The 56,643-nt window shown below is 31.1% G+C and carries 62 protein-coding genes, 1 tRNA gene and 1 pseudogene (2 of these 64 running past the window's edge); 31 read left to right on the forward strand and 33 right to left on the reverse strand.

Translation table 11 applies throughout. From position 1 onward, the window contains the following. Together VBY68_RS08570 and VBY68_RS08575 are read right to left on the reverse strand one after the other, a co-directional pair. On the reverse strand, positions 1–895 hold the 5' portion of the coding sequence (locus tag VBY68_RS08570; RefSeq protein WP_099213971.1) for a BT_3928 family protein. Its footprint begins 77 nt before the window's first position; only the first 895 of its 972 coding nucleotides appear in the window; the start codon lies at positions 893–895; its stop codon lies beyond the left edge, outside the window. 17 nt (positions 896–912) lie between these two features. After that, positions 913–1,458 (reverse strand): DUF1599 domain-containing protein, encoded by a 546-nt coding sequence (locus tag VBY68_RS08575; RefSeq protein WP_099213972.1) that lies wholly within the window; start codon positions 1,456–1,458, stop codon positions 913–915. 80 nt (positions 1,459–1,538) lie between these two features. Between VBY68_RS08575 and folP the strand changes: the two genes are divergently transcribed. Together folP and cdaA are read left to right on the forward strand one after the other, a co-directional pair. After that, entirely contained in the window at positions 1,539–2,357 is an 819-nt protein-coding gene (gene folP, locus VBY68_RS08580; protein WP_099213973.1) for a dihydropteroate synthase, read from the forward strand. 79 nt (positions 2,358–2,436) lie between these two features. Further along, positions 2,437–3,219, forward strand: coding sequence for a diadenylate cyclase CdaA (cdaA, locus tag VBY68_RS08585; protein WP_099213975.1), 783 nt, complete (start codon positions 2,437–2,439; stop codon positions 3,217–3,219). A 47-nt stretch (positions 3,220–3,266) separates the two neighbouring features. Here cdaA and VBY68_RS08590 read toward each other — a convergent pair whose 3' ends face one another. From VBY68_RS08590 to truA, 3 genes are all read right to left on the reverse strand, one after another. Next, positions 3,267–3,722: a hypothetical protein gene (locus VBY68_RS08590; protein WP_415269475.1), complete on the reverse strand. Its 456-nt coding sequence runs from the start codon at positions 3,720–3,722 to the stop codon at positions 3,267–3,269. Between the two features lie 70 nt (positions 3,723–3,792). Further along, positions 3,793–5,508, reverse strand: a complete 1,716-nt coding sequence (locus VBY68_RS08595) for an ABC transporter ATP-binding protein (protein ID WP_415269476.1) — start codon at positions 5,506–5,508, stop codon at positions 3,793–3,795. A gap of 50 nt (positions 5,509–5,558) precedes the next feature. After that, positions 5,559–6,293, reverse strand: a complete 735-nt coding sequence (gene truA, locus VBY68_RS08600; protein ID WP_099213980.1) for a tRNA pseudouridine(38-40) synthase TruA — start codon at positions 6,291–6,293, stop codon at positions 5,559–5,561. A 246-nt stretch (positions 6,294–6,539) separates the two neighbouring features. Between truA and VBY68_RS08605 the strand changes: the two genes are divergently transcribed. Further along, complete coding sequence (locus VBY68_RS08605; RefSeq protein WP_099213982.1) at positions 6,540–7,037, forward strand: metallophosphoesterase family protein; 498 nt, start codon at positions 6,540–6,542, stop codon at positions 7,035–7,037. Here VBY68_RS08605 and VBY68_RS08610 read toward each other — a convergent pair. The 4 genes from VBY68_RS08610 to VBY68_RS08625 form a co-directional block, all read right to left on the reverse strand. After that, positions 7,020–8,747: a tetratricopeptide repeat-containing sensor histidine kinase gene (locus VBY68_RS08610; RefSeq protein WP_415269477.1), complete on the reverse strand. Its 1,728-nt coding sequence runs from the start codon at positions 8,745–8,747 to the stop codon at positions 7,020–7,022. The two genes, VBY68_RS08605 and VBY68_RS08610, sit on opposite strands and share 18 nt — an antisense overlap. Positions 8,748–8,856: 109 nt before the next feature. After that, a complete protein-coding gene (locus VBY68_RS08615) occupies positions 8,857–9,594 on the reverse strand; it encodes a hypothetical protein (RefSeq protein WP_415269478.1) in 738 nt (245 codons plus the stop codon). Between the two features lie 271 nt (positions 9,595–9,865). Then, positions 9,866–10,522, reverse strand: a complete 657-nt coding sequence (locus VBY68_RS08620) for a response regulator (protein ID WP_415269479.1) — start codon at positions 10,520–10,522, stop codon at positions 9,866–9,868. A 219-nt stretch (positions 10,523–10,741) separates the two neighbouring features. Beyond that, positions 10,742–11,176 carry a DUF4293 domain-containing protein gene (locus tag VBY68_RS08625; RefSeq protein WP_121148177.1) on the reverse strand — a complete coding sequence of 145 codons (435 nt, stop codon included), beginning with the start codon at positions 11,174–11,176 and terminating at the stop codon, positions 10,742–10,744. A gap of 199 nt (positions 11,177–11,375) precedes the next feature. Between VBY68_RS08625 and rho the strand changes: the two genes are divergently transcribed. Then, positions 11,376–13,001, forward strand: a complete 1,626-nt coding sequence (rho, locus tag VBY68_RS08630; protein ID WP_099213990.1) for a transcription termination factor Rho — start codon at positions 11,376–11,378, stop codon at positions 12,999–13,001. Between the two features lie 45 nt (positions 13,002–13,046). Here the strand turns inward: rho and VBY68_RS08635 are convergent, their stop codons facing one another. From VBY68_RS08635 to VBY68_RS08645, 3 genes are read right to left on the reverse strand one after another with little or no spacing between them, the layout of a single operon-like run. Beyond that, positions 13,047–13,595, reverse strand: a complete 549-nt coding sequence (locus VBY68_RS08635; RefSeq protein WP_415269480.1) for a 5-formyltetrahydrofolate cyclo-ligase — start codon at positions 13,593–13,595, stop codon at positions 13,047–13,049. A 4-nt stretch (positions 13,596–13,599) separates the two neighbouring features. Next, a complete protein-coding gene (locus VBY68_RS08640; RefSeq protein WP_415269481.1) occupies positions 13,600–13,965 on the reverse strand; it encodes an MmcQ/YjbR family DNA-binding protein in 366 nt (121 codons plus the stop codon). Beyond that, positions 13,965–14,576, reverse strand: a complete 612-nt coding sequence (locus VBY68_RS08645; RefSeq protein ID WP_099213994.1) for a DUF4230 domain-containing protein — start codon at positions 14,574–14,576, stop codon at positions 13,965–13,967. Before VBY68_RS08645 ends, VBY68_RS08640 begins: the two co-directional genes overlap by 1 nt. Before the next feature lie 144 nt (positions 14,577–14,720). Between VBY68_RS08645 and VBY68_RS08650 the strand changes: the two genes are divergently transcribed. The 7 genes from VBY68_RS08650 (at position 14,721) to VBY68_RS08680 (ending at position 20,662) form a co-directional block, all read left to right on the forward strand. Then, positions 14,721–15,818, forward strand: a complete 1,098-nt coding sequence (locus tag VBY68_RS08650) for a sensor histidine kinase (protein WP_415269482.1) — start codon at positions 14,721–14,723, stop codon at positions 15,816–15,818. A gap of 5 nt (positions 15,819–15,823) precedes the next feature. Then, positions 15,824–17,149 carry a sigma-54-dependent transcriptional regulator gene (locus VBY68_RS08655; protein WP_415269483.1) on the forward strand — a complete coding sequence of 442 codons (1,326 nt, stop codon included), beginning with the start codon at positions 15,824–15,826 and terminating at the stop codon, positions 17,147–17,149. Positions 17,150–17,333: 184 nt separating this feature from the next. Further along, on the forward strand, positions 17,334–17,513 hold the full coding sequence (locus VBY68_RS08660) for a hypothetical protein (protein ID WP_124590993.1): 180 nt from the start codon (positions 17,334–17,336) through the stop codon (positions 17,511–17,513). A gap of 86 nt (positions 17,514–17,599) precedes the next feature. Next, positions 17,600–18,901 carry a Glu/Leu/Phe/Val family dehydrogenase gene (locus VBY68_RS08665; RefSeq protein WP_415269587.1) on the forward strand — a complete coding sequence of 434 codons (1,302 nt, stop codon included), beginning with the start codon at positions 17,600–17,602 and terminating at the stop codon, positions 18,899–18,901. A gap of 11 nt (positions 18,902–18,912) precedes the next feature. Next, positions 18,913–19,332: a GreA/GreB family elongation factor gene (locus VBY68_RS08670; protein ID WP_415269484.1), complete on the forward strand. Its 420-nt coding sequence runs from the start codon at positions 18,913–18,915 to the stop codon at positions 19,330–19,332. A 10-nt stretch (positions 19,333–19,342) separates the two neighbouring features. Then, the gene (locus tag VBY68_RS08675) at positions 19,343–19,729 is read left to right on the forward strand and encodes a hypothetical protein (RefSeq protein WP_415269485.1); all 387 of its coding nucleotides are present in this window, start codon (positions 19,343–19,345) and stop codon (positions 19,727–19,729) included. Positions 19,730–19,918: 189 nt separating this feature from the next. Further along, positions 19,919–20,662: a ThiF family adenylyltransferase gene (locus VBY68_RS08680; RefSeq protein WP_415269486.1), complete on the forward strand. Its 744-nt coding sequence runs from the start codon at positions 19,919–19,921 to the stop codon at positions 20,660–20,662. Here the strand turns inward: VBY68_RS08680 and VBY68_RS08685 are convergent. Next, positions 20,659–21,420 carry a response regulator transcription factor gene (locus VBY68_RS08685; RefSeq protein WP_415269487.1) on the reverse strand — a complete coding sequence of 254 codons (762 nt, stop codon included), beginning with the start codon at positions 21,418–21,420 and terminating at the stop codon, positions 20,659–20,661. The two genes, VBY68_RS08680 and VBY68_RS08685, sit on opposite strands and share 4 nt — an antisense overlap. 168 nt (positions 21,421–21,588) lie before the next feature. Between VBY68_RS08685 and VBY68_RS08690 the strand changes: the two genes are divergently transcribed. The 12 genes from VBY68_RS08690 to VBY68_RS08745 all read left to right on the forward strand — a co-directional run bounded on the left by VBY68_RS08690 (position 21,589) and on the right by VBY68_RS08745 (position 30,660). Further along, positions 21,589–22,254 carry a hypothetical protein gene (locus VBY68_RS08690; protein WP_415269488.1) on the forward strand — a complete coding sequence of 222 codons (666 nt, stop codon included), beginning with the start codon at positions 21,589–21,591 and terminating at the stop codon, positions 22,252–22,254. 70 nt (positions 22,255–22,324) lie between these two features. Beyond that, positions 22,325–24,730: a TonB-dependent receptor domain-containing protein gene (locus VBY68_RS08695; RefSeq protein WP_415269489.1), complete on the forward strand. Its 2,406-nt coding sequence runs from the start codon at positions 22,325–22,327 to the stop codon at positions 24,728–24,730. A 12-nt stretch (positions 24,731–24,742) separates the two neighbouring features. Next, a complete protein-coding gene (locus VBY68_RS08700; RefSeq protein ID WP_415269490.1) occupies positions 24,743–25,747 on the forward strand; it encodes an ATP-grasp domain-containing protein in 1,005 nt (334 codons plus the stop codon). A 15-nt stretch (positions 25,748–25,762) separates the two neighbouring features. Beyond that, entirely contained in the window at positions 25,763–26,011 is a 249-nt protein-coding gene (locus tag VBY68_RS08705) for a hypothetical protein (RefSeq protein WP_415269491.1), read from the forward strand. After that, on the forward strand, positions 25,989–26,960 hold the full coding sequence (locus VBY68_RS08710; RefSeq protein ID WP_415269492.1) for a hypothetical protein: 972 nt from the start codon (positions 25,989–25,991) through the stop codon (positions 26,958–26,960). Before VBY68_RS08705 ends, VBY68_RS08710 begins: the two co-directional genes overlap by 23 nt. Before the next feature lie 11 nt (positions 26,961–26,971). Then, the gene (locus VBY68_RS08715) at positions 26,972–29,143 is read left to right on the forward strand and encodes a peptidase domain-containing ABC transporter (protein ID WP_415269493.1); all 2,172 of its coding nucleotides are present in this window, start codon (positions 26,972–26,974) and stop codon (positions 29,141–29,143) included. Positions 29,144–29,225: 82 nt separating this feature from the next. Continuing rightward, the gene (locus VBY68_RS08720) at positions 29,226–29,387 is read left to right on the forward strand and encodes a hypothetical protein (RefSeq protein WP_415269494.1); all 162 of its coding nucleotides are present in this window, start codon (positions 29,226–29,228) and stop codon (positions 29,385–29,387) included. A gap of 211 nt (positions 29,388–29,598) precedes the next feature. Next, the gene (locus VBY68_RS08725) at positions 29,599–29,748 is read left to right on the forward strand and encodes a hypothetical protein (protein ID WP_415269495.1); all 150 of its coding nucleotides are present in this window, start codon (positions 29,599–29,601) and stop codon (positions 29,746–29,748) included. A gap of 78 nt (positions 29,749–29,826) precedes the next feature. After that, positions 29,827–29,979 (forward strand): hypothetical protein, encoded by a 153-nt coding sequence (locus tag VBY68_RS08730; protein ID WP_415269496.1) that lies wholly within the window; start codon positions 29,827–29,829, stop codon positions 29,977–29,979. Between the two features lie 75 nt (positions 29,980–30,054). Next, entirely contained in the window at positions 30,055–30,204 is a 150-nt protein-coding gene (locus VBY68_RS08735; RefSeq protein ID WP_415269497.1) for a hypothetical protein, read from the forward strand. A gap of 78 nt (positions 30,205–30,282) precedes the next feature. After that, positions 30,283–30,435 carry a hypothetical protein gene (locus tag VBY68_RS08740; protein ID WP_415269498.1) on the forward strand — a complete coding sequence of 51 codons (153 nt, stop codon included), beginning with the start codon at positions 30,283–30,285 and terminating at the stop codon, positions 30,433–30,435. Between the two features lie 75 nt (positions 30,436–30,510). After that, positions 30,511–30,660 (forward strand): hypothetical protein, encoded by a 150-nt coding sequence (locus VBY68_RS08745; RefSeq protein WP_415269497.1) that lies wholly within the window; start codon positions 30,511–30,513, stop codon positions 30,658–30,660. Positions 30,661–30,884: 224 nt separating this feature from the next. On the opposite strand, the gene VBY68_RS08750 is transcribed toward VBY68_RS08745, so the two are convergent. The 5 genes from VBY68_RS08750 to VBY68_RS08770 all read right to left on the reverse strand — a co-directional run bounded on the left by VBY68_RS08750 (position 30,885) and on the right by VBY68_RS08770 (position 35,166). After that, on the reverse strand, positions 30,885–32,564 hold the full coding sequence (locus VBY68_RS08750; protein WP_415269499.1) for a helix-turn-helix domain-containing protein: 1,680 nt from the start codon (positions 32,562–32,564) through the stop codon (positions 30,885–30,887). An 81-nt stretch (positions 32,565–32,645) separates the two neighbouring features. Continuing rightward, positions 32,646–33,158: a DUF2490 domain-containing protein gene (locus VBY68_RS08755; protein WP_415269588.1), complete on the reverse strand. Its 513-nt coding sequence runs from the start codon at positions 33,156–33,158 to the stop codon at positions 32,646–32,648. Positions 33,159–33,383: 225 nt separating this feature from the next. Continuing rightward, positions 33,384–34,016 carry a class I SAM-dependent methyltransferase gene (locus VBY68_RS08760; RefSeq protein WP_415269500.1) on the reverse strand — a complete coding sequence of 211 codons (633 nt, stop codon included), beginning with the start codon at positions 34,014–34,016 and terminating at the stop codon, positions 33,384–33,386. A gap of 84 nt (positions 34,017–34,100) precedes the next feature. Beyond that, on the reverse strand, positions 34,101–34,964 hold the full coding sequence (locus VBY68_RS08765; protein ID WP_415269501.1) for an AraC family transcriptional regulator: 864 nt from the start codon (positions 34,962–34,964) through the stop codon (positions 34,101–34,103). 127 nt (positions 34,965–35,091) lie between these two features. Continuing rightward, positions 35,092–35,166, reverse strand: a tRNA-Pro gene (locus tag VBY68_RS08770). 221 nt (positions 35,167–35,387) lie between these two features. On the opposite strand from VBY68_RS08770, the gene trxB reads away from it, so the two are divergent. Continuing rightward, positions 35,388–36,326, forward strand: coding sequence for a thioredoxin-disulfide reductase (gene trxB, locus VBY68_RS08775; protein ID WP_099214001.1), 939 nt, complete (start codon positions 35,388–35,390; stop codon positions 36,324–36,326). A gap of 53 nt (positions 36,327–36,379) precedes the next feature. On the opposite strand, the gene VBY68_RS08780 is transcribed toward trxB, so the two are convergent. The 4 genes from VBY68_RS08780 to VBY68_RS08795 form a co-directional block, all read right to left on the reverse strand. Next, positions 36,380–36,991, reverse strand: a complete 612-nt coding sequence (locus VBY68_RS08780; protein WP_099214002.1) for an aspartyl/asparaginyl beta-hydroxylase domain-containing protein — start codon at positions 36,989–36,991, stop codon at positions 36,380–36,382. Between the two features lie 144 nt (positions 36,992–37,135). Continuing rightward, positions 37,136–37,582: a GNAT family N-acetyltransferase gene (locus VBY68_RS08785; RefSeq protein WP_415269502.1), complete on the reverse strand. Its 447-nt coding sequence runs from the start codon at positions 37,580–37,582 to the stop codon at positions 37,136–37,138. 88 nt (positions 37,583–37,670) lie between these two features. After that, on the reverse strand, positions 37,671–38,081 hold the full coding sequence (locus VBY68_RS08790) for a DUF1348 family protein (RefSeq protein ID WP_415269503.1): 411 nt from the start codon (positions 38,079–38,081) through the stop codon (positions 37,671–37,673). Between the two features lie 5 nt (positions 38,082–38,086). Then, a complete protein-coding gene (locus VBY68_RS08795) occupies positions 38,087–38,611 on the reverse strand; it encodes a TetR/AcrR family transcriptional regulator (RefSeq protein ID WP_415269504.1) in 525 nt (174 codons plus the stop codon). A gap of 179 nt (positions 38,612–38,790) precedes the next feature. On the opposite strand from VBY68_RS08795, the gene VBY68_RS08800 reads away from it, so the two are divergent. After that, a complete protein-coding gene (locus tag VBY68_RS08800; RefSeq protein WP_099214006.1) occupies positions 38,791–39,546 on the forward strand; it encodes an SDR family oxidoreductase in 756 nt (251 codons plus the stop codon). A 79-nt stretch (positions 39,547–39,625) separates the two neighbouring features. Next, positions 39,626–40,207 carry a TetR/AcrR family transcriptional regulator gene (locus VBY68_RS08805; protein ID WP_273693630.1) on the forward strand — a complete coding sequence of 194 codons (582 nt, stop codon included), beginning with the start codon at positions 39,626–39,628 and terminating at the stop codon, positions 40,205–40,207. A 24-nt stretch (positions 40,208–40,231) separates the two neighbouring features. On the opposite strand, the gene VBY68_RS08810 is transcribed toward VBY68_RS08805, so the two are convergent. Together VBY68_RS08810 and VBY68_RS08815 are read right to left on the reverse strand one after the other, a co-directional pair. Continuing rightward, complete coding sequence (locus tag VBY68_RS08810) at positions 40,232–40,792, reverse strand: TPM domain-containing protein (RefSeq protein WP_415269505.1); 561 nt, start codon at positions 40,790–40,792, stop codon at positions 40,232–40,234. A gap of 100 nt (positions 40,793–40,892) precedes the next feature. Continuing rightward, on the reverse strand, positions 40,893–41,549 hold the full coding sequence (locus VBY68_RS08815) for a peptidase associated/transthyretin-like domain-containing protein (RefSeq protein ID WP_415269506.1): 657 nt from the start codon (positions 41,547–41,549) through the stop codon (positions 40,893–40,895). A 48-nt stretch (positions 41,550–41,597) separates the two neighbouring features. On the opposite strand from VBY68_RS08815, the pseudogene VBY68_RS08820 reads away from it, so the two are divergent. Next, positions 41,598–41,717 (forward strand): annotated as a pseudogene (locus tag VBY68_RS08820) (IS110 family transposase); the annotation flags it as partial. Positions 41,718–41,771: 54 nt separating this feature from the next. Here VBY68_RS08820 and VBY68_RS08825 read toward each other — a convergent pair. The 9 genes from VBY68_RS08825 to VBY68_RS08865 all read right to left on the reverse strand — a co-directional run bounded on the left by VBY68_RS08825 (position 41,772) and on the right by VBY68_RS08865 (position 53,197). Next, a complete protein-coding gene (locus VBY68_RS08825; RefSeq protein ID WP_415269507.1) occupies positions 41,772–42,464 on the reverse strand; it encodes a hypothetical protein in 693 nt (230 codons plus the stop codon). A gap of 52 nt (positions 42,465–42,516) precedes the next feature. Next, positions 42,517–44,487 carry an ATP-binding protein gene (locus VBY68_RS08830; RefSeq protein ID WP_415269508.1) on the reverse strand — a complete coding sequence of 657 codons (1,971 nt, stop codon included), beginning with the start codon at positions 44,485–44,487 and terminating at the stop codon, positions 42,517–42,519. A gap of 587 nt (positions 44,488–45,074) precedes the next feature. Next, positions 45,075–45,503 (reverse strand): META domain-containing protein, encoded by a 429-nt coding sequence (locus VBY68_RS08835; RefSeq protein WP_099214014.1) that lies wholly within the window; start codon positions 45,501–45,503, stop codon positions 45,075–45,077. A 10-nt stretch (positions 45,504–45,513) separates the two neighbouring features. After that, positions 45,514–46,515, reverse strand: a complete 1,002-nt coding sequence (locus VBY68_RS08840; RefSeq protein ID WP_415269509.1) for a PliI family lysozyme inhibitor of I-type lysozyme — start codon at positions 46,513–46,515, stop codon at positions 45,514–45,516. 236 nt (positions 46,516–46,751) lie between these two features. Continuing rightward, on the reverse strand, positions 46,752–48,560 hold the full coding sequence (locus tag VBY68_RS08845; protein ID WP_099214016.1) for an acyl-CoA dehydrogenase family protein: 1,809 nt from the start codon (positions 48,558–48,560) through the stop codon (positions 46,752–46,754). Between the two features lie 121 nt (positions 48,561–48,681). Beyond that, positions 48,682–49,872, reverse strand: coding sequence for an acetyl-CoA C-acyltransferase (locus VBY68_RS08850; RefSeq protein ID WP_099214017.1), 1,191 nt, complete (start codon positions 49,870–49,872; stop codon positions 48,682–48,684). Positions 49,873–49,918: 46 nt separating this feature from the next. After that, positions 49,919–50,272 (reverse strand): four helix bundle protein, encoded by a 354-nt coding sequence (locus VBY68_RS08855; RefSeq protein ID WP_099214018.1) that lies wholly within the window; start codon positions 50,270–50,272, stop codon positions 49,919–49,921. 40 nt (positions 50,273–50,312) lie between these two features. After that, positions 50,313–52,718, reverse strand: coding sequence for a 3-hydroxyacyl-CoA dehydrogenase/enoyl-CoA hydratase family protein (locus tag VBY68_RS08860; protein ID WP_415269510.1), 2,406 nt, complete (start codon positions 52,716–52,718; stop codon positions 50,313–50,315). 17 nt (positions 52,719–52,735) lie between these two features. Next, complete coding sequence (locus tag VBY68_RS08865; RefSeq protein ID WP_121148237.1) at positions 52,736–53,197, reverse strand: MarR family winged helix-turn-helix transcriptional regulator; 462 nt, start codon at positions 53,195–53,197, stop codon at positions 52,736–52,738. Between the two features lie 189 nt (positions 53,198–53,386). Here VBY68_RS08865 and VBY68_RS08870 point away from each other — a divergent pair, with 189 nt between their 5' ends. From VBY68_RS08870 to VBY68_RS08885, 4 genes are all read left to right on the forward strand, one after another. Continuing rightward, positions 53,387–54,316 carry an ABC transporter ATP-binding protein gene (locus VBY68_RS08870; protein ID WP_099214021.1) on the forward strand — a complete coding sequence of 310 codons (930 nt, stop codon included), beginning with the start codon at positions 53,387–53,389 and terminating at the stop codon, positions 54,314–54,316. A 3-nt stretch (positions 54,317–54,319) separates the two neighbouring features. Further along, positions 54,320–55,642, forward strand: coding sequence for an ABC transporter permease (locus VBY68_RS08875; protein ID WP_124590978.1), 1,323 nt, complete (start codon positions 54,320–54,322; stop codon positions 55,640–55,642). Positions 55,643–55,734: 92 nt separating this feature from the next. After that, positions 55,735–56,574 (forward strand): mechanosensitive ion channel family protein, encoded by an 840-nt coding sequence (locus VBY68_RS08880; protein ID WP_415269511.1) that lies wholly within the window; start codon positions 55,735–55,737, stop codon positions 56,572–56,574. Positions 56,575–56,601: 27 nt separating this feature from the next. Continuing rightward, positions 56,602–56,643: the start of a four helix bundle protein gene (locus tag VBY68_RS08885; RefSeq protein ID WP_462218634.1), read on the forward strand. Its footprint extends 315 nt past the window's final position; only the first 42 of its 357 coding nucleotides appear in the window; its start codon is at positions 56,602–56,604; its stop codon lies off the right edge, out of view.

Here is a 56,643-nt window from a genome sequence, read left to right on the forward strand (position 1 = left end):
GGTTAGCTCTAATTACTGTTTTTAAAGCAGTTTCATCACAAAACCCAAAAGTATAAGGAAGTCCATATTCTTTTTGAGTTGCAGCTAAATCTTCAATATAAGAAGCGGTTAGTACATAAATTTCATAACCTTGTTCACTAGCTTGTTTAGCTACTTCAGAAACATCAGTAATACCTTCTTTTTCTGTTTTCTTGAAGTTAGACATGATAATAAGCATAGCTTTTTCTTTAGCAAGCATTTCTTCTAACTTATCTCCTTCATCTGTTTCAATCATGAAATCGTGTATAGGAGGAAGCTCATCGCTATCTTCTGGATATTCCATTCCTTTAGCAATATCTGTTCCTATAGCATAAGCTCTAAAATCAATAATTGGTAAATGTTGTAAAACATAGTAACTAATAATGAGCGCTAAAAAAACAGAAGAAAAGGTTGTTATTGAAGAAAACTTATTTGAAATTAAAGGCTTAATGTGTTTAACACCTAAAATAAGAATAACAATAAAGATCATAAAAACAACATTCTTGTAAAATGTTTCTTTAGGAGTAAGCTTTAAAGCGTCACCAAAACATCCACAGTCTGTAACTTTATTGTAAGTGTATGAATACCATGTTAAAAATAAGAATACAAGGTTTAAGCCAAATAAGCTCCAAACGGTAAGTTTTGGTTTATAGCCAACTAAAAGCATAATACCTAAAACCAATTCGGTAACAATTAAAAGAATTGAAAAAGGTAAAGCAAAAGGAATTAAGAATTCTAAGTTTAGTACACCGGCACTAAAGTACTCCTCAAATTTATATTGAGATCCAATTGGGTCTACTAATTTTACAAATCCAGAGTAAATAAAAAGAAGTCCTACAAGTACTCTTGAAATATGAGTTAACATTTTTAAAATCATATAGGGATGTTTTTAGGTTAATTATCTGATTCAGAAAGATGAATCATGGCAAAAATAGCATAATTAATCATATCTTGATAATTAGCGTCAATTCCTTCAGAAACTAAGGTTTTGCCTTGATTGTTTTCTATTTGTTTTACACGAAGTAGTTTTTGTAGAATTAAATCGGTTAACGAAGAAACTCTCATATCTCTCCAAGCTTCACCATAATCATGGTTTTTGTTTTCCATTAATTCTTTGGTAATCTTTATATGTTTGTCATATAAATTAGTAGCCTCTTCAGTAGTTAAATCAGGTTGCTCAACAACGCCAAGCTCAATTTGAATTAATGCCATTATTGAGTAGTTAATAATGCCAATAAATTCTGATTTTTCTCCTTCATCAACTTTTCGTTCAGTATTTTCTTGTAATTGACGTATGCGTTGAGCTTTTATAAATATTTGATCGGTTAATGAAGGAAGTCTTAATATTCTCCAAGCACTACCGTAATCACTCATTTTTTTTACAAACAAATTTCTACATTCTTCAACTACAGTATCATACTGTTTAGAGGTGTTCTGCATCTTTCTTATTTAAAAGTATTAGATCAAAAATAGTAAATATTACAAGCTTTTCATTTATTTTTACTTGGAAATTTAACATGATGACAATTAATTGTAAAGGAACCTTGGTAGATTTAACTAAGCCTAAGGTTATGGGGATTTTAAATGTTACTCCTGATTCTTTTTTTGATGGTGGAAAGTATAAAAACGAACGAGATATTCTTGAACAAGCGGAAAAGATGTTGAATGAAGAGGCTACGTTTATAGATGTTGGAGCTTATTCTTCAAGACCAGGAGCAAAACATATTTCGGAAGAAGAGGAGCTACAAAGAATGCTTCCTGTAGTGGAATTGTTGATTAAAAATTTTCCTGAAATTATTATATCGATAGATTCTTTTAGAAGTAGAGTAGTGGAAGAGTCGGTTAATGCAGGGGCTGCAATTATTAATGATATTTCTGGAGGAATGATGGATGAGCAGATGTTTAAAACGGTAGCTAAACTTCAAGCTCCATATATTATGATGCATATGAAAGGAACGCCGCAAAACATGCAACAAAATCCGCAATATGAAAATGTGGTTACGGAAGTGATTTCTTTTTTTGCAGAGCAGCTTTTTAAATTGCGTAAACTAAAGGTGAATGATGTAATTATTGATGTTGGTTTTGGTTTTGGTAAAACGCTTGATCAAAACTATGAGTTACTTAAAAAGTTGTCACTGTTCAAAAGTTTAGATGCTCCCATTTTAACTGGTGTTTCAAGAAAGTCAATGTTGTATAAGTTATTAGGTGTTACACCTAAAGAAGCTTTAAATGCTACTACCGTAGCCAATACAGTTGCTTTGTTAAATGGTACACATATTTTAAGGGTGCATGATGTAAAGGAGGCAGTTGAGGCGGTTAAAATTGTGGAGCAGTTGTAATAAAATCCTTACATTTACTTATCAGGTAGTATATAATGCCTAAAAACTTGTTTTAAAGTTAAAAAACTTCAAAAAATTAATGAATTTAGATTTTATCGACTTTTCGTTTCTTGATGTGTTAGATATTTTTTTAGTAGCAGTGCTGCTTTTCTATATATATAAGTTATTAAAAGGAACTGTAGCTATTAACATTGTAATCGGAATTGCATTTATATTTTTAATATGGAAAGTTACTCAGGCTCTACACATGGAAATGTTGAGTGGGATTTTGGGATATTTACTTTCTGGTGGTGTTATAGCATTGATTATTGTATTTCAACAAGAAATTCGTAAGTTCTTATTAATGATAGGAACTACTAACTTTTCTACCAAAAAAAGTTTTTTAAATCAGTTGAAGTTTTTAAAGACTGAAATTCATTCTGAAACAGATGTTGAAACTATACTAACGGCATGTGCTAACTTATCAAAAACTAAAACGGGTGCATTGTTAGTGATAGAGAAAACAAATAATCTTGATTTTTTAATTAATACTGGTGATAAAATGAATGCTTTGGTTAATGAGGCAATCATTGAAAGTATTTTTTATAAAAATAGCCCGTTGCACGATGGTGCAACTGTTATTCGTGATAATTATATTGTAGCAACTCGAGTAATATTACCTGTTTCTAACAGTGCTAAGATACCTTCTAGGTTTGGTTTACGTCACAGAGCAGCTATTGGTGTTAGTGAAAAAACTGATGCAATTTGTTTATTGGTTTCAGAAGAAACAGGAGAGATTTCGTATATAAAAGATGGAGAGTTTGTGTTATATAAATCGTTAGAAGAGCTCCATAGAAAATTAGAAAAAGATGTAATGGCATAAAAAAAGCTCGCAACTTGCGAGCTTTTTTGTGTTCTGTTCAAAAAAGATTATTGAGCAGGAGCCATTTTAGATTGAATAGCAGTCATAACGCTATTGAATTTTTTAGCAGCTTCTTCGTCTAAGTTAGCAACGATGTCTTTAGCTTGTGTAGCTAATTCAACACCTTTTTTAGCTAATTCAGAGTTTTTTACTACGTCTCCTTTTGCTTCAATATAATCTTTAGCATATTGAGAATAAGACTGTAAGTATTCTCCTACTTTTGGGTCTTCAAATTCTGGAATTTCGATACCTTCGATTGCTGATTCCATAGCTTCAACAGCTCCCTCAGTAGCCTCTTTAGCTTCTTCAGTAGCTTCAGTTGCTGCTTCTTTAGCTTCTTCAGTTGCTTTTTCTACAGCTTCAACAGCTTCTTTGGTTGCATCTTTAGCATCTTCTTTAGTATTTTTACATGATGTTGCTAATAAAGCACCAACAACAAATACTGATAAAATTACTTTTTTCATCGTTTATTGATTTTTAGTTTTTAAGATTGAATAACAAATGTACTATTTTGAATGATGTAAACAAATTTATTTACACCACTGTTTCACTATTAAACTGTTTTTCGAACAAATTCTTATAATAACCCTCATGTTTTTTTAGTAATTCTGTATGGTTTCCTTTTTCAACTATACGACCTTTGTCCATAACAATAATCATATCAGCTTTTTTAATGGTTGCTAAACGGTGTGCAATTACTATAGAAGTTCTGTTCTTGGTAATTTTATCAGTAGCATACTGAATCATTTGCTCTGAATGTGCATCAACAGAAGAAGTGGCTTCGTCTAAAATTAAAATACTAGGCTTACTAACATAGGCACGTAAAAAGGCAATTAATTGACGTTGACCTGAAGATAACATACCGCCACGCTCTTTTACATTATAATGATAGTTGTTAGGAAGACTCATTATAAAATCGTGGATTCCAATTTGTTTGGCAGCAACTTTAACTTCTTCAAGAGAAATGTTTTCGTTGTTAAGAGTGATGTTATTTAAAATACTATCAGAAAATAAAAACACATCTTGAAGTACTACTGCTACCTTTTGACGTAAAGAAGCTATTTCATAGTCTTGTACAGGAATGTTGTCGATAGATATTTCTCCGCTATCTATTTCGTAAAAGCGACTTATAAGGTTGATAATGGTTGATTTACCAGCTCCTGTAGCACCAACAATAGCTACTGTTTGTCCTTTTTCAACACTAAAACTAATGCCTTTTAAAATTTCTTCATCTTCAATATAGCTAAATCGTACATCTTTAAAGTTAATAGTTCCTTGTATGTTATCAGCAATAATTGTCCCGTTTTTGTCTATAGAGCTTTCAGTATCAATTATATTAAATACACGTTCACCGGCAACAATTCCCATTTGTAGTTGGTTAAACTTATCGGCTATTTGTCGCAACGGTCTAAAAAGCATTTGAGCCATTTTTATAAAACCAATAATAGCACCAACACTTACTGCCTTGTCTTCAACAACCTGTAATCCACCGTACCATACAATAAGTCCTATTGCAATAGAAGAAAGAATTTCAGCAATAGGGAAGAAAATAGAGTAGTACCATACAGTTTTAACATGTGCCTTTTTATGTTTATTGTTAATTTCAATAAAGTTTTTATACTCAATTTTTTCTCTATTAAAGAGTTGGACGATTTTCATTCCTGTAACTCTCTCTTGTACAAAGCTATTTAAGTTTGCTACTTGGTTACGAACATCTTGAAAAGTAGATTTTATAGCTATTTGAAATAGTTTGGTAGCATAAATCAATACAGGTAAGGTTGCAAGTGCAATTAAAGCTAATTTCCAGTTGGTATAGAACATTACAATGATTACAACAATCATTTTTAAAACATCACTAACAATCATAAAAACACCCTGGGTGAAAAAGTTAGCAATGGTTTCTATATCTGAAACAACACGAGTTACTAATTTTCCAACTGAAGAATTATCAAAATACCCCATTTTAAATTGAAGTATTTTTCTAAAAGTTTTGGCTCTTATGTCCCTGATAATGTGTTGACCTACCCAGTTGGCGTAAAAAATAAAGCTAAATTGAAAAAAGACTTGGATAAGCAACACTACTATCATGGCAATTGTAAAATATAATAGCCTTGAAACATCTTTAGTTACAGTGAAATCGTCTATAGCTGTCATTAAAATGACAGGGGTTAGCACAGCAAAACCTGCTAGTAAAATGGTAGATAATGCTGCAATTATAAATCGTACACGGTATTTTTTTGCAAAACTCATTAGTCGTGCAAAAATTTTAATATCAAATGCTTTTCCTGTTGTTTTACTCACTATATATAGTCGTATATTACTTTTGTTAAAAATAAACCTTTTGCAGGAACTGACACACCTGCTTTACTTCGATTTTTACTTTCTATAATTTTTTTAAAATCATCCACAGTTATTTTTTCTAAACCAACATCAATTAATGTTCCTACAATGGCTCGAACCATATTTCTTAAAAAACGATTAGCACTAATATGAAACGTTAATTCATTTCCGTTTTTAACCCACTCAGCTTTGGTTACTGTACAGTTAAATGTATGTACATCTGTTTTTACTTTTGAAAAACATTCAAAATCCTCATAATTGTATAGAGTAGCAGCTGCTTTATTCATCAACTCTATATTTAATTGCTGATGATGTAGTTGCCACGTAGTATCTAGTAAAAAAGGATTTCTACCTAACCAGATTTTGTACTCATAACTTCTGCTAAGAGCATCAAAACGAGTGTGGGCATCGTCATGTACTAATTGTGTTCTGAATATAACTATGTCGTCGGGCAAAATAGCGTTTAATTTGTAAGAAAAGTTATCGTTTAGCGGTGTTTCTACATCAAAATGAGCAAACATTTGTGAGGCGTGTACGCCAGAATCGGTTCTCCCTGCACCTACAATGTTTATTTCTTTTCTTAAAATTGTGCTGATGGCCTTATTTATTTTTTCTTGAACTGAAATTGCATGTGGCTGTATCTGCCATCCATGATAATTTTTTCCGTTGTATGCTAATTCAATAAAATACCTCAAGAAGTGTAAATTTTTAAAGAGCTAAATTATAAAATTCTAATTTGAAAAGTGCTAGAGAGAAGTGTAAAATAATGTTTTTGAGATTTATTAACATATGTTAACAGATTAACTGTAATGTTTGTGTTATTTTTGTCACCTTTTAGAATACGAAAGTGAATTCCCCTTTCATTAATTTCCCCTTAGTATAAAGAAATCCATGATGTAATGTCGTGGATTTTTCCTTTTTAATTCGTTAGTTTTGTCCTGATGAAGAAGATTTTACTCCTTTCCGATACACATAGTTTTATTGATGAACAAATTTTAAAGTTTGTAAAGCAAGCTGATGAGGTTTGGCATGCAGGTGATATTGGTGATTTAGAAGTTACGGATACAATAAAAAAACTTAAACCACTTAGAGCTGTTTATGGGAATATTGATGATAAAAATGCTAGGGTAGAGTTTCCGTTAGATAATAAATTTGTTGTTGATGGTGTTTCAGTTTGGATAACTCATATAGGAGGTTATCCAAATAAGTATAATCAAAGAGTTAGGGAAGAATTAAAAACGAATAGACCACAGTTGTTTATTTGTGGACATTCACATATTTTAAAAGTTCAGTACGATAAAAAATTAAATTTACTTCACTTAAATCCTGGAGCAGCAGGAAACCACGGATTTCATAAAATTAGAACCATGCTACGTTTTGAAATAGATAAAGGTAATGTGAAAAATATGGAAATTATAGAATTAGCTAACAGAGGTTAACTGATTATAGTTTTTTTCCTTTTTTAGTATAGGAACTGTAATGTTTATTGTAGTGCCTACATTTACTTCAGATTTTATGGTTAGTTTACCATCCATCATGTGAATTCTAGCTTCAACTTGATTAAGACCAATACCATCAGAAAAAGAAGAAGACGAGGTAGAAAATCCTACCCCATCATCCTTAACGAGAACGGTTAGTTGACTCTTCTCTTCTTTTAAATCTATTTGTGCATGTTTGGCTTTACTGTGCTTCAAGATGTTATTGATTAATTCTTGAATCACATTAAATATTTTTATTTCAAATTCTTGATTATATCTATTTATGTTTTTTGCAGAAACTTCAAGTTTTAATTGGCTATTCGAATACTTTTTAACGACATCCTTAATAGCATATTCAAGTCCGAATTTTAATAAAATAGAAGAAACTAAATTATGAGATAAGTCTCTAACTTTTTGAGAGGCTTCAGAAATAATAGCTTGTGTTTTTTCTATTTCTTGAGGAGTATCTCCGTCAAATTGTTTTTTTGTAGCTGTTAAATGCATATTAGCAGATGAAAGCAATGCGCTAACATTATCATGTAATATTTCTGCAATGAGTTTTCGTTCAGTTTCTTTTCCGTCTATTGTAGCGTTTAGAATTTTAACTTGTGCTTCTGATTTAACTTTTTCAAGGTTTTGTTGTTGTATAAGTTTACTTTCAGATAGTTTAAGACGTAGATTTTTTTGACGAAGCTTATAGTTGTAAATAATTACCCCTGAAACAATTAAAACCAAAAAACTTAAAGCACCAAAAAGCATAGAAGTTTTAGCTTCTTGAGCTTCTTCTAGTTTTCTTTGTTCTTTAACTAAAGCAGTTTTCTCCTTTTCTAAGTTCTCTTTATGTTGAGTATAAATTTGTTCAACCATTCGTCTAATTTCTTTATCTCTTAGGTTATCTTTAATGTTGTAGGATTTTTCTTGATAATCGTAAGCGGTATAATCCTTAAGAAGATATAAAGTATAAGCTAGATTAAAATATAAGTCCTCTTTAAATTTTGTAGCTTTGATGCTGTTGCTCATTTCTAATAGCTCTAGCCCTTTAAAGTAAACCTCTTTGGCTTTTTTGTAATTCTTTTCATGTAAATAAATGTTAGCTAAATTATTTAGAGCAGAGGCTTCAGATATTTTGTTATCATTGTTTCTGTGTATTTCTATAGCTTTATTAGTGTACTCTTTTGCTAGAGATAAGTTTTCTTTTTTATAGATGCCGGATAAATTACTATAAGCTTTAGCGCGTATATCTTGAACCTCTTTGTTAAGAGAATTTATTTGAATTATTTTTTTATAATAAACTTTTGCACTATCAATTTTGTTAGTTAATTGGTAGTTACCAGCTAATCCAATAAGAATTTTAGCGTATGACTCTGGTGGGATTGAAGTAATTGATGAAAATTCACCATTTGATTCAATTGAATTAAAAATCTCTAAAGATTTGTAATAATAAGTGATAGACTTATTTCTAACGTTTAAATTTTGAAAAATTTCAGCTATTAATAAATTGGTAGAAAAATCTAATTCAGTATTGTTTTTTGTTTTATGGGCTAAAACTAGAGCTTTGTTTAGAGCCTCAGTGTATTTCTCTTTTTTATATAGTTGATATAAGCGATTATAGTTTTCTTCTAGAGAAAGAGAGTCAGTAATATTTTTTTGTAAATATATTTTCTTTCCCATGTTTATATTGTGACTTATTTTAGGAATATTTGAACCTAATGAATACGAGCTACTTATTGTAAGCAAAGAAAAAAAATATGATAAAAATAATAGAATTCTCATTTCAAATTTAAATATCAACAGAGGTTCTAGGTTTTTCTTCTATTACATAAGAAGCAATAACTTCCCCAGTAGTTTTAGCACTTGTTTCTTGTTGTAATTTATAATAGTTAACAAAGTTAAGATTTAATTTCTCTCCTTGATAAATGTTTAAATCAATAGAAAAATTATTCTTTTCCTCAATATCGCTACTAAATTCTGCTTTCGTAAGAGGGGCAATATCTTTAGATAAATGAACTTCGTAAGTATCTTTTATGTCATTGTAAACAAACATTGTTTTAACTTTGTCAGCAACAACAAAATCTAAGTTGTATTTACCATCATTACTAACGTTAATGGTATATGAGATTAGGTATTGAGGGTTAATGGTTGAGTTTTTTTTAGAAAGAGTAATATTATCATCTTCTATATAAACTTGGCTTTTTTTTCCTCTATTAGCTTCTAAAAAACCAATTTTTAAATGATCATTTTCTATAGAAAAATCATTAGAGTGTTTAGTAGCTGTTTTTTGCGGGGTTTCAGCTAAAATTATTTCTTTTGAGTTGTCTACATTAGTTACTGTAGTTACATCTGTATTGTTGGTTGTATTGAAATCAATAGAGTATGCGCCAGTGGCATCTCTTTTAAGTGTATATGATTGTAATAAGTTTTCAGGATTATTCTCTATAACTTCTGCTTCGTTAGAAGAACATGAAGCAAAAATAACACTAAGGCTTAAAGCTAAGAAATAAGGAGTAAATTTTTTCATGACTTATTTGGTGTTTATTATTGAGATTTGATTTTTAAAAAAAATAGCGATGTACTTAGGATAGATGTTAAGAGACGGGGGACGATATCTCTTAGGGGATAAAAGAAAACAAAATGAAGGGGTTTTCTATACTATGTTAAATAACGCGTACATCGCTATTGGGTTTATTGTTATTAGAAGTAGTTGATTAGCGATGCATAAAGTGTATAGACTCGGGGGGCTTCTTCTTAATCTGGGGGACTAAAGAAAATTTGAAGGGTTGATTATGTCTTTACACTATTTTGTTTCTCACTGCATACATCGCTAAACCTACTACATTCCTTACTTTTAATTTTTTATATAAATTACTTCTATATGTTTCTACTGTTTTTATACTGACATTGAGTTGATCTGCAATTTCACTGGAGCTTTTCTCTTTAGCAATTAACTTTAATACAGCAATTTCCCTCTCAGTTAAATCTCCATGCAAATATTCTGGCTCATTTTCTTCTTTTGCATCAGAAGCATATAAGTCTAATAATTTTACTTTAATGTCTTCACTAATATATTGTATGCCGTTGTGTACAACTTTAATAGCATCAATTATTTGCTCATTAGCTCGACTTTTATCTACAAAACCATTAGCGCCTAACGCAATCATTTCTTGAACAAGTTTTGGGTCGCTTAAACTAGATAGTATTATTGTTTTAATAGTTGTATTACGTTTTTTAAACGTTTTTAAAACTTCTATACCGTCCATCTCAGGCATGTTAATATCTAAAACTAATACATCTGCTGTATTTTTAGAGGACCAGTTTACTACTTGTCTTCCAGTTAAAGAAAAACCCTCAACTTCAATGTCGTCTTCAGTATTTAATAAAGCAATGACTCCGTCTATTAAAATCTTATGGTCATCTGCTATGTGAACTTTTATCTTGTTGTAATTCATGGTTGTTATTACAGTTACAAATTTATGAGGTTAAAACAGTGTGCACAATACACAGTATCCCTAATCGTTTCATTAATGACTCAGGGTTAACCCTGAGTTTTTTTTAACATTTCTTTAACATTTAAAGCTGTAGGCCTTGAATAGCTTAGGAAACAAAAATAAAAAAACCGAGAATTAATCCTCGGTTTTTTTCGCACTAAATATACTAAGATGTTAGGTTTATCGTAATCTATCTACAGATTTTACAAGATCTTCATCCTTCTTAATGGCTCTATTTGCTAAAACTAACAGCAAAACAACAATGATAGGAAAGAACATCCCAATACCTTTCTCAGAAACCGAAGCTTCTCCAGATAATGTTTGAGATAAATATATCAATACTCCTAATAAAAAAAGATTTATCAATATGTTTAAGCGGTTTAGTACAAATTGTAACTGACGGTTTTTAAATAAAAATATTGTAACAATAGATACTAAAGCCGAAATAAAAAATAAAACAGGAATACTTTTTTCTAGAATTGAGTTTCCAGAAAACAAATCCAATATATATATAGTGTTAGTTTGAGAGTTACTCCAAAGACTAAATAAAAAAGTCAATCCTCCAGAGATAATTCCTGCTACTAATAAGTATATAGATTGTATTCTTTGTATCATAATTTTTTATCGGGTAGCAAATGTAATACTTCTTTTTTTAAAAAGAAATATTAGAAGTTAAAATATTTGTATATATTTGCCTTGTATGTAACCGCACAAAATTATTATATAGCCCCTATATAATTAGCACTCAAAACAAAACTTAATACAAAATAATTCTTTATATATAAGGAATTTTAGTAACTTAACTATTTAACGAATGTTCGATATTTCGGAATTAAAAACTAAAAAATTAGCTGACTTACAAGTTATTGCGAAATCAATAGGATTAACGAAAATTAGTCAACTTAAGAAGTTAGACTTAGTATACAAAATTTTAGATGCGCAAGCAGAAGCAAGTGCTAATGAGGCTAAACCAAAACCTGCTCCTAAAGCAGAGAAGCCAAAAAGAAAAAGAATATCTAAAACAGAATCCAATACTACAACTACTGCTGTTGAAAAACAGGAAGATAAGGTTGTTGTTAAGCCTGAGATAAAAGAAGCTCCAGAAAAAAAGGAGCCAGTTGCTAAGCCTAAAAAGAGGGTAGAAGATAAGAAACAGCCTCCTAAAGCTGTTGAAGATAAAAAGCAGCAACAACCTCAACAACAAAAGCAGCAGCATAATAAAAATCATAGCAACAGAGATAGAGGTAATAAGCACAATAAAAATCAGAATACGAATAAACAACATCATAAAAGTGGTAATAAGTACCGTGATCCTGATTTTGAATTTGATGGTATTATAGAGAGTGAAGGTGTATTAGAAATGATGCCTGATGGGTATGGGTTTTTACGTTCATCTGATTATAACTATTTGTCATCTCCAGATGATATTTATGTTTCTCAATCTCAAATTAAGTTGTTTGGATTAAAAACAGGAGATACTGTAAGAGGTAATGTTCGTCCTCCAAAAGAAGGAGAGAAGTATTTCCCTTTAATTAGAGTTTCAAAAATTAATGGATTAAATCCAAATATTGTTCGTGATCGTGTTTCATTTGAACATTTAACACCATTATTTGCTAATGAGAAATTCAATTTAGCAGAAAAAGGAAGCACATTATCTACTAGAATTATCGATTTGTTTTCTCCAATAGGGAAAGGACAACGTGGTATGATTGTAGCGCAGCCTAAAACTGGTAAAACAGTATTGTTAAAAGATGTAGCAAAAGCAATTGCAGCGAATCATCCAGAAGTATATCAAATAGTTTTATTAATTGATGAGCGTCCTGAAGAGGTAACTGATATGCAACGTAGTGTACGTGGTGAAGTTGTAGCATCTACTTTTGATGAACCTGCTGATAAACATGTACGTGTTGCCAATATCGTATTAGAAAAAGCAAAACGATTAGTTGAATGTGGACATGATGTAGTGATTTTATTAGATTCTATTACACGTTTAGCAAGAGCTTACAATACAGTAGCACCAGCATCTGGTAAAATCTTATCAGGAGGTATCGATGCGAATGCATTACATAAACCAAAACGTTTCTTTGGTGCAGCTCGTAACATTGAAAATGGTGGTTCGTTAACTATTATTGCTACTGCACTTACCGAAACCGGTTCGAAAATGGATGAGGTTATCTTTGAAGAATTCAAAGGAACAGGTAACATGGAGTTACAATTAGAACGTAATATTGCCAATCGTAGAATTTATCCTGCAATTGATTTAATTAAATCGAGCACACGTCGTGATGATTTATTATTAGATGAAAAGACAGTACAACGTATGTGGGTATTACGTAAGTATTTAGCAGATATGAATCCTATTGAAGCAATGGAGTTTATTCAAGACAGAATTAAAAGATCATTAAATAACGATGAGTTCCTGATTTCAATGAATGGATAATCGTTAGTTATATAAAATAAAAAATCCCGCTCTTAGCGGGATTTTTTATTTTGGATATATCACAGAATTTAGTGGGACATCAAATTCATGGGTATCTTTTATCTTTTTGATAGGAGAAAAGAAGTTGAGTCCGATAGTTTGAGTGTTTTCTCTACATTCTGATAAAAATCGATCATAAAACCCTTTACCGTAACCAACCCTATAGTTTTGTTCGTCAGAAATTAACATAGGCACAAAAACCAAGTCAATATCTTTTACATCTGCTTCTTCTGCATTTATAGGTTCTGGAACTCCAAATTTGTTGAGTTCTAGTTTGGTTTCTTTTTCAAAATAGAAATGAGTTAGCGAGTCATCTTCAAAATTACAACGACTAACAATAATTCTTTTTCCTTTATCTCTAAAAAAATCAATGATAGGTTGAGTGTCTATTTCATTAAACTTTCTCATGGATAAAAACAAATGTACAGTACTAATATTATCAGTTTTTAACTCGAATATTTGTTGATATATACTCTCTTGGAGCTTTTCTTTTTCTGTTTGAGTAAGAGAGTTTCTCTTTTGCTTGTATAGTTTTCTAAGGTCAGATTTAAGCATTGGGTTACAACGATTTTAATTCTTCTTTAAGTTTTTTTGTTAATCCTTTTACTATAAGTTCGTATGAGTGATCAATTAATTCAAAAACAAAAGTATCAGAAACATCATTGTTTAAAGTAACTGTATTCCAATGTTTCTTACTCATGTGAAATCCTGGATTAATACTTTCATACTCAGCTCTTAATTCTAAAGCACGTTCAGGATTACATTTTAAATTAACCTTAGGCTCATGTTGCTCCCAGCTATCTAAACCCGATAACGAAAACATTTTATTCATTACTTTAAATACTAAAACATTATCATCAAAAGGAAAATGTTCAGTAACTCCTTTTTTGGTAATGCAATAGTTACGAAATTCTTCAATATTCATTATTCAATTAAGTTTTGAGTTGATTGAGGAATCTTTAAAGCTGTGTAGTCTAGTTTCCATCCAATAGTTTCCACTAAATTTTGCATTAAGGTAACAGCCTCTAAGGCTTCTTTATTTGCGGTTTGCATTAAATTACTTTCAGGTATTTTTTGAAGAATGTGATCTTTAGCTTCTTTATTTACTTCAGTTAAATCTTCAGAACTAAATTTGTTAAGTAATCCGTTTTGTATGTCATAGAAGCGTAAGTTTGGTTCTATTGAAAATACTTCGGGTTGTGGGAATTCAGATAAAACCAATACCTTTTTCTTCGTGTCGGTATGCATTTTTATTTTTCTAAAATCAAAACCAATATGAACTTTAGCATTAATTAAAATAATGGCTTTTTTCTTACTAGTAACAAGTCCTAAAAACTTCTCTTTGGTGTTTTCATGATGATATATCTCGGCAAATTCCCCTTCAACAGTAATTAATTTAGATACTTTTTTAATCTTATCTAGCAGAACTACCGATTGTTTTTCGGTTAAATTTTTTCTTTTTGCTGAGGTGAATTTTTTAAAAATGTAATAGGATATAATGGCACCTCCCGCCAAACCTATAAAAAGTAATTCCATAGTTACGAATTTACATAAAATAGGTAAAGCATAAAAGAGAATATATATTGTAGTAGTTTTATAAATGAAGTAAGTGGAGGAAAGTTATTTTGTATTTTTATTCTCAGAAAGTAAAAGAGTTTATCAGAGTAAAACAATTACTTAATGAGGTCAGCAAGCGCAACAGAAAAAGAACTAAAAGAACGTATAAAAGAGTTAACTTGTTTATATGAAGTAACCTCTTTAATAATAAATGCAAACCTAGATCAAGTTGATGTAGCTTTAAAAGCCATAGCTAAAAGTTTAAAAAAAGCATTACAGTTTCCAAAAAACACGCGAGTTTTTATTGATACGGAAAAATATTCTGAAGAGGAAAGTAAAACCGAGGAAGAGTTTTGTATTATTTCAAGTCCTATTTCAGTATTTAATACTCCTAAAGGAAAAATATCAGCATTTATAAGAGGAAAGGAACTTAAGGATAATTTATACCTAAAGGAAGAAAAAGAATTATTTGATACCGTTGCTATAAAAATAGGAGGACTTTTAGAGCGTATTGAAATAAAGAACAATGAGTTGTCGATGAGACGTAAAATGGAGCATGCCGACCGTTTATCAATCTTAGGAGAATTAACCGCTGGTATTGCCCATGAATTAAATACCCCTCTAGCTAACATATTAGGTTATTCAGAGCTATTGAAAGCGGATATGTCCAGTAATGAAAAAGCTTTGGCTGATGTAGATAAAATTATTCAAAGTGCAATTTTTTCAAGAGAAGTAGTAAAAAAACTCATGTATTTCGCTTGTGAAATGCCGCAAGAAATGAAAAAAGTAAATATAATTCCAAGTATAAAAGATGCTATAAATTTACTCGACGCCACTTTTAGAAGACAGTCTGTAAAATATTTAGTGAAAGTTGAGGAGTCAGAATTATGGTTGCGAGCAGATACAGTTCAACTTACTCAAATTATTTTTAACCTTATTATAAACGCTATTTATTTTTCACCTAAAGACGGGCTTGTTACTATAGAAACATTCCAAACAGATAAAGAAGTTGTTTTAAGAATTTCTGATGAAGGAATAGGTTTAAGTAATGAAGCTCTTGAAAAAGTGTTTCAACCTTTCTTCACAACGAAACCAACAGGAGAAGGAACAGGGCTGGGATTAAGTGTTGTGCATGGTATTGTATCGAGTCATAAAGGAACAATAACTGCTAAAAATGGCATTGAAAAAGGTGCTATCTTTGAGGTTAGGTTACCAAAATAAAAGAAATGCCGTTAAAAAAAGAAAATATATTAATAGTAGATGATGATGTTCATATTTTAGAATTGTTACATCGACATTTACAGTCTTGGAACTATCATACCTACAAGGCGGTATCGGTTAAAGAAGCAGTTACAATTTTAAGAGATACGCCAATTGATTTGTTAATTACAGATTTAAAAATGCCTGAAGTTGATGGTTTCGAGTTAGTTAAATTTGTCTCGGAGCATTATCCAAAGCTACCAAAACTTATTGTAACAGGGTATCCATCTGTTCAAGATTCACTTGAGGCAATTAAGTCAGGTGTAGTAGCATACCTAACGAAGCCATTTACTAAAAACGAGTTGAAAACGGCAATGGATGATGCATTATCAAAATCAGGAATAAGTAAGAAAAGTGCTGCTCAAAAAAAAGAGAAGAAAGACTTTTATGGAGACATGATAGGGGCTTCTGAAAAGATTAATGAAATTTTTCAAATAATAGATCGAGTTAAAAATAATAAAGCTACAGTTTCTATTAAGGGTGAAAGCGGTACAGGTAAAGAATTAGTAGCAAGAGCAATACATTATGAAGGTAAGTTTGCTAAAGGGCCATATATAGCTGTAAACTGTGGGGCAATTCCTGAAAATTTATTAGAATCTGAATTATTTGGTTATGTAAAAGGCGCTTTTACAGGAGCAGAAAGTAATAGGAATGGTTTTTTTCAAGCTGCAAATGGAGGAACTATTTTTTTAGATGAAATAGGTAACGCTTCTTTAAATGTACAATCTAAATTATTAAGAGTTTTACAGGAAAAGGAAGTAGTAAAGGTTGGAGCTCAAAAAGCAGAAAAAGTTGATGTTAGAATTATTGCAGCAACAAACAATAATCTAAAGGAAATGATTCAAAAAGGAACGTTTCGAGAAGATTTGTTTTATAGATTAACAGTTGTTGAAATAGAGGTACCACCTTTAAGAGAAAGAAAAGAGGATATTTCTATGTTGGTGGAAAAGTTTCTATTTAAATATGGAATAGAGTACAAAGATAGATTCATAAAAATAAGTCCCAAAGCTACAGATATACTTCAACGATACAATTGGCCTGGAAATATAAGAGAATTAGAAAATATAATACAACGTGCGGTAATTATGTGTGATCGTATAGTAGAGGTAGAGCACTTACCTGATTCATTAAAATATAATGTCGATTTTTCTGAAGAAGGATTGATATCTTTAAAAGAAATGGAAAAGCGTCACATACAGCATGTGTTAAATGCTACTAATAATAATAAAACAAAAGCGGCAAAAATTCTCCAAATAGATCGTAAGACACTGCGAGAAAAGCTGAAAGAATAAAACATCTTTTTTGAGAGTTTTTTCTCCATATGAGGAGAAGCTCCCCACTTCAACTTTAAAATCAAATTTCAAATAAACTTCTGAGTCCTATATAAATAAAGGGGTTCAGAGGTTTTTTGCTTTTTTGGCATATTTGTCGGCATGCCATTTGCCTTTATAGATGAAAATAAAATAAATGTAATTTATGAATACGAATCCTTTTAATATTTGTCCATCATGTATAGAAGTAAATACATGTGTGTTAACCAAATCTAAAGAAAAGGTATGGTCGTGTAGTGAGTATAATGAGGTAAATGAAGTAGTAGAGAAAGAGAAGAAAGAAGAGGCAGTTGTAAGCCCAGAAATGCAAATTCAAACTGCTTAAGACAAGAAAAGCTTACTAATAAATAAAGTATGAATAATACAAAAAGTGAAGTATCAGAAAGTAAAATAAATTCAAACATAAGTGAGATGACATTAACCAAAGAATTAAAAAAACCAGTGAAGCGAAAGAATGCTAGAGGAATGGTTGATAATGTATTAGAGCAGTTTAATAGTGCATCTGATCAAATTGGTTTACACCCTAATATTCGTAAAATATTAAGTATTACGAATAACGAAATCATTGTTAATTTTCCTGTGAAGATGGATAATGGTGATGTTGAAATTTTTCAAGGATATCGTGTACAGCACAACAATGCTTTGGGACCATATAAAGGAGGTTTACGTTATCATCCAACGGTAGATATAGATGCAGCAAGAGCTCTGGCTATGTGGATGACATGGAAAACATCTTTGGCAGGTTTACCATATGGTGGAGGTAAAGGAGGTATACAAATTGATCCTACTAAATATTCAAAAGATGAATTAGAACGAATTACAAGACGTTTTACGTTTGCTTTAGGTGATAATATTGGGCCAGAACATGATATTCCTGCTCCAGATGTAAACACAAACGCTCAAACTATGGCGTGGATGGCAGATACGTATATGAGTACTAAGGCTCCTGCAGAACGTTCAATGAATCAACATGTGGTTACAGGAAAACCAATCGGTAGTGGAGGTCTAGAAGGAAGAGATAGAGCTACAGGTTATGGAGTGTTCCTAACAATTAAGTTTTGGATAGAAGAAAATAACCAAACCCTAGAAGGTAAAACCTTTATCGTTCAAGGTTTTGGAAATGTAGGGTATTGGGCTGCTTATTTCTTAGAAAAAGAAGGAGCTAAAATGACAGGAGTTCAAGATGCTTACGGAAGTATTCAAAATACAAGTGGAATCAAGGTAGAAGATCTTTTCAATTATACAAAAGCTAATAACGGAAGTTTAGTTGGATACCCAGAGTCAAGAGAGATAGAAAAAGAAGACTTCTTTGCTATTGACTGTGATATTTGTATTCCTGCCGCTTTAGGGAACCAAATAACTGAAGATAACGCACACTTAATTAAAGCTAATTTAATAGCAGAAGGCGCAAATGGACCTATAAATGTAGAAGGAGAAAAAATCCTTTTAGAAAAAGGAGTAACAATAATTCCTGATATATTATGTAATTCAGGTGGTGTAATTACTAGTTACTTTGAATGGCTTCAAAACCGTAATGGTGAGTTATGGAATATGGAAGAGGTTATTGTACGATTAGATAAGAAATTAAAAGACTCATATACCAGAGTTTCAGACTATGCAAAGTTAGAAGGTGTAGATATGCGAAAAGCAGCTTACTGTATAGCTATACAGCGTATTGAAAAGGCTTATGTTCAACGAGGTATTTTTCCATAAAAAGAAGTAAAATGAAACACGGAAGTTTAGTTCTAGAGAAAAAAGAGTATGTGTACATTAAGAGTTTGCTAAATGTTTCAGAGCATACTGAAGAAGATAAAGTACAAACATCACTAGATAAGTTTGCTGAAGAGTTAAAATCGGCTAAAATTTTAGATGAAGAAGAAATGCTAGATGATGTGGTACGATTGAATACTGTTGTGACTATAACTTCTGGAGATGATTGGAAAAAAACTATTCAGATTGTAAAACCAACTGAAAAGGATTTAAAAAACAACAAGATTTCCATTTTAACACCAATAGGCATAGCTTTATTTGGTTATGCTTTAAACGATGTAGTTCACTGGGATTTACCAGGAGGAAGGAAAGAAGTTAAAATTTTAAAAGTAACTCAAAAAGAAAGGGAAGAGAGTTTTAGCACCTTAATTTAAAGACAAAAAAATGACACTTAATAATCACGGTAGCGATATAGATGTAGTACATAAATACAACCATGTAGAATTAAAAGGATGGGTAGATCAAATGCAATATGTTAATAAAGAAATTGACAATCTTTTAAGCTTACATGAACACTCTTTAATAAATAAAGCCATTTCTGAACAAACATTGAAGCTTTTTTCTGAGAGAAAAAAAATAAACAATGAGCTTTATAAAACTGTTTTGTCATATTCAAATACCTATGTAAATGTAGCGGAGTGTGATGATATTCAGTGCGACATGGCTTATTTAGGAGAGTACGATAGGTTACGTGAGAATTATCACAATAATTTGGAAGCTTACCAAAAACTTAAAGACAAGTTTTTTGAGGAAGTTTTACTAAAAGAATAGCATTCTTGTAAAGCAAGTATGTTAGATTTGTAGAGTTAGTTGTAAAACCTTGGAATCATGTAGTTCCAAGGTTTTTTTATCTTAAAAGTATTAAGAGTTCTTAAGAAGAGTATTAATAACTACACTTTAGTGTAAGATTTGATTAGGTATGTTTAGTTATTTTTGTTTAAATAAATTTAGAGAGAATCAATGTATAGTAGAAATAGAATATATATTAAACCAGAAGAACAAGAGCTGATAAAGAATTATCCAATCTTATTAGGAGGCAGTGGCATAGGTAGTAATATTGCTGAGTGTGCTTTAAGGTTAGGTTTTGAAAAAATTACTATAGTTGATGGAGATGAGGTTGAGTTATCAAATTTGAATAGGCAAAATTATACTGAAAAAGATATTAAAACAGATAAGGTGGAAGCTCTTTCTAAAAGGTTGTTGTCTATTAATCCTAAAGCAGACATTACAGTTTATAATTGTTTTATTACAAAAGAAAATATACACTCAATAATTGAAGGACACAAAGTAGCGATAAACGCTTTAGATTTTACATCTGACATACCGTTAATATTTGATAAGATTTGTAGGGATAAAGGGATTCCAATTATTCATCCATATAATTTAGGTTGGGGAGCTTTAGTTTCTGTAATTACTCCTGATAGTTTATCACTAGAATCAATAGCTAAGGAAGAAGAAAAGTTTAATGAAGTGAAAATGGTAGAATATGCAGTAAGCTATATGAAGTTTTGGGGAAAACCTCAAAAATGGATAGAGGATGTTATAGAGGAGTATAAAAAAGAAAAAAAAATATTACCTCCTCCTCAATTATCTGTTGCGTCATGGTTAGTGGCGTCTATTTGTACGCACTTGCTATTTAATATTTCTACAGGGAAATCGGTAAAAAAATTTCCTGAATTTTACTTGTCATCTATCAATAGCTAAATAAGTCTATTATTAGTAGCAAAAGAAATAGCTTCTGTTATGTTGGCGACTTCTAATTTGTCAAATAATTTTTTTCTATGAAATTTAACAGTATCAGGAGAAACAAAAATAGATTCGGCTATTTCATTAATTTTAAAACCCCTTGCAGAATATTGTAAGATTTCTTTTTCTCTATTTGTAAGGGTTATTTTTTCTTCTGTTTTCCAATATTCACCTTCCAGATTATAAGTAAACATTTTGTTGTCTCCTTGTTTGTATATTTTAATATTTCCAGAGTGTTGCTCTGTAGATAAAGAGATAATACATATAGCCTTCCAAACTTTACCATCATTACTTAAAAATAAAGGAGTTAATTTTTGGTTTATTAGAATGTTTTTTTTCTCTTGGTTTTTAATACTAAAATCATAAGAAATTGTGTAAAGTAACCTTTCTTCAATAGGTAGTTTTTCAAAAAAATCAAACCCTACTGTATTTATTTTTAAAAGTAAATCTAAATCGGGTGGTGTAACATATTTAAAATAAAAAGCATACCCCATTTCTTTTACTTCTTCAGCTGTATGACCACATAAGAATAAGGGGTTGTCAGAAACATATTCAAATCCTTTTTTTTGATAGTCAATAATATAAATGCTTTTATAAGTAGTTCGAGCAAAAGCTTTGATAGGAGCTAAATAATTAGATGTTTTAAGTAGTTCACTTTCAGAAATATTATCAACAGTGTTTTTCATCGAGAAAAAATCATTGATGTTGTTTTTCATAATTAAAAATATTGAAGAGTCCCAACAAATCTACTAAAAAGTATATTATTAGGTCTAATAAAACTACACTTTTGTGTAGTTTTTTGATAATCAAACACTTAACTACACTTTAGTGTAATTTAAAAGCTTAGGTCTATAGATAGTTTTGGAAGTATAAAACACAATGTTATGACTTTTAAAAACACATCCTTAGAAATATTATCATCAAGTGAAATAATAAATTTAGCCGAATTTATAGTTAAAGAGAACTTTAAACATCATACAAAAGGAAACTTACCTAGTAATTATTATTCAAGTGTTAAATCTATTTATAAGGAAGAGTTAGGTTTTTTGAAGAGTTCGAAAGTTTTTGTTTCAAAAGGAGATAAAGGAGAAATTGAAGGAGCAATAAGAGTATTAAGATGGGATTACTCAAAAAAGTTACCAATTCAAAAAATATTTGGGATAAACCCAATAGAGATTGCAGGGATGTCTCCTTTGAAAACAATTTGGCATATAGGTAGATTCGCAATAAAAAAAGAAGTGAGTGATATAAACCTTTTCAAAAAACTCATGATCTGTGCCATAACACCAATATGTGAAAAAGAAAATTCCGTAGCTTTTGCAGAGTGTGATAGTAAATTATTGAGGGTTTTAAGAATATTAGGAATAGAAGCTACTGTGGTCGGAGAGTCGGTGAATTACTTAGGGTCAGAGACTATACCTGTGTGTATGACTTATTCAAGTTTAATAGAGTTCTATAGAAAAAATAAGCATTTAATATTTAAATCGATGGATGAGAGTTCGGTAAAAAAATCAAAGCTACCCGAAAGTGTAGTTGTTGGTAATCAGTAAATTAACTACACTTTAGTGTAATAAGATAGCTGTAGTGATCATTTAAATTTGGAATATAATAAAAAAGACAATGAAGAAAAATAAACTTTTAACACTATTAATATTATTTGTAAGTATTACAGTTTTTTCCCAAATAACATATAAAGGAACTGTTATAGATGAAGAGAATAAACCATTGTCCTTTGTGAATATAATTGTTTACGATAGTTCAGATAGATCTTTGATGAAAGGTGTTATTACAGATGATAATGGGGAGTTTGATGTTAAGGTTGAAAAAAATAAGCCTGTTTATATTGAAATAAGTTTTTTAGGTTATAAAACTATTAAAAAAGAGTTTGATAACCAACAAGATGTAGATTTTGGGGAGGTAGCTCTTCAGCCTGATTCGAATACTTTAGATGAGGTTGTTATAACCAAGAAAAAAGAGTTAATAGAAAAGCATTCTGATCACTTTGTTGTTAATCTTTCTAATAGAAGTTTTGTACAAAACTCCAATAGTTGGCAAACTCTTAAAAAAGCACCATTATTATCGGTAAAAGAAAATAAAGGGTTAGGTATACTTGGTAAAGATGATGTGGTGGTTTATATAAATAGTAGGAAGAGTAATTTTTCTGGAGATGAGCTAACAAATTACTTGAAAAATTTAGCCGCAGATAGAATTAGCAAAGTTGAAATTTATACGAGCCCTCCAGCTAGGTTCGATGCACAAGGAAATGGAGTTGTGAATATAATTTTAAAAGCGAATCCTCAAGAAGGGTTAGTAGGTTCCATTTCAAATATCTTTAGACAATCAAGATATGCAGCTTTTAAAACTTCAGTAAATCTAAATTATAATAAGGATAAATGGAATGTCTATAACTCTACATGGTTTTCAGAGGGGACAAGTTACGTTAAAGAACAATCAAAGCAATATTTTCCAAATAATATAAACACATCCACTCACGACACAGATAGGTTATTGCCATCAAACACCATTGTAGGAACAAGGTTAGGAATAGATTACAATTTATCAGACAAACATTTATTAGGGTTTTTATTTGATGTAAATTATAACAAACCTAGTATTGAAAACAGAACCTACAGTAACTATCTTACAGGTAACACATTAGATTCAATTACTACAACTACCACAGATGGAAGTCAAAAGAAGTTAAATTATAATTTTAACCTTAATCATTTATATAAAATAGATAGTCTTGGAAGTACTTTAAGTTGGGATGTAAATTATTTTAAGTACGAAAATACTCAAAATACAAAGAACAATAACTTTTTAAACAATTCGTCAGAGCCTAGTTTATTAAGTGTAGATAATTTTCGATCTGATGTTACTCAGTATATTGATAATATAAATGTTAAAGCAGATTATTATAAGGTTTTAAATGATGAATGGAACCTGAGTTTAGGAGGGCAATATTATGAAACAAATACAGAAAACGAAATTATTTTAAGAAGGTATAATTCTGGAGTTTATGAAATCGATCCTGATGTGAGTAATCTATTTAATTTTGAAGAAAAAGTTACTTCAGGGTATATATCTATAAAGTATAACCCAAGTCAGATATGGAACTATAGTTTAGGTTTAAGAGTTGAGGGCACTTACCAGAAAGGAAATCAGAAAACCACAAAATCAATCAATACTAACAAATATAAGAATGTGTTTCCTTCAGCCTATGTGAAATACGCACCCAATAGAAAGCATGTATTAAGTGTATCATTAAATAATAGAATTGTTCGCCCAGGATTCTGGCAGCTAAATCCATTCAGAAATTACGTGACTCCTCAAATCTATTCAGAAGGAAACCCGTTTCTCAACCCCTCTAGAACCTTTACAACAGAGTTGTCGTATGTGTTAAACTCTAAGCACACCTTTATTTTTAACTATAGCAAAGAGAGAGAGGTGATAGGTCAGTTATCGAGAGTATTACCAGATAATGTTTTGAATTATTATCGAGATAATTATGGGGTTTATGAAAGGTTTGGAGGAACATATTTATATAACTTTTCAACTAAGAATAGCAGATTTGAAAGTCAATTTACTGCAAATGCAAGTTATAAAAAACTTACAGCTACACCTTCTTTTAATGAGGCCTTTACTAGGGATGGTTTAGAGTTAGATTTAAGATCGTACAATTACTACTATTTCTTAAAAGATAAGAGTTTGGAGGCATGTATAGATTTTTATTACAACAGGTATGGTCCGCTTACTCAAAGTACTTTATCGCCTGTTTTTTCAACGGATTTTAGTTTGTCCAAAAGGTTTAATAACTGGTATTTAAGCCTCTTTATTCAGGATATTTTAAAAACAGATAAGTACAAGTTTAATCTGTCAGAAAACACAGGGTATAGACGAACTAATGAAAATTATTATGACGCACGAAGAATAGTGTTTTCGATGAGATATAATTTTGGAAGAAAAACAGTAAAAAAGAAAAGAGATAGAAGAACAAATTCTTCAATTAGAAACAGAGTAAATTAAAAAGATAAGATTATGATTTTAGTATTAACCTATAGTATGTATGAGCAGTGTACCGATCCAGTTGTTGATTGGTTATTAGAAGATAATGTTTCTTTCTTTAAGTTAAATTTAGAAGACTTAGTGACCAAAAAAGTGTCTTATTGTGTTGATGTAATTAACAACGATATCTTAATAGAAGGAAAAAGTATAAAAGATGCAATCGATGTTATTTGGTACAGAAGATTTTATTCAATATTAGATTACATTCCTTTTGATGAGAACAATAAAATCTTAGAGCAAGTTAATGAGGAAGCAGATTCAGAAATAAAAACTTTTTTAGAGTATTTAAAGTATTTTTTTAAAGATAAAATCATCATGCCTGAAATGCCAACTTATGGAGAAAACAAACTAATCTTTTTAGATTATGCTAAAAAAGCTGGTTTGAGTTGTCCAGAGACAATTGTAACAAATGATAAAGAAGAGTTATTAAAGTTTTATTATAGAAATGATGGAGAAATTATAAGTAAACCTCTTTATTTCTCAAATTACTTTATCAAAGGAGAAGAAACTTATTCAATTTATACAACAACTTTTAAGAAAGAAATGGTAGAAAAGGCTCCTGATAAGTTTTTTCCAACCTTGTTTCAGGAAAAAGTGTCATCTCTTCATGAAATTAGAATATTTTATTTGGATGGTAAAATCTTTTCAACAGCAGCAATTACTACAAATTCAGAAAAGAATGTAGATATCAAACTAAATTACTATACAGACCATATTCACTGGGTAAATTATCAATTACCACAAGATATTGAAGATAAGCTTCGTGTTTTTATGAAAAGCATCAACTTAAACACAGGTTCTATAGATATATTAAAAACAGAAAACGGATTTAAGTTCATAGAAGTAAATCCAGTAGGACAATTTTTAGCTCCAGGTAACTATGGGAACTACTATTTAGAATACGAAATAAAAAACTGGTTAAAGCAGCAATTAGAGAAATGTGGAAATGTAAGAGAAGTGCTAGAATATATTAATTAAACAGAAATGAAAATTATGAGAAGTAAAAAATTAAGTCCGATAACCGATGATTGGGAGGTTCTAAAAAGGATTCCTTTGAATTATCACTACATGCATGTTGACCCTACTAACAGTATTAGAGAATTGTATTCAGAAGTACGATTTAGTTCATCAACAAAGCATAGATCCATGAGAAGTTTTATAAACTACAGTAATTACAAACCGAACTCAAATTTATTTTTAAGACAAATACTTAAGATCAATGAAAAGAACAGAGTACTTTAAGTTATTTTCCCATAATGTAGCTGTAAAGGGAAAAGAGAGAAGCACAATATACAATCTCCAGCGATCAGACATCAAGTTTATACCAAACAGTTTATATGATGTCTTAGAGAAACTAGAAACTCAATCTATAAATGAGGTTAAAGATTTAGTTAAGCCAGAAGAAAGAATAATTTTCGAAAGTTATATAGAATTTCTTTTAAAAAATGATTTTGGGTTTATCACTTTTGATCATCAAGAGTATCCAAAAATGTCTATGCAATGGCGAACACCAAATAAAATTAATACTGCAGTTATAGAGTATGATTTTAATGACCCTAAATATTCTTTACAAAAACTTATATATCAGTTAGACGAACTCCTATGTTTCCATATTGAAGTGCGATTAAGAGTAAGAGATTGTAATGATATAGTCGAGTTTTCTAGCTACACAAAAGGATTAGTATTTAGATCTGTTAGTTTAATTGTTGAATATGTTGAAAACATTGAAGATACTGTTGAAAATATTTTTGAAGAAAATCAGAAATTAGACTACATCATTGTTCATAATTATCCAACATCGGGGATGTTCTCAAAGAAATTTGAAAATCAAGTTAATTACTTAGAAGAAAATATTTATTCTGATTTACACAAGAAACATTTTCCTGATAATAACTACATCGTAAATGTAAAATACTTTACAGAATCTAAGAGCTATCATACCTATTATAACAAAAGAGTATGTATTAATTGGGACGGAAATTTAAAGAACTGTTTGTTGCACTTAAATGATTATGGCAATATAAATGATGTTGACGTAAGAGAAGTAATAGAAACTAGTGAGTTTAAGGAACTATGGAAAGTAAATCCAGATCGAGTTCTCGACTATAAAGAAGATGAACTGCGCTACAGCAAGTTTTACACCCATCAATTAGAAAAAGTAGATGATTATTTCTATAAAGTAGTAAGTTAAAAAAGTAAAACATGAAATTTTATCACCAAATAGGCGTAACAGATTGTGGACCAACCTGTATTAGAATGATTGCTTCTCATTATGGTAAAGAATATTCTTTAGAAGAAATAAGAAAGAGATGTGAAATAACTAGAACAGGGGTTTCGTTCTCAGATCTTATTCAGGGAAGTGAAAAGCTAGGGTTAAAAGCTATGGGGGTAAAAATCACTGTTGATAACTTAAAATCAGATGTTCCTTATCCTTTAATTCTTCATTGGAATCATGATCATTTTGTTGTTCTTGAAAAAATTAAAAACAATGTTTATTATATTCTTGACCCAGGACATGGGAAATTAAAACTAAAAGAAGAAGAGTTTTTAAAGTTTTGGAAAACAACAGAAGGAAAGGGAATCGCCCTACTACTCCAACCAACAGAAAAGTTTTTTGATGTAGAGCCAGAGAAGGTTGAAAACGGTACAAAGAGAGGGCTACAGTTTTTAAAATCGTATTATAAAACATATAAGAAACCAATAGTTAAACTTGTAGCTATTTTAGGAGTTACTTCAGTTTTAGCATTTATTTTTCCAATGACGATTCAATATTTATTAGATGAAGGAGTACAAAAAAAGAAACTAAATATTGTATGGATGGTACTACTTTTTCAATCACTATTGTTTCTAGGACAAGTTGTTTTTGAGTGGTTTAGAGGAGTTTTATTAATAAAACTTGGAGTTACAGTAAGTTTAAAAATTATAACAGATTTCTTATATAAAATTATAAAACTACCAATCAAGTTTTTTGACACACGATTATACACAGACATTCTTCAAAGAATTGATGAGCAAAATAAAATAGAACGATTTTTGAATCATATAATGATTCAATCAATATTTACCTTTTTTTTGATTGTAGCTTTATCTATCCAACTTGCAATATTAAACACTACGGTATTCATAGTTTTTCTGGTTCTTAGTTTACTCTCAGTCGGATGGATGTTGTTCTTTAATAAGAAACGAGAAAGACTCAACTATATTGCTTTTAACAATGAATTAGAAAATAGAAACGCATTAATTGAATTAATCACAGGTATGACTGAGGTTAAAATAAACAATGCTCAAGCAGTTAAAGTATCTGCGTGGAAAAAGATACAGTATAAGTTGCACGATATAAAATTACAAGGACTACGGATAGATCAGTTTCAAGAAGTAGGAATGCGAGGGTTTAACCATATTAAAAGTATACTGATAACATTTATTTGTGCATACTGGGTAATTAACCAATCAATGACACTGGGGGTAATGTTAAGTGTAGGGTACATACTTGGTCAATTAACAAATTCATTTGAAACAGTTGTAGATTTTGTACGAGCTCTTCAGGAGGCAAAAATATCTTTTGATAGAATGGATGAGGTTCACCAAAAAGAAGATGAGAACAAACCTTTAATGATTAAACCAAACGGACTAAAAAATAAAATTGCTCTCAAAGGTGTAAGTTTTAAATACGAAGGAAGTAATGCTCCGTACATACTTAAAGACATTGATTTAGAAATTCCTGTTGGAAGTGTTACTGCAATTGTGGGGATAAGTGGAAGCGGAAAAACAACCTTGATGAAATTATTACTAAAATTTTATCAACCAACAGAGGGGAGAATAAATCTCGATAATCTTGATTTTAAAGATGTAAATGCAGATGATTGGAGGGATCAATGCGGAGTAGTATTACAGGATGGACATATATTTAGCGGAACAATTGCTGAGAACATTGCATTGTCTGATGAAGAACCAGATATGAAACGACTCGAATTTGCAGCAAAAACAGCATGCATTTATGATTTCATTCAACGTTTGCCACTAAAGTTTAATACCAAAATAGGAAATACTGGACTAGAGTTAAGTGGTGGTCAAAAACAAAGACTATTTATTGCAAGAGCCGTATATAAAAATCCAGAATATATTTTTCTAGATGAAGCTACTTCTGCTTTAGATGCGAATAACGAGAGTATGATTATGGATAATTTAAATCAGTTTTTTAAAGGAAAAACAGTTTTTGTAATTGCTCATAGATTAAGTACAGTAAAAAATGCAGATCAGATTTTAGTCTTAGAAGACGGAAAAGTTATAGAGCAAGGGAATCACAAAGTTTTAGTAAAAAATAAACATAAATACTTTAATCTGGTTAAAAACCAGTTAGAGCTAGGAGCATAATAATAAATAAAAAGCAATAAGGAAAAGAGGACAGAGAAAATCTCTATAAAAAGAAGTAGTAAAACTTAATAACATACTAATTATGAATTTAGAAAACTTAGAAAAATTTGAAAAGTTAAATCAAGATCATTTAGAAACAGTAGAAGGAGGATTTTACGAATCTATTAGTGAATTAGGAGACCCAGATAGACCTTCAAGAAAAGTAGATTATATCGGTCAGCCAAAGTATTCTTCTTTATTCTAAGGTTTTGAGAATTTAAAGTGTTAAATCAAAGAAGATTTTCAAATTATTCAACAAATATTACTGTAGTGCTGGCTCTAGGATCTAAAAGTGGAGGCACTTTTTAAAAAAGAAAAATATGCAATATAGTACTGCAGTAATCTTTTTTGAACGATTAAACTTTAATCAAAAGAAACCTGTTTAAAACCAAAGAATTAACCATAAAACAAGAATTATGAATTTAGAAACTTTAGGAAAATTTGAATTAATGAACAAGCAAGAGTTAGATATTATTCAAGGAGGATTTGCAGCAGCTTCAACTGTGGAATCAGAAAGAGATGATTCTGATACAAGTAGTGAGAAGAAGGACGGAAATACTTTATAATAATAAAAATTAAGGAACAAAAAATTAGGGCAAGTGAAACCTATATAAGAAGTAGCATTAACAATAAAAATCAAGATCATGCAATTAGAGACATTATCAGGAATTGAAATGATGAATCAAGAAGATTTAAACATTATTCAAGGAGGATTTGCGGCAGCTTCTACAGTAGAATCTACAAGTGGAGATTCAGATACAGTAAGTGAGAAGAAGGACGGAAATACTTTACAATAGTAAAAATTAAGGAACAAAAAATTAGGGCAAGTGAAACCTATATAAGAAGTAGCATTAACAATAAAAATCAAGATCATGCAATTAGAGACATTATCAGGAATTGAAATGATGAATCAAGAAGATTTAAACATTATTCAAGGAGGATTTGCGGCAGCTTCTACAGTAGAATCTACAAGTGGAGATTCAGATACAGTAAGTGAGAAGAAGGACGGAAATACTTTATAATAATAAAAATTAAGGAACAAGAAATTAGGGCAAGTGAAACCTATATAAGAAGTAGCATTAACAATAAAAATCAAGATCATGCAATTAGAGACATTATCAGGAGTTGAAATGATAAATCAAGAAGATTTAAACATTATTCAAGGAGGATTTGCGGCAGCTTCTACAGTAGAATCTACAAGTGGAGATTCAGATACAGTAAGTGAGAAGAAGGACGGAAATACTTTACAATAGTAAAAATTAAGGAACAAGAAATTAGGGCAAGTGAAACCTATATAAGAAGTAGCATTAACAATAAAAATCAAGATCATGCAATTAGAGACATTATCAGGAATTGAAATGATGAATCAAGAAGATTTAAACATTATTCAAGGAGGATTTGCGGCAGCTTCTACAGTAGAATCTACAAGTGGAGATTCAGATACAGTAAGTGAGAAGAAGGACGGAAATACTTTATAACAAACTGTAGTAAATGGTTAAATCACAGAAAAAAACCTACATTTTTCTGTGATTTTCTTTCTTTAAAATTTATTAATTATTTGTTTTGTCAATGTTTATAAGGAGATTGTAGGTGAAAAACCTGTAGATACTTACAATGTTTAATTTCAGGTTTACCAGAGTTTATTTTATTTTTTTTTTTTGAAAAACTAAATTAGTTTTTATATCTAAACTTAAAAAAAAAATTAAACAGCCAGTTCACTTAATTGTTGTTTTCTGAAATCAGAAGGTGTAAAACCAGTATGATTTTTAAAAACACGGTTAAAGGAGGTTTTACTTTTAAAACCAGCTTCGTAGGCAATTGCTAAGATTTTATAATCTTTATAATCAGGATCTTTCATTATCTTTTGTGCTTCGTTTACTCTATACAGGTTGATGAACTGATAAAAATTTTGATCGAAACAAAGGTTTAAAACTTCAGATAGGTGGTGCTTGCTCATAGAGAGTTTAGAAGCTAATTCTGATTGATTAATTTCAAAATCAAGATAAGGCTTTTTTGTCTCCATGTAATCAAGAATCAATTTCATGTAGTAATCTTTATCTTTTTCTGTTAAAGAAGAATTTTTGTACTGAACAGTTTTAGGAGATTGTTCTTTTTTTACAGTGGCAAACTCTAGCATTTTGGCTTTTAAAGCTTTGTTTTCGTTTTGAAGTAAGGAATTTATTTTTTTAAATAGCTCACGGTCAGCTTCAATAGTTTTCTTTTTGCGGATATAAAAAAAGAGTAATCCTCCTAAAAAAACAATTGAAACTCCGCCACCAATAAGCAAATTGTTTTTTTTATTCTCAATAGAAGCTAAAGAGTTTAATTTTGATTCTATATTCTGTTTTTCAGTATCGGAATCATGTTTTAAATCAAGAAGAGCAGCATTTGACTGTTCTTTTAATAAAACCTTCATTATTTCAGCATAACTTTCCTGTTCTTTATGAGAGTTTTTAAAATCACCTAATAACTTATAAGCTTTAGCTAAGTGTAAGTGAGCTTCCTTTTCTAGCTCAAGATCTTTTCTATTAGTAGCTATTACTAAAACTTCATTTAACAAAGGTATAGCTTTGTTAGCTTCTTGTTTTTTAACGTAAGACATTCCTAAATTAAGGAGAGCAACAGGTCTTTTAGGTAATCCGTTTTTTTTAGAGTACGCTAATGATTCTTTAGCTGTTTTTATAACCTTGTCCCACTTTTCTTGCTGAAAATAAGAATATCCAATATTATCAAGAGCAGTATTAACGGCTTGAACATTATTTATACTTTCAGCTAAGGTTTTCATTTTATGTAAATAGGCTAATGCTTTCCCGTAATTTTCTTTTTTAGTATAGCTATTACCTAGTCCGTTGTATGCCGCTAGTTTAATAATATCAGATACATTATTTTTTTCAGTCAAAGCAAGTACTTTTTCCATGTAAGTAATTACTTTATTAGGCTTGTCTATTTGACTGTAAACATTAGTAAGATTAACTAATATGTTAATTTCTGTTACTTCGTTATTGAGGTTAGCTTTATTAAAATCAAGAGCTTTATGGAACTCTACAAGAGCTTTTTCATAGGAATCAGTAACATTATAGTAGATACCATGATTTATAATAGATTTTATTTCTACGTCTTTTAACTCTTTAAAATTTTGAGTAATTAATAAAATAGAATCGTTATACTTTTTAAAATCTTCAACATTAGCTTTATTATAGGCTTCTCGAGAGAGGTTTAGGTAATAGTTACACTTTTTTTTAGCTAAATCAATATTAGCTATGGTGTTGTTATGTGAAGGCTGACTCTCTTGGGCTTGGGTAATAAAAGAAGAAAGTAATAATACACAAAAAACAAAGTAATATAAAGTTTTTAGTTTAGAGATAGGGGAATTAATTATCATACTAATTAAGTATTCTTATTAGCACTATTTCTAGTGAGTAATTGTAATAAACAAATAAACACAAATGTAAGGTGTTTGTGTTTATTTTTCTAAAAAATATAGTAAACTAAACTGTTTCTTTTTCTTTCTGAAATCAATTTTGTGAGATAGTTTTATCATTAAAGTGTGGTTGTTTTCAATACGGTTTTCTTTTATAATTATGTATTGATTCATATATCCTATACTTAATGCCAAAGCACTATTTAAAGGAATATCAACAGCACCATAAATTCTGTTCTGACTAAAGTTTTTATTGTTTGCGTACTTGTCGACATCCAAAAATACTTGATTAGAGAATGATAAACCTATTATTGTTTTACCTTCTTTAGAACATATGATAGGTGTTCTTGCACTAAATACTAATCGTAATCGCTGTCTTGTTTTGTCTTTCATGATACGCTGTTCTAATAGCATTCCATAATTAACGGAAACTTTTTTAATTTTATTTTTTATAGTAAAGTACTCATAAATACGATGCTCTATTCTTTTCTTAGGGACAGGATGTGCTCCATAAGGAAAGAAAACTACCCATTCATACTCAGCACCAAAACTTATATTTTTTTAAGTAGTTATAACTTGTACCAAGCCTTAGTTTTGGATGTCGCCAATTCTTGACAAAATTATGTCTGTTCCAAGAGTATAAGGTTTCAACATTGAACTTTTCGGTTAATTGATACTTACCAGAATAATACCACCATGAATTAAACTGGTCGGCTTTTTGGGCATTACTCTTAAAAACTATAAATAGAAATATCATAGCAAGCAATTTTTTCATTATTACTAGAGTTTTTTACCTATAAAGCGAATCACACTTCCTTTGCCGTTATGTGAGTTTCCTTCATTTAAAAAAACATCTTTTTCTTCTAAAACTTGAATTTCAAATCCAGTAAAATCTTGTTGTATTTGTTCTAAGGAAAAAAGCATATTTATATCCTTTGGTCCACCTATTTTTGGATTGTCAGCCTGATACTTTAAATGATTTTCACTGAACGCTTCGAATATGATGTGTCCTCCAGATTTAAGAAGTGTAACTAATTTTTGATGAATTGCAGAAATTTTCCAAGCTGTAAAATGTGCGTAGATTAAACCAATAGCATCAAAAGATTCTTTAGGAAATTCAAGGTCTTGTATATCACCTACAACATATTTTAAATTTGTATCAAACTCGTTGGCTAACTTTAGAGCTTTACTTTTTCCTTCAATGCTTAAATCGGTAGCAGTAACATCCCAACCTAATTTTGAAGCGTACACACCATTTCTACCTTCTCCGTCAGCAGGTAATAAAATTGATCCTGTTTTTAATTTTTGAAGCTCTTTTTTAAAAAATAAGTTTGGTTCTTTACCATAGGCAAAGTTGAGGTCTTGATATCTTTCATTCCAAAAATCTATATACTTTAAATCGCTTTTTTTCATCGTGTTTTTAATTTAATTTATACGATGTAAAAGTATATTGAGTTCAAGTCTCAATGATAGGATAAATGTAAAATAGTGTTGTACTTATTTTAGCTTTTTTCTAAAAGCTTCAGGAGAGTAACCAGTATGTTTCTTAAAAAAACGTATAAAATAAGAAACATCTTCATAGCCTAAATGATATGCTATTTGATTTATTTGATTGGAAGATGCTAAAAGGTATCTTTTAGATTCTAATATAATTTGTTCGTTAATAAGCTGGGATGCAGTTTTACCTAAAGTTTGTTTGGTTATTGTATTTAATTGATAGTTAGATAAGTTTAGCATGTCTGCATATTGAGACACTTGCTTAATTTTTATAATATTAGTTTCTAATGAATGCAAAAACTCTTCAAGACGCTCTTGAATATACAAGTCTTTGGTATTAAATGTTTTGTTATTAGTGTTTTTTAACCTTATTAATTCTATAAAAAGAATATGAAGATTAGATTTTATAACTTCTTTATATGCTACAGCTTTGTTTTTATATTCGGTGAAAATAGATGTTAGTAATAGATTTAATTTTAAAAAATCATCTTTTTTTAGTTGATAATAATTAATAGCACTTACTTTTTGCAACAAAGAATTTAACTCTTTTTGAATTGAATAGTAAAATTCAGTATTAAATTGAATCATGTAACCTTCACAATTACTGTCTAAATCTAATTTGTGAACTTGACCAGGTCGGATTATAAAAATAGTATAATCCGTCACATCATAATTAACAAAATCTATTCCGTGATTTCCTGTACCTTTTTTCAAAGCCAAAAAGAAGAAAAAATCGTGTCTATGAAGTTCATGAACCATATTTTTCCCGTTAAGAAGTTCTTGAAGACTTTTAATCATAAAATCACCAGATAGGTTTGGCTCTTTTTGAGAAGTTTTTAAATGTCTTACAGGTATGGCTTTCATGGTATAATGATAGAACTAAAACTGCGTGAAATTAATTAGAAAATAGGAAGAAGAAAAATAAGCTTAGTAAAAAGAATAATTAGTCAAATAAAAAATCCTGTAAACCATATGACTTACAGGATTTTCGTCGGGGTGGCAGGATTCGAACCTGCGACCTCCTGCTCCCAAAGCAGGCGCGATGACCGGGCTACGCTACACCCCGAAAAGTGTAAAATTCGTAGTGTAGTTTATCTCGAGTAAAACGAGAGGCTACACCCCGAATAATTGGGACTGCAAATGTAGAAAAAAAAAGCAAACAACAAATAAAAAAATGAAATATTTATTAAATAATTTGATTTTATAAGACGATAGTTAAAATATATTTAAAAGCAGATAACTAGAAATAAAAAAAAATTACATTTGTAACTTCAAAAATTCAAGATAATGGCAGAAAAAATTAAATGTTTGATTATTGGGTCTGGTCCAGCAGGTTACACAGCAGCTATTTATGCAGCGAGAGCAGACATGAAACCAGTTATGTATACAGGAATGCAAATGGGAGGTCAGTTAACTACAACTACCGAGGTAGATAATTTCCCAGGATATCCAAAAGGAACTGATGGAACAGCAATGATGGAAGATTTAAAAAGTCAAGCAGAGCGTTTCGGAACAGATGTTCGTTTTGGAATGGTTACTAAAGTAGAGCTTTCTAAAGAAGAAGGAGGAATTCATAAAGTAATTGTAGATGAATCGACAGAGATAGAGGCTCAAACAATAATTATTTCTACTGGAGCTACTGCTAAATATTTAGGATTAGAAAGTGAACAACGTTTAATTGGTGGCGGGGTTTCGGCTTGTGCTACTTGTGATGGTTTCTTTTATAAAGGGCAAGATGTTGTTGTAGTTGGAGCAGGAGACACTGCAGCAGAAGAGGCAACATACTTAGCGAATATTTGTAGTAAAGTAACTATGTTAGTTCGTAAAGATTATATGCGTGCTTCTAAAGCAATGCAACACCGTGTTAACAAAACAGAAAATATTACTGTTATGTATAATACTGAAATTGATGAGGTATTAGGAGAAAATGTTGTTGAAGGAGTTCGTGCTGTTAATAACCAAACTGGTGAAAAAACAGAAATTCCTGTAACAGGTGTATTTATTGCGATAGGTCACAAACCAAACTCTGATTTATTCAAAGGTTTATTAGATATGGATGAAACAGGATATTTAATAACAAAAGGTAAATCTACCAAAACAAACTTACCAGGAGTTTTTGCCGCTGGTGATATTCAAGATAAAGAATACCGTCAAGCAGTAACAGCAGCAGGTACAGGTTGTATGGCTGCTTTAGACGCAGAGCGTTATTTAGGAGCTTTAGAATAGACTATAAAGTTATATAAAACAAAAAGGGTACGTATTAGCGTACCCTTTTTATTTTATTTAGAATTTTGTGCACTTTCTTTAATAACCCTTCGAATCCAATCGTTAGGAATCATGTCTATGGTAAGGTTTATACGTTCTTCATCACCATTATTAATAACCTTATGAGGATCCGTAAGTCTCATGTACCAACATTCTCCTGGTTTCATCAATACTGGAGTGTCATTTAAATAAAAAGTAACATTATCATTATTAAGAATAGGTATTGTAAGTCGAATTACTGATCTTTCAACCTCTAAACCTAAGGTAGGATCCGTATGTTCTTTAACTGTTGAATGTGGAGCTAATCGAAGTAACCTAACTAAGTTTACTGTAGTATTTTCTTTAAAAAAATCGATAACACTAGTTAAGTATGGAGATTTTTTTAAAGCATTAGTATCTAACCAATCTGTCCACGAACCATCAGCATAATCTTCAGCAGGAGGAGGGAAAGGTAATGACGTATCAACTAGGTGTGCAGGCGACCGCAAAGCAATTACATCATAATATTCAAAATTATCTAATTGTAAAGCTTTAGCTTCTTCAAGCATTTTGGTAGTATCAAAGTTAAAAGGCAGTTTAATACGATCACTAAAAGTATTACTTGTTTTAGTAGTAACTGTTTCCATAGACGCGTGTTTATAAAAGTTTAGGTTAGTATATTGTAAAACTACAAAAGATTAGTTTTTTTATAAGGATTACAGTTTGATAAAGTTAATTCTTTTGTTTTAATTTTAGGAATAAGAGTTATTACTAATAACTCTTAAGTTCTTTTAGAGAGTATTACTTAATAGCATGTGTAAAATAGGGTAAGGTTTTCCTGTAGCATCTAGTTTTGAACGTTTGATAGTTTTAAAACCAAAATGATTGTAAAAACCAACTGCTTGTTCATTTTGCTCATTTACATCTACCTTATCCACATTCAATTTGTCAATTGAATATTCTAATAGGGTTTGACCTACCTTTTTACCTCGATATTCAGGGTGGATAAAAAGCATTTCTAAATTTTGTTCAGCAACACCTAAAAAACCTACTATTTTATTATTGATTTTAATGCACTTTAACTCTACTGCATCTAAATACGTATTTAGAATAAGAGGTTTAAAATATAAAATGTCTTCTTCTTTTAAAAAATAATGTGTAGCCCTAACGGAAGCCTCCCATAAGTCAACTACTTCCTGATATTCGGTACTGTTTATATCATCTATTTTATAATTCATTTTACAGTTCAAATTATTTAATTCAATAAGTAATCCTTTAAAGTAAAAAGGATATTATAATTCACTTTTTTAATTTTATACTAAAAAATTAAAGATACCTATCAACTTCCTCTATTTCAAGATCATTAATACTAGCGTACCTTTTTTTCATTTGTCCGTTGTTATCAAATTCCCAGTTTTCATTACCGTAAGCCCTAAACCATTTGCCATCTGTATTCTTGTATTCATATTCAAATCGTACAGCAATTCTATTTTCACTATGTGCCCAATACTCTTTTTTTAGTTTGTAATTAAGCTCATTTTGCCACTTTTTACTCAAGAAGTTAATAATTTCTTCTCTACCATTAACAAAGGTGTCTCTATTTCTCCATTCACTATCAACAGTGTAAGCTAATGCTATCTTTTCAGGATTTTGAGAATTCCAAGCATCTTCTGCGAGTTGAATTTTTCGTTTAGCAGTTTCGAGGGTAAAAGGAGGTAGTGGATGTTTCTGTTCCATAATAATTATAGTAAGTTTTGTATGATTTTTTTTGATTTATATACTATTTCATTTGATTTGAAGAGTTGACTTTCTATGATAGCACTTTCAAAAAGCAGATAAATATGTGTAGCAAGTAATTCATTGTCTATTAACTCTTGAAAAAAGTTGTTCAATTCTTTTTTATGTAATTGAATTACGGTTAAAATACCCTCTTGTTTTTTAGATATTTCTGATAGAATATTTAGAAAGCTACAGCCTCTAAAATTTTCTTTTGTATTCATATAAGATATAAAATCGAATGCTAGCAATACTCTATCTTTTAAATTTTTACTTTTTGAAGTATACTTAAAGAGTTCTTTAAACCAAAGCTCGTGCCTGTTATTTAAGAAATCAATACACAAAGCATCCTTTGATTTAAAGTGCTGATAAAAACTAGCTTTAGCAACTTTAGCTTCTTTAATAACTTGGTTAATACCTGTACTGTTATAACCTTGTTGATGAAATAAATGTGCAACTGTTTCTAATATTCGTTCTCTGGGACTACTCATATCTCTTAATTTATGTCAAAGTTACAGAGTTTAAAAAGAACAGACAAGTCTGTTCGATATTTTAACATTTGAGCGAATGAAATAAGAGCAAATTTAATTTGGAACAATCATTCTAATATGTGTATGTTTGTAAATGGAATGATCGTTCTATAATTAATTATTAACTAAAAATAAAAACAATGAGTACATTAAAAGGAAAAATAGCAGTTGTAACTGGCGGAAACAGTGGTATTGGTTTTGCATCTGCTCAAGAATTAAAAAATCAAGGAGCAACAGTAATTATTACAGGAAGAAATTCTGAAAAAGTAGAAGAGGCTTCACAAAAACTAGGAGTAAAAGGAATTGTTGCTGATGTAAAAAGTCTTTCTGCTATTGAGAACTTAGTAGAACAGGTTAAGAGAGACTTCAATAAAGTTGATATACTATTTGTAAATGCGGGTATTTTTCAACCAGCACCTGTTGGAAGTATAAGTGAAGAAATGTTTGATCATCAAATGGCTATTAACTTTAAAGGAGCTGTGTTTACTACCGAAAAATTCTTACCAATTTTAAATGAGGGAGCATCAATTATAAATTTATCATCTATAAACGCTTATACCGGAATGCCAAATACAGCTGTATATGCAGCATCAAAAGCAGCATTAAACTCTTATACTAGAACAGCAGCTACTGAATTAGCTTCGAGAGGAATACGAATTAATTCGGTAAACCCTGGTCCAGTTTCTACACCAATTTTTGAAAAAACAGGAATGGAAGAAGAGCAAATACAAGGTTTAGCTCAAGCCATAGAAAATCGTATTCCTTTAAAACGATTCGGACGACCAGAAGAGGTTGCAAAATTGGTATCGTTTTTAGCTTCAGATAATGCTTCTTTTATTACAGGAAGTGAGTATAATATTGATGGAGGAATAAATATTAACCCACTATTGAGTTAAATTTTTTTGAATATATTTGGAATGAAAGTTCCAGTATGGTAATTTTGTGGAAGAGTTAATCGCTTCCACATTTTTTTATATGCCAAGAGTAAAATCATTTGATGAAAAAGAAGTACTAACCAAAGCAATGTGTTTGTTTTGGAAACAAGGATATTCTGCTACTTCTGTACAAGATTTGGTATGCCACTTAGGAATAAACAGAGCAAGTTTATACGATACTTTTGGCGATAAAGAACAGTTATTTAAAAAATCTTTCGAGCTTTATAGAGCTACAACAAAAGAAGGACTAATAGAGTTTTTTAAAAACTATCCAGATGTGAAAGAAGGATTTTCTAAGCTTTTTAATAAAACTATAGAAGAAGCTATTCTTGATGAAGATAAAAAAGGATGTTTTGTTGTAAATGCTACGACCGAACTTATTCCGAATGACGAAAGTTTACAGAAAGTGCTAATAGAAAATAAATGCGATTTCCAAAACTTATTTTACGAGTATTTGAAAGCAGGTAAAGAAAGAGGTCAATTAAAAAACAGTCAAGATTTAAAATCTATAGCCACTCTTCTTTACACACTTTATAATGGTATTCGAGTTGTTTCTAAAGTAAACCCTGATAAAAAAGAGTTATCAAACTCTATAAATGTAGCCTTGTCTTTGCTGAGCTAATCAAATAAGGTTAAGTAAAAAAAGTTATCTTTTTATAGGTTTTTGCCACTTAGCTATTAACTCATTTATTCCTTTTTTAATACCAAGGTAATACTCTCCTTTTTTAAACTCAGGGATAATTATTTTCTCAATTACTTCCTCACAAATTTCGTCTGTTAAAATTTGTTCAGTTCCAATGCCTGTAGAAATTCTTATTTTTCTTAAGGTTTTACTGAAAACAATAGTCAAACCGTTATTTTTTTCTTTTTGCCCTACACCATTATGATTTGATAAGTCAATAGCGAATTGACTAAAATTGGTGTATTTTCCGATTGATTTAATAGAAACAATAGCTATTTGATTGGAAGTCTTTTTCTCATACTCACGAATTAACAAGGTTAACTTTTCCAGTTGTTCAATAGTGAAGAGAAATTCATAATCATTTACTACATTTTTTAGTGTTGGTAAATCACTTTCTCCTAAATCGAATTTGGTAAATTGAGCTTTTGGTGGATTAGGGTTTGGTTCACTCTTCTCATTTTGTTGTAACTTACAGCTTGAAATTGTTAAAAAAGAGAGCATTATTATTTTAAAGAACAGTTTCATTTTTTATATAACTAGTTTAAACAACTAATTTAGTAAATACATATTGAATAGAAGTCTATGTTTTTTAGGAGTAGGTGAGTAGTAATTGTAACTAAAGCTTTTACTCATAATCAGGAATATTCAATCCTAAAATTAAATCTCTGTTGGCAGTCCAAATACCATCTTCTTTTTTAAGTTGTATGATTCCAGAACCACCTCTGTTTTTTTCTGATTGCTTTTTTTCTTCAGTAAGAGCAGGGTCACTTTCAAATTGATAGCTATCAATATAATAAGGTACGGTATTGGGCTCTTTTACATAAATATGAATGTGCTCTGGCTCTTGAGTATTTGGATAAGATGCAGGCCTGAATGTATAAAAAGTGAATTTTCCATCGTTACCTGTTTTAAGCCAATTTCTATATTGTCCGTGTCTTTTTTCCGAACCTACAGGTTTGTCACTCGGTTGGTAAATTCCATTTCTGTCTGTGTGATAAATGTAGAGTATAACATTTTCTGCGGGTGTTTTTCCGTCTTTTTTAAATGCAGTACCTGTTATTTTTAGTTTTGGTTCATTTTCATGAAAACCAGGTAAGGTATCAACTGACTTAGGTTTTATATTAAGCATTTTATAATCCAATAAAGCTTTACAGTCTTGGCAACCTCCCCCTACATTTCTTTCTATGTTTGTTTGTGTTTGCCCTTTACAGGAAGTTACCATTAGCATTAAAAAAAGCGTTCCTAAATAGTGTTTTAGTGTTTTGTGTTTAAACAGTTGCATGATTGACATAGTATTAGTTACGTATTAAAACACCTAATTTAACAAATACGAAACAAGGAAAAAAAGCTTGCTTTAATAGCGGTATGTAATAAGTTACTAAAACAAGCTTTTGCAATTGTAAAAAGAGGTTTACCGTATGATGCTGATTACAAAAGTACTTTGGTATAAAGTTTTGGAAATTTACTTGTTTTATTTCAGTTCTTTGTAGTGTTTTATGTTTTGTTAAAATTCAGAATAGATATAATTTCCTATTATTGATACAAGCTCTTTCTGGTTATTAATATATTCTCCAATTGATTTATAAGTAATAAATTTCATTTTAGCTTGCTCTTCAGCTAATTTACTTGTTATTTCTATTAAGTCATTATATTTTGTAAGGAATAACTCTGTTTCAAATAAATCTAAAAACAAATATTTTAAAAGAAAGAAGTTTTCAAGTTCAAGTAAAATAATTAACCAAACAGTAACTTTTTCATCACTTTTTCCTTTCTTTTCATTTTCTTCCTCAATAAATTTTGTCAGAATTTTTTGATGAAGTTTTCCTTTATTTGCATCATGAATGGATAGTTTATCGGCTTCGTACACAAACAAATTCATTTTTTCGATTAAATCATTTAAAGCCATTTGACGCATCTGACTTAACGTAATCCTCTTTTGTGTTTCAATTGATTTTTCTGATTTTTTATCTTCATTATTGGCTATAATATAAGTTAAGTAAATTATAGCGGCAGTTGAAAGTAGAGTGAAAAGAGGATTTAATATACCTCCAATATAATCTCCAAATTCATTCCGTCTTTCAATTTCTGTAGTGTTTTCGAAAAGGAATAGGAGAAACCAATAAGCTCCAATTAATAATATAGCAAAGACGACTATCAATAGAATATTTTTGACTACTTTTTTTGTCGATATGTCCATTTTTAATTTGTTATTCTGTTGATTAGAAACGTTATGAGTATTATATACATTATTATATGCTGACTTTTTTTAATTCAGTCGGTAAATATTCACTGTATTTAGATTTCAAGTAGTCCAAATTCTGTTCATTATCCATCAAGTTTATATTCAGTTTTTCCTTAATGAATTCATATCTAGTTTTCGCTTCATTAATTATATGTCCCCAAGTCAAAACGTGAACATCTACTAGCTCACTTGAAAGGACGTGACCATAATCTCTATCCTTTTGATCTAAGTCTATTTCTATATCAGGCTTAATGTCTCTTGTAACTAAGAGAAATTTCCATTTAGTTTTTTCTTTCGGAAATCTTCTGTCTTTACTAACTCTTGCGGCATATTGCTTTATCTGACCTAGTTCTGAAATACCTGCGTCTACAGTTGGCTTTTTTAATTCGATTACTAGATTTGTTTTGTGTCCTGGTGTGCCCTTTGGAAACTGCTTCCATAGACAGACATCAGGAATTATCTGTAAATCTTCATTAGACTCACTTTCTGCAATTTCTTTAAAATCATCACGTCCTAAAAATTTCAAATACTCTTTTAGTACATTTTTTAATGTAATGTCATCAACGCCATATGTATATTCGTCTCCAAATAACCAAGTTTCGTTTGCAATAATTTTATGTAAATGCTTTCTTTCAAGTACATTTTTACTCAACTCTTTATTATAGATAAGTTCCTCTAAACCATTCAAAAATTTCAATCTATTCTTGATTTCCGTCATTGTGTCAATGATACTTGACAATGAGGTTTCTTCTAGAATCTCAACAAGTTCTTCTCTTTTTTCATCTGGTAATTCAATTACCTCTGTCAAAATCTTTTGTAAAGAGTTCGAATCTTTTTCTAAAGCTTCTTTAATTAACGAAAGAGTGAATTTTTTACTTTTATCATCTTGGTTTTCAAAGTCTGGTAAATATTCATTTACTTGAAGTGCAACAATGTCAAACACTTGTCTTTTGCTTTCTTCAATTATCGTATCGGCATTTTCTTTATATGGGTAAAGTCCCTTTGATTTTAAGTTATTGATAAATTCTCCCGAATATAAATGGAGTCTTTTCCTAACATACTCACGAGCGAATTTTTTAGCTTCGCCATAAGCTCCTTGTAAAATATCATCAAAATTTTCTAAATCAATTCTGTTCTCTCTGTGCAGTTTTTCTACATAAATTGATTGAATGAAAATAGAAATAGGAATTGTCGAACGGATACCTAGATTTAGTTCTTTGAAAGGAACACCTTTTGTATTACACAAATAAGTTTTCTTTTTAATATCAAAACTCCATTCTATGATTTTAATAACAAATCGATAAGACAGTTCTCCATCTTCTACAAGAAAATCTGTTTCATCAGTGTTTTTTATTAAAGATTCAAACTCTAGCTTATTACCATTGAAATAGATATTAAAATCAGAATAGTTTATCCAATAGGAAGCGAATTTTTGCTCAATTTCCTTTCTGAATTTAACATCTAAAGCTTGATTTACACTTTCTTGGTTTAGGTTTTGAATTTCAACTTTAAATCCTGTTTCGTTGTTGCCTTTTGGAAGTGTTTTTAAATCACTAAAGTTTGAATGAGCTAAATTATTTCGGTCGAATGTTACTGTAAATTCTTTTAAAGACTTTCCGTTTTTATAAACACTTGTGAATTTTACTAAATCTCCTAATGCAAGAGATTTATATCTTCCTTTTCCTTCTTTCCCGTGATAATGTCGTCCGCTAGGGCTTGTGTTTTTGAGCTTTTTCTCAGAACCACCTAATCTACCAAATACGTCTTGAGCCTTTGCATAATCAATTCCTAGTCCATTATCAATAACTGTGAGGTTTTCAAAGCGGCCTAGTTTATTTTTAACATACTCAATTTTAATTTCTGTTGAATCAGCATCAAGAGAATTCCAAATAAGTTCAGAAATTGCTGTTACTCCACTCGCTCTTGTTAAAGATTCGATATGATCTTGCTCAACTCCAACATCAATTATTTTTGGCATATTCTATTTTTTTCAGCTTGCACATAACTTGTTTATACTTTAACGAACTTACTAATAATAATTTAATTCTCTTACGGAAACCCATAATCTCAGCTATTTAGGTAATAAAAGATGTTTTAAGTGTCATTAAAGATTGTATGGGTCGCTGATATCACGGCATGCTCCGCAGACACTACGGCACGGGTCGCTAATATCACGGCATGCTCCGCAGACACCGCGGCATGGGTCGCTGATATCACGGCATGCTCCGCAGATACCGCGGCACGGGTCGCTGATATCACGGCATGCTCCGAAGACACCACGGCATGGGTCGCTGATATCACGGCGTGCTCCGAAGACACTACGGCACGGGTCGCTAATATCACGGCAAGCTCCGAAGACACCGCGGCATGGGTCGCTAATACCGCGGCATGCTCTCTGCTTTTACATCTGTATGGATTCAACCCAACATTCTTTGTATACTTATTAGCGGACGCTGCCTTTGGTAGTAAAAAAATAAACCTCATACCAACAAACCAAAAAAAGGCTGTATAGTATGAGGTTTTCCCCTATGTTATCACTCAGTTTAAAGAGTCAACTATAGTGAGTTATTCTTCAGTGGTTACTTTTTTAAAGCGCATCATGGTTACATCGTCCATTAATAAGTTTAGTTTTCCTTCTATGTCAAAGCTATACTTGTTAATTTTTTTAATGGTTTTTAAAAATACTTGTTCCCCTTGTCCGCAATACATCATAGTAGTTGGTCCTGCTTCTCCAAAAGAAATAGCATTTTCTTCACCTAACGTAAACTCAGCAGAATAACCGTTACAACCGTTATTTCCTGTAGCTTTTTTTGTTTCTTTATCAAACGTAAGTTGTGGTTTTTTAGTAGGGTATAATCCATCAAAAGCAATTCTTGGTCCAGTAATATATTCTAGTTCCCAAGTGGTATTGTATAGCTGATCAGCAGCATCTTTTTTAGCACAAGAAACTGTGATTAGTAAAATGGTAGCGAATAAAAATGATAGTTTTTTCATAATAAATAGTTTAATCTTTAGTGTTAAAATCAGTTGAGTTCTTTATTTCAAATTTTCTTGAAGCTTCACCATCAACCAATTTATAATTAATTTGTCTGATGCCTCCTGTTGGGTTAGCATTAGAATCTTCTTTTGTATAAATAGGAAAACGTTGAGATAGGGTAGTTTCAACAATGGTAAACTCATCGTGTCCCATGTATCCTTCGCTTAACTTTTTATTTTCAGTAATAGGAGGGAAGTATATTTGACTCACCGATTTTCCGTTATTAACAGAATATCCAATTACGTTACCGTAGCTTCCGCTTCCATCAGATCGAGTATAAATAACTACTTCAGGAAAACCATCTGAGTTTAAATCTTCAATTTTAGCATCAACAACACTACCGTCAATGTTTTGAGTAATTGCTGAATTATCAATTTCTAAACCGTAAGGAGCAACCGTTAATTCAGTATCCATTCCATTTTTTTTAGTAGAAATATTAAAACCAATTCCTTGTAAGGTTAAATGCTTCTTAAAAATGGTTTTGTCTATTTGTGTTTGGTCTAAGTCTCCGTCAATTTTATGGTAAGAACCCGCAAGGCTTCCTCCACCAGAACAGTAAAAGTTTAATAAACCACTGTCTTCTTTGTTTGGCGTTGCAATAGAAATTTGTTTGTTTTTAAAAGAAAATACTACAGTTTTACCATTTATGTCAGTTGTATACGTGCTGTCATTTGCTTTTTTAGCAAGAGCGTTAAAAGTACAGGTAGGTTTTTTCTTATCAGCTCGTGAGCGAACTACAATTTTTAATTGATTATTTACAGCAGGTTTTACAGCAACAGAAACCCAATCGTATCCTTCGTTTCTTTTTTCATATTCTGAAGAAACATAGTTTCCAGTAACATCATTTATTGTGGCTACTGTTTCTTGGTTAACGGTTTTTTGTGTGTCTACTTTTTTTGCTTCTTTTTTACAGCTAACTATGGCTAATAATGCCATTCCTAGTAGTGCTGAATTGGTAAGTTTTATCATGCTATTTTATTTTTCATAGGGACTGATTCAATAAATATACCATTAAAGATATGAAAAAGCATTTTAAGAAAAACTTAAGAATCTCAATTTTACACAAGCTTGATATTGTAGTGTATAGGTTTATTAATGTTTTTTTAGAGGATAAAAAAAAGACCGCCAAAAACTAATTTGACGATCTTTTAAACAAACAACTAAATTCTAAAACCTATAAAAGTTGAAGAAAATTTTTCTATTTTTTAGAAGCAGTATTTATTTTCTGCTTTTAATTTTTCTGCGATTGTGTCACGTAACTCAACTACGTTAGGGTAGTTTGCGTATTTTGTAAAACGCTTAAGTCCCATTAACATCATACGTTGCTCATCACCTTCAGCGAAAGAAATAATTCCTTCTCTTGCGCTTTTAGTAATAGTTTCTACGGCATTGTATAAGTATAACTTAGCCATAGCAATCTGTTCTTTTTGAGCATCTTCACCAAAACGCTTCGCGTTCTTTTCAGTTCTTAAAATTCCAGATTCTGCCATGTATATTTCAATTAAAATATTAGAAGCAGCAGTTAATAACTGTTGGTGTTGCTCTAATTCTGGACCAAATTTTTGTAATGCAGCTCCAGCTACCATTAAGAATACTTTCTTAAGTTTAGCTAACATCTCTTTTTCTTCTGAGAATAATTCAGAATAATCTGGAGTATCGAAAGAAGGAATTCCCATTAATTCGTTTTGAACTGCCATTGCTGGATTTAATAAATCTACATGACCTTTCATTGCTTTTTTAACTAACATTCCTACCGATAATAAACGGTTGATTTCGTTAGTTCCTTCGTAAATACGTGCAATACGAGCATCTCTCCAAGCAGACTCCATTGGAGTTTCTTCAGAGAATCCCATACCTCCGTAAATTTGGATTCCTTCATCAGCACAGTTTTGTACGTCTTCAGAAACAGCTACTTTTAAGATTGAACATTCAATAGCATATTCTTCAACACCTTTTAATTCTGCATCTTGGTGAGAACTTCCTTCAGATTCACGAATAGCAATTCTGTCTTCAATGTTTTTAGCTGCTCTGTATGATGCAGATTCACCAACATAAGCACTAGTAGCCATTTCAGCTAATTTCATTTTAATAGCTCCAAATTCTGAAATAGGAGTTTTAAATTGCTTACGCTCGTTAGCATAGTTTACAGCATGGCTAATAATTCTTCTTTGAGAATCTAAACAAGCACCAGCTAATTTAATACGACCAACGTTTAAGGCGTTCATTGCAATTTTGAATCCACCACCACGAACAGATAACATGTTTTCAACAGGAATTAATGTATCGTTGAAAAATACCTGACGTGTAGATGATGCACGAATACCTAATTTGTGCTCTTCTTCTCCTAAAGTTACTCCGTTAGGATTGTTTTTATCATATTCTAAGATAAAACCAGTAATGTTTTTATCGTCTTCAATACGAGCAAAAACGATGAAGATTTCAGCAAAACCTGCATTCGAAATCCACATTTTTTGTCCGTTAATTTTGTAGTGCTTTCCGTCTTCAGTTAACTCAGCAGTAGTTTTACCTGAGTTCGCATCCGATCCAGCTCCTGGTTCTGTTAAACAGTAAGCTCCAAACTTTTCACCCATTGCTAACGCAGGAACGTATTTTTGCTTTTGCTCTTCAGTACCGTATAAAGTAATTGGCATCGTACCAATACCTGTATGTGCACCAAAAGCTGTACTAAAAGATCCTGTTCCACTTGAAATATAATCACAAGTTAACATAGTAGAAACGAATCCCATTCCTAATCCTCCATAAGCTTCAGGAACAGCCACACCTAAGAATCCTAATTCACCTGCTTTACGCATAGTTTCTTCGGTAAGTGCATAATCTTTCTTTTCGAAACGATCTTTATAAGGAATAATTTCACGGTCGTTAAATTCTTTAACCGCATCACGCATCATTGTTTGCTCTTCTGAAAAATCTTCAGGAGTAAATATATCTTCGCATTTTGTTTCTTTTACTAGGAACTGCCCTCCGCGTAAAATATCTTTATTTAATTCTGACATAGTATATTAGATTTTAGTATTTAGTAGTGAGTATTGAGATACTAACTACTTTTATAATTTTGTTACTTATTTTTTAAAAGAGATGAGAAAATTCTCAATACTCAATACTTATATCTTAATTTTAATTTAAGAATTCAAAAATACCAGCAGCACCTTGACCAGTACCTACACACATGGTTACCATTCCGTATTTGTTATTCATGTTACGCTTACGCATTTCATCAAATAACTGAACAGATAGTTTACCACCAGTACATCCTAATGGGTGACCTAAAGCAATTGCTCCACCATTTACGTTAACGATATCCGGATTTAAACCTAATTCGCGAATAACAGCTAACGATTGTGAAGCAAACGCTTCATTTAGTTCAATTAATTCAATATCACTTTGTTGTAAACCTGCTTGTTTTAATGCTTTTGGAATAGCTGCTACAGGACCAATTCCCATAATACGAGGTGGTACTCCTGCTGCTGCATAACTTACTAAACGAGCTTCTGGTTCAATACCTAACTCTTTTACCATATCTTCACTCATTACCATTACGAACGCAGCACCATCACTTGTTTGTGATGAGTTACCAGCGGTAACAGAACCATTAGCCGCAAATACTGGACGTAATTTTGCTAAAGCTTCTACGCTAGTTCCACGACGTGGACCTTCGTCTTTAGTAACTGTATAATTTCTTGTAGCTCGTTTTCCGTTTCCATCAATGTAGGTTTCCTCTACATTGATTGGAGCTATTTGATCTTGAAAACGATCACTATCTAACGCTTTTAAAGCTTTCATGTGCGATTCGTATGCAAATTGATCTTGGTCTGCACGAGATACATTGTATTGTTGAGCTACTGCTTCCGCAGTATTACCCATTCCCCAATAGTAATCCTCGTGACCTGCATTTACGATATCGTAGTTTAATTCTGGTTTAAAACCTGTCATTGGTACAGAACTCATACTTTCTGCTCCACCAGCAATAATACACTCTGCCATTCCAGATTGAATTTTTGCTACAGCCATACCAATAGTTTCTAATCCTGATGAACAGAAACGGTTTACGGTAACTCCAGGAACATCCACAGAATCTAATCCGATTAACGAAATAATTCTTGCCATGTTTAATCCTTGAGAACCTTCTGGCATTGCGTTACCAACAATAACATCGTCGATACGTTTTACATCGAATTCTGGCAACTTATCCATCATATATTTGATGGTTTCAGCAGCTAATTCGTCAGCTCTTTTAAATCTGAACACACCTTTTTTAGATTTCCCTACGGCGGTTCTATATCCTTTTACTATATATGCTGTTTTCATTTTATTTTTAGTATTGAGTATTGAGGTTTTAGTATTGAGTGAATGTTTAGGCGTTTAATTTTTGCTGAAAAACATAATTCATTTTCTGAATTTCAATACACAACTCAATAATGGGTTGTACTTTATCTTTATGTATTAGGTTCAATTCAATAACTAATAGTAATTGCGTTTGAAGTTCGTATGTAGAACCATTTGCAACACTCAAAAAGTGTTTGAATTCTTTTTGTGAATTTCTACCAGCTCCTTCTGCTATATTTGAAGGAATCGAAATAGCACTTCTCTTTATTTGAGATGTTAGTCCGAATTTTTCATCCGATGGTAATTCTGAAACAAGTAGATAGGTAGCTTTTGCTAACTTTATTGATTTTTGCCATATTTTTAAATCTTCTACTTTATGCATTTCTAACTACTTAATACTAATATCTCAATACTATTCGCAACTAGTTGCGAAGTGGTTTACCAGTTTTTAACATATGCTGAATACGCTCTAACGTTTTACGTTCTGTAGTTAAACTTAAGAAAGCTTCACGTTCAAGGTCTAATAAATACTGCTCAGTAACTTTTGTTGGTTCTGATAAATCTCCTCCAGCCATTACATAGGCTAGTTTGTTTGCAATTTTCTGATCATGTTCAGAAATATATTTAGAAGCTTCCATAGAGTCTGTTCCTACTAAGAACATACCTAAGGCTTGCTTACCTAATACTAAAACATCTTTGCGTTTTGCTGGTTGTGTATAACCTGCTTCTGCTAATAATACAGCGTGTTTTTTAGCTTCTGCTATTTGACGGTCTTTGTTTACAACCACAACGTCTTTTCCTTTTTGTAGTAAGTTTAAGTCGTATGCTTCATAAGCTGAAGTTGCCACTTTAGCCATACCAATAGTTAAGAAGTGCTCTTGTAATACGTTTAATTGAACATCACCAGTGTGGAATAAGTCCTGAGCTCTTAAAGCCATTTCTTTAGATCCACCACCACCAGGAATTACTCCAACTCCAAACTCTACTAATCCGATGTAGGTTTCAGCAGCAGCAACTACTTTATCAGCGTGTAATGATAACTCACATCCACCACCTAACGCCATTCCGTGAGGAGCAGCAATAGTAGGAATTGCAGAGTAACGCATACGCATCATTGTATCTTGGAAATACTTGATAGCCATGTTTAATTCATCATACTCTTGCTCAACAGCCATCATAAAAATCATTCCAATGTTGGCACCTACTGAGAAGTTTGCAGCTTGGTTACCAATAACTAATCCTTGGAAGTCTTTTTCAGCTAAATCAACTGCTTTATTTAATCCTGCTAAAACATCACCACCAATAGTGTTCATTTTAGATTGGAATTCACAGTTTAAGATTCCGTCTCCTAAATCTTCAATAACAACTCCAGAGTTTTTGAATACCTCAGTAGTTTTACGAATGTTATCTAAGATGATAAATGAATCTTGTCCTGGTTTTTTAACTTGTACTTTTGCAGGTACATCGTAGTAATATGTTGCACCGTCTTTAACTGTATAGAAAGATTTCTCTCCTTTAGCTAACATTTCTGTTACCCAAGCAGCAGGTTCTTTTCCTTCAGCTTTCATTAATTCGATACCTTTTTCAACTCCTACAGCATCCCAAATTTCGAAAGGACCATTTTCCCATCCGAAACCTGCTTTCATGGCATCGTCAATTCTATATAATTCATCAGAAATTTCTGGAATTCTATTTTGAACGTACGCAAACATTGCTGCGAAGTTCTTACGGTAAAATTCTCCCGCTTTATCTTTTCCGCCAACTAATACTTTAAATCGGTCAATTGGCTTATCGATTGTTTTTGTTAATTCTAACGTAGCGAATTTTGCTTTTTTAGACGGACGGTATTCCATCGTATCTAAGTCTAACGCTAAAATTTCACGCTTTCCTTCAGCATTGGTTGTTTTTTTGTAAAAACCTTGCTTGGTTTTGTTACCTAACCACTTATTTTCCATCATTGTGTTGATGAAATCTGGTAACTTGAATAAATCGTGAGCTTCGTCGTTAGGACAGTTTTCGTAGATTCCGTTAGCAACATGTACTAAAGTATCTAATCCAACAACATCAACAGTACGGAAAGTAGCTGATTTTGGTCGTCCAATAACAGGACCAGTTAATTTATCAACTTCTTCAACTGTTAATCCTAATTCTTTTACTTGGTGGAATAACGATTGGATTCCGAAGATACCAATACGGTTACCAATAAAAGCTGGAGTATCTTTTGCTAATACTGAAGTTTTTCCTAAGAATTTAGAACCATAATCCATTAAGAAGTCAGTAACTTCTTGTTTACAGTCTGGTCCTGGAACAACTTCAAATAATTTTAAATAACGAGGAGGGTTAAAAAAGTGAGTTACCGCAAAGTGCTTACGAAAATCTTCACTACGTCCTTCGTTCATAAACTTAATTGGAATACCCGAAGTGTTGGTAGAAATAATTGTACCAGGTGTACGGTATTTTTCAACTTGTTCAAAAACACTTTGTTTAATGTCTAAGCGTTCAACAACTACTTCCATAATCCAATCTACATCTTTTACTTTGTGTAAATCGTCTTCAAGGTTTCCAGTAGTAATTCTATCTGCAAATTTTTTATTGTAGATAGGTGATGGTTTCGATTTTAACGAAGCAGTCAAAGCATCATTTACCAAACGGTTACGAACTACTTTGTCTTCTAAGGTTAATCCTTTTGCCTTTTCTTTGTCGTTAAGCTCTCTTGGAACGATGTCCAAAAGCAATACTTCAACGCCAATGTTAGCAAAATGACATGCAATACCTGATCCCATGATACCAGAACCGATAATTGCTACTTTTTTAATTCTTCTTGCCATTTGTTTGTTGGTTTGTTTTATACAGCTTTATTGTCAATATCGTCTTCGTATATTAACTTATCTGTAATTAGTTTGTTTATTGTTGTTGTTACTTTAAAAAAGCTATCTAGCTCTTCTTCAGTAATATGTTCTCTTACCTTATTATTGAATTGGTATACGTGTCCTTTTGAAACTTCGCGCATTTCTTTACCGTATTCGGTAAGTTTTAAAATAACGCTTCTGCCATCATTTGGATTTTTCTCGCGACATATAACTCCCTTATCTTCCATAGTTTTTAATAAACGAGAAAGACTTGTAGGTTCCATTCCCATTAACGGACCCAATGCAGTTGAAGGGGTACCGTTTTCAGAATCGATATTCAACAAAGCAAAAGCCGTGGCCATTGTGCTATCGTGCTTTGCAGCCTGCTCGTTATACATTTTTGCAACGGCTTGCCACGTGGCTCTTAATTGGTGATCTATTGATTTATCCTTGTCCATGGATGCCAAATATATAAAATTTTATTATGCATGCATAGTATTTTGCAAAAAAGTTATGCATGCATAATAAAATTAACAAAAAATTAATCTTGTAACGTTTGGAGAGAACCGTATACTAATTGAGTATAAAAATATGTAAGTTTGTCACTGCTGTTTTTCAATAAGCGGTAATTAATCAACTATAAATCTATGAGCAATTTATTAGAAATTAACAATGTGGTAAAGCGTTATGGCGATTATACTGCATTAAATAATGTGTCAATGCACATACCTAAAGGAAGTGTTTTTGGTTTGTTAGGTCCTAATGGAGCAGGAAAAACCTCGCTTATTAGAATCATCAATCAAATTACAATGCCTGATGCTGGTGAAATTATATTAGATGGAGAAAAGTTAGCTCCAAACCATATAGAGCATATAGGTTACTTACCAGAAGAAAGAGGGCTGTATAAGAGTATGAAGGTAGGAGAGCAGGCATTATACCTTGCTCAATTAAAAGGGTTGAGTAAATCGGAAGCAAAAAAACGATTGAAATATTGGTTTGATAAATTTGATATTGGTGCTTGGTGGAATAAAAAGATTGAAGAGTTATCTAAAGGAATGGCGCAGAAGGTACAGTTTATAGTAACTGTACTACACCAGCCTAAATTATTAATTTTTGATGAGCCTTTTTCTGGTTTCGATCCTATTAATGCGCAATTAATAGCAAAGGAAATTTTACAGTTGAGAGATGAAGGAGCTACCATTATTTTTTCTACCCATAGAATGGAGTCTGTTGAGGAAATGTGTGATTATATAGCTTTGATTAACAAGTCGAATAAAATTTTAGATGGTAAGCTAGAAGATATTAAAAAGGAGTTTAGAACAAATACTTTTCAGGTTGGATTAGCTACTTCTAATTCAAAAGAAGTGGAGCAAAAGCTAAAAGAAAACTTTGAGGTTTTACCAGCAGATTTTAAATTGTTAAATGAAGGGTTAAAGTTAAATGTAAAACTTACTAACGGAAGTTCTCCAAACGATTTACTATCGTATTTAACCAACCAAGGTCAAGTACAGCATTTTGTAGAGTTGGTGCCAAGTGCTAATGATATTTTTATTCAAGCAATCCATAAAAACAGTTAAGCAATGAAAAGATTACGATTAATTATAGAACGCGAGTTTATTGCTAAGGTTAGAAATAAGTCGTTTATCGTTATGACTTTTTTAAGTCCACTGTTAATGATTGGTATGGGGGCTTTAGTATTTTTCTTAATGAAGAAGAACGATGAAAAGGTTAAGAAGATAGTATATGTTGATGAGTCAGGAATGTTCTCTAAAGATGTTTTTAAAGATTCAAAAACAGTAAAGTACGAGGACTTTACTGCTTTAGGAATAGAAGATTCAAAAAAGAAAGTTGAAGAAGGGGATTATTATGGAGCTTTGTATATTCCAAAACAAGATAGTTTAGAAGTGTTGGCAAAATCGATTGAGTTTTTCTCAAAAGATTCACCAAGTATGTCTATCATGGAAAGTTTAGAAGATAAAATTGATAAGGAGTTGCGTCATAAAAAACTAACAAGCTTCGGAATTGATATTGCACACATTGAAGAGTCTAAAATTTCATCAGAAATAAAAATGTTGAACTTCTCTGGTGAGAAATCATCAAAGTTAATCAACGGGTTAAAAATTGGTGTGGGAGCTATTGCCGGATATTTGTTAATGATGTTTGTAATGATTTATGGTACATCGGTAATGCGTAGTGTAATTGAAGAAAAAACAAGTAGAATTATTGAAGTAATTGTTTCTTCAGTAAAACCTTTCCAATTAATGTTAGGAAAGATTATTGGAAATGCTTCAGCTGGATTGTTACAATTCTTTATTTGGGGAATTTTGTTTTTAGTGTTTAGCCTAGTAGCATCTTCTTTCTTTGGAGTTGATATGATGGAAATGCAGTCAGCAAAAGTATCACCAGAACAAATGGAAGCTATTCAGCAAACAGCAACCAATAAAGGTGAAATGATTGTGCAAGAAATTTTTAGGTTGCCTTTAGTAAAAATGTTCTTCTTATTTATTTTCTATTTCTTAGGAGGATATATGTTGTATAGTTCGTTGTTTGCGGCTGTAGGTGCAGCAGTAGATAACGAAACGGATACGCAACAATTTATGATGCCTATTATGTTACCGTTAATTTTAGCAGTATATGTAGGTTTTGCAACGGTAATTAATGATCCTCACGGACCAGTATCAGTAATATTCTCATATATACCATTTACGTCGCCAATCGTTATGTTAATGAGAATTCCATTTGGAGTAGCTTGGTGGGAAATAGCAATCTCTATGTTGCTATTAATTCTTACTTTTATGGTTATTGTATGGATTGCTGCTAAAATTTATCGCGTGGGTATTTTAATGTATGGTAAAAAGCCAACGTATAAAGACTTATGGAAGTGGATTCGTTATAATGGATAATTAAATCTTTATGAAATTGACTTAATAAATTTTATTTTAAAGAGTTTAATAGTGAAACGAATCTGATGAATAAAAACAATAAGAACTAGTAGATGAAAGAAATAATTAAAGAAGTAACCGATTTTCTAAACCTTAGAATTCCTCTAGGGGGTAAAGAAATAGATATCACAATAAAGACAGTTTTGTTCTTGATACTAGGTTTAATTCTTGTGAAAATTTTACTGAAGTACTTGAAAAGACTAGCAAAAAGTAAATTAGAACAAGAAGACAAGAATAAGTTTGATACTATTTTCTCCTTTACTAGTTGGTTAGCTTATGTAGTTGTTTTTTCTATAGCTTTAAGTTCAGCTGGGGTTAATTTAAGTGCAATTTTAGTAGCGTCTTCAGCCTTATTAATTGGTATTGGTTTAGCATTACAGACTTTTTTTCAAGACATAATTTCTGGAATTTTTATTATTCTTGATAAAAGTGTTCATGTTGGTGATATTATTGAGTTAGATGGAAAAGTAGGTAGAGTAGAGGAAATAAAACTAAGAACCACCAGAGCTGTTACTATTGATAACAAAGTTTTGGTAATACCTAATCATAAATATTTATCAAACAGTTTATATAACTGGACGCAAAATGGTACTACAACAAGAGAAAGTGTTATAGTAGGAGTGGCATACGGAAGTGATGTAGCTTTGGTAAAAAAGTTGTTAATGCAAGCGGCTAGTGAACATTCAAAAGTGTATCAACATCCTGCTCCTTTAGTGCTTTTTGAAAATTTTGGAGATAGCTCATTGGACTTTAAATTGATTTTTACATTAAACGATAGTTTTCAAGCAGCTATACCAAAAAGTGATATACGATTTAGAATAGATGAACTGTTTAGAGAACATAATATTAGTATCCCATTTCCTCAAAGAGATATACATATTATTAAAGAGTAAAGACGAAAAGAAAAAAGAATTAAGACGGTGGGAAAACATAATTTTAAAAAACTTAAAATTTGGGTTTAT

This window comes from Tenacibaculum ascidiaceicola, assembly GCF_047470925.1.
Taxonomy (GTDB): Bacteria; Bacteroidota; Bacteroidia; order Flavobacteriales; family Flavobacteriaceae; genus Polaribacter; species Polaribacter discolor.

What these genes read in the sequence shown, in the direction of transcription:
- VBY68_RS08575 (WP_099213972.1), bottom strand. Translation starts at nt 1,458, where the DNA reads ATGCAGAACACCTCTAAACAGTATGATACTGTAGTTGAAGAATGTAGA.
- folP (WP_099213973.1), top strand. Translation starts at nt 1,539, where the DNA reads ATGACAATTAATTGTAAAGGAACCTTGGTAGATTTAACTAAGCCTAAG.
- cdaA (WP_099213975.1), top strand. Translation starts at nt 2,437, where the DNA reads ATGAATTTAGATTTTATCGACTTTTCGTTTCTTGATGTGTTAGATATT.
- VBY68_RS08590 (WP_415269475.1), bottom strand. Translation starts at nt 3,722, where the DNA reads ATGAAAAAAGTAATTTTATCAGTATTTGTTGTTGGTGCTTTATTAGCA.
- VBY68_RS08595 (WP_415269476.1), bottom strand. Translation starts at nt 5,508, where the DNA reads ATGAGTTTTGCAAAAAAATACCGTGTACGATTTATAATTGCAGCATTA.
- VBY68_RS08605 (WP_099213982.1), top strand. Translation starts at nt 6,540, where the DNA reads ATGAAGAAGATTTTACTCCTTTCCGATACACATAGTTTTATTGATGAA.
- VBY68_RS08610 (WP_415269477.1), bottom strand. Translation starts at nt 8,747, where the DNA reads ATGGGAAAGAAAATATATTTACAAAAAAATATTACTGACTCTCTTTCT.
- VBY68_RS08615 (WP_415269478.1), bottom strand. Translation starts at nt 9,594, where the DNA reads ATGAAAAAATTTACTCCTTATTTCTTAGCTTTAAGCCTTAGTGTTATT.
- VBY68_RS08620 (WP_415269479.1), bottom strand. Translation starts at nt 10,522, where the DNA reads ATGAATTACAACAAGATAAAAGTTCACATAGCAGATGACCATAAGATT.
- VBY68_RS08625 (WP_121148177.1), bottom strand. Translation starts at nt 11,176, where the DNA reads ATGATACAAAGAATACAATCTATATACTTATTAGTAGCAGGAATTATC.
- rho (WP_099213990.1), top strand. Translation starts at nt 11,376, where the DNA reads ATGTTCGATATTTCGGAATTAAAAACTAAAAAATTAGCTGACTTACAA.
- VBY68_RS08635 (WP_415269480.1), bottom strand. Translation starts at nt 13,595, where the DNA reads ATGCTTAAATCTGACCTTAGAAAACTATACAAGCAAAAGAGAAACTCT.
- VBY68_RS08640 (WP_415269481.1), bottom strand. Translation starts at nt 13,965, where the DNA reads ATGAATATTGAAGAATTTCGTAACTATTGCATTACCAAAAAAGGAGTT.
- VBY68_RS08645 (WP_099213994.1), bottom strand. Translation starts at nt 14,576, where the DNA reads ATGGAATTACTTTTTATAGGTTTGGCGGGAGGTGCCATTATATCCTAT.
- VBY68_RS08650 (WP_415269482.1), top strand. Translation starts at nt 14,721, where the DNA reads ATGAGGTCAGCAAGCGCAACAGAAAAAGAACTAAAAGAACGTATAAAA.
- VBY68_RS08655 (WP_415269483.1), top strand. Translation starts at nt 15,824, where the DNA reads ATGCCGTTAAAAAAAGAAAATATATTAATAGTAGATGATGATGTTCAT.
- VBY68_RS08660 (WP_124590993.1), top strand. Translation starts at nt 17,334, where the DNA reads ATGAATACGAATCCTTTTAATATTTGTCCATCATGTATAGAAGTAAAT.
- VBY68_RS08665 (WP_415269587.1), top strand. Translation starts at nt 17,600, where the DNA reads ATGACATTAACCAAAGAATTAAAAAAACCAGTGAAGCGAAAGAATGCT.
- VBY68_RS08670 (WP_415269484.1), top strand. Translation starts at nt 18,913, where the DNA reads ATGAAACACGGAAGTTTAGTTCTAGAGAAAAAAGAGTATGTGTACATT.
- VBY68_RS08675 (WP_415269485.1), top strand. Translation starts at nt 19,343, where the DNA reads ATGACACTTAATAATCACGGTAGCGATATAGATGTAGTACATAAATAC.
- VBY68_RS08680 (WP_415269486.1), top strand. Translation starts at nt 19,919, where the DNA reads ATGTATAGTAGAAATAGAATATATATTAAACCAGAAGAACAAGAGCTG.
- VBY68_RS08685 (WP_415269487.1), bottom strand. Translation starts at nt 21,420, where the DNA reads ATGAAAAACAACATCAATGATTTTTTCTCGATGAAAAACACTGTTGAT.
- VBY68_RS08690 (WP_415269488.1), top strand. Translation starts at nt 21,589, where the DNA reads ATGACTTTTAAAAACACATCCTTAGAAATATTATCATCAAGTGAAATA.
- VBY68_RS08695 (WP_415269489.1), top strand. Translation starts at nt 22,325, where the DNA reads ATGAAGAAAAATAAACTTTTAACACTATTAATATTATTTGTAAGTATT.
- VBY68_RS08700 (WP_415269490.1), top strand. Translation starts at nt 24,743, where the DNA reads ATGATTTTAGTATTAACCTATAGTATGTATGAGCAGTGTACCGATCCA.
- VBY68_RS08705 (WP_415269491.1), top strand. Translation starts at nt 25,763, where the DNA reads ATGAGAAGTAAAAAATTAAGTCCGATAACCGATGATTGGGAGGTTCTA.
- VBY68_RS08710 (WP_415269492.1), top strand. Translation starts at nt 25,989, where the DNA reads ATGAAAAGAACAGAGTACTTTAAGTTATTTTCCCATAATGTAGCTGTA.
- VBY68_RS08715 (WP_415269493.1), top strand. Translation starts at nt 26,972, where the DNA reads ATGAAATTTTATCACCAAATAGGCGTAACAGATTGTGGACCAACCTGT.
- VBY68_RS08720 (WP_415269494.1), top strand. Translation starts at nt 29,226, where the DNA reads ATGAATTTAGAAAACTTAGAAAAATTTGAAAAGTTAAATCAAGATCAT.
- VBY68_RS08725 (WP_415269495.1), top strand. Translation starts at nt 29,599, where the DNA reads ATGAATTTAGAAACTTTAGGAAAATTTGAATTAATGAACAAGCAAGAG.
- VBY68_RS08730 (WP_415269496.1), top strand. Translation starts at nt 29,827, where the DNA reads ATGCAATTAGAGACATTATCAGGAATTGAAATGATGAATCAAGAAGAT.
- VBY68_RS08735 (WP_415269497.1), top strand. Translation starts at nt 30,055, where the DNA reads ATGCAATTAGAGACATTATCAGGAATTGAAATGATGAATCAAGAAGAT.
- VBY68_RS08740 (WP_415269498.1), top strand. Translation starts at nt 30,283, where the DNA reads ATGCAATTAGAGACATTATCAGGAGTTGAAATGATAAATCAAGAAGAT.
- VBY68_RS08745 (WP_415269497.1), top strand. Translation starts at nt 30,511, where the DNA reads ATGCAATTAGAGACATTATCAGGAATTGAAATGATGAATCAAGAAGAT.
- VBY68_RS08750 (WP_415269499.1), bottom strand. Translation starts at nt 32,564, where the DNA reads ATGATAATTAATTCCCCTATCTCTAAACTAAAAACTTTATATTACTTT.
- VBY68_RS08760 (WP_415269500.1), bottom strand. Translation starts at nt 34,016, where the DNA reads ATGAAAAAAAGCGATTTAAAGTATATAGATTTTTGGAATGAAAGATAT.
- VBY68_RS08765 (WP_415269501.1), bottom strand. Translation starts at nt 34,964, where the DNA reads ATGAAAGCCATACCTGTAAGACATTTAAAAACTTCTCAAAAAGAGCCA.
- trxB (WP_099214001.1), top strand. Translation starts at nt 35,388, where the DNA reads ATGGCAGAAAAAATTAAATGTTTGATTATTGGGTCTGGTCCAGCAGGT.
- VBY68_RS08780 (WP_099214002.1), bottom strand. Translation starts at nt 36,991, where the DNA reads ATGGAAACAGTTACTACTAAAACAAGTAATACTTTTAGTGATCGTATT.
- VBY68_RS08785 (WP_415269502.1), bottom strand. Translation starts at nt 37,582, where the DNA reads ATGAATTATAAAATAGATGATATAAACAGTACCGAATATCAGGAAGTA.
- VBY68_RS08790 (WP_415269503.1), bottom strand. Translation starts at nt 38,081, where the DNA reads ATGGAACAGAAACATCCACTACCTCCTTTTACCCTCGAAACTGCTAAA.
- VBY68_RS08795 (WP_415269504.1), bottom strand. Translation starts at nt 38,611, where the DNA reads ATGAGTAGTCCCAGAGAACGAATATTAGAAACAGTTGCACATTTATTT.
- VBY68_RS08800 (WP_099214006.1), top strand. Translation starts at nt 38,791, where the DNA reads ATGAGTACATTAAAAGGAAAAATAGCAGTTGTAACTGGCGGAAACAGT.
- VBY68_RS08805 (WP_273693630.1), top strand. Translation starts at nt 39,626, where the DNA reads ATGCCAAGAGTAAAATCATTTGATGAAAAAGAAGTACTAACCAAAGCA.
- VBY68_RS08810 (WP_415269505.1), bottom strand. Translation starts at nt 40,792, where the DNA reads ATGAAACTGTTCTTTAAAATAATAATGCTCTCTTTTTTAACAATTTCA.
- VBY68_RS08815 (WP_415269506.1), bottom strand. Translation starts at nt 41,549, where the DNA reads ATGCAACTGTTTAAACACAAAACACTAAAACACTATTTAGGAACGCTT.
- VBY68_RS08825 (WP_415269507.1), bottom strand. Translation starts at nt 42,464, where the DNA reads ATGGACATATCGACAAAAAAAGTAGTCAAAAATATTCTATTGATAGTC.
- VBY68_RS08830 (WP_415269508.1), bottom strand. Translation starts at nt 44,487, where the DNA reads ATGCCAAAAATAATTGATGTTGGAGTTGAGCAAGATCATATCGAATCT.
- VBY68_RS08835 (WP_099214014.1), bottom strand. Translation starts at nt 45,503, where the DNA reads ATGAAAAAACTATCATTTTTATTCGCTACCATTTTACTAATCACAGTT.
- VBY68_RS08840 (WP_415269509.1), bottom strand. Translation starts at nt 46,515, where the DNA reads ATGATAAAACTTACCAATTCAGCACTACTAGGAATGGCATTATTAGCC.
- VBY68_RS08845 (WP_099214016.1), bottom strand. Translation starts at nt 48,560, where the DNA reads ATGTCAGAATTAAATAAAGATATTTTACGCGGAGGGCAGTTCCTAGTA.
- VBY68_RS08850 (WP_099214017.1), bottom strand. Translation starts at nt 49,872, where the DNA reads ATGAAAACAGCATATATAGTAAAAGGATATAGAACCGCCGTAGGGAAA.
- VBY68_RS08855 (WP_099214018.1), bottom strand. Translation starts at nt 50,272, where the DNA reads ATGCATAAAGTAGAAGATTTAAAAATATGGCAAAAATCAATAAAGTTA.
- VBY68_RS08860 (WP_415269510.1), bottom strand. Translation starts at nt 52,718, where the DNA reads ATGGCAAGAAGAATTAAAAAAGTAGCAATTATCGGTTCTGGTATCATG.
- VBY68_RS08865 (WP_121148237.1), bottom strand. Translation starts at nt 53,197, where the DNA reads ATGGACAAGGATAAATCAATAGATCACCAATTAAGAGCCACGTGGCAA.
- VBY68_RS08870 (WP_099214021.1), top strand. Translation starts at nt 53,387, where the DNA reads ATGAGCAATTTATTAGAAATTAACAATGTGGTAAAGCGTTATGGCGAT.
- VBY68_RS08875 (WP_124590978.1), top strand. Translation starts at nt 54,320, where the DNA reads ATGAAAAGATTACGATTAATTATAGAACGCGAGTTTATTGCTAAGGTT.
- VBY68_RS08880 (WP_415269511.1), top strand. Translation starts at nt 55,735, where the DNA reads ATGAAAGAAATAATTAAAGAAGTAACCGATTTTCTAAACCTTAGAATT.